The sequence below is a fragment of the Acidovorax sp. 94 genome (genome assembly GCF_003634645.1).
GTDB classification, from domain to species: domain Bacteria; phylum Pseudomonadota; class Gammaproteobacteria; order Burkholderiales; family Burkholderiaceae_C; genus Acidovorax; species Acidovorax facilis.
Genome location: NZ_RBJA01000001.1, coordinates 2,704,730 through 2,755,000 on the forward strand (window position 1 = coordinate 2,704,730; position 50,271 = coordinate 2,755,000).

44 protein-coding genes and 2 rRNA genes (2 of these 46 only partly in view) are annotated in these 50,271 nt (G+C 65.4%); 21 read left to right on the top strand and 25 right to left on the bottom strand.

All coding sequences use genetic code 11. From position 1 onward, the window contains the following. Positions 1-290: the final stretch of an FAD-binding oxidoreductase gene (locus C8C94_RS12410; RefSeq protein WP_121422833.1), read on the top strand. The gene continues 1,096 nt to the left of window position 1, outside the view; 290 of the gene's 1,386 nt are visible here — the last part of the coding sequence; its start codon lies off the left edge, out of view; its stop codon occupies positions 288-290. Between the two features lie 171 nt (positions 291-461). Here C8C94_RS12410 and C8C94_RS12415 read toward each other — a convergent pair whose 3' ends face one another. Further along, entirely contained in the window at positions 462-1,184 is a 723-nt protein-coding gene (locus C8C94_RS12415; RefSeq protein WP_121420918.1) for an alpha/beta fold hydrolase, read from the bottom strand. 161 nt (positions 1,185-1,345) lie between these two features. On the opposite strand from C8C94_RS12415, the gene C8C94_RS12420 reads away from it, so the two are divergent. The 3 genes from C8C94_RS12420 (at position 1,346) to C8C94_RS12435 (ending at position 8,622) form a co-directional block, all read left to right on the top strand. After that, positions 1,346-4,843 carry a DUF2126 domain-containing protein gene (locus C8C94_RS12420; protein ID WP_121420919.1) on the top strand — a complete coding sequence of 1,166 codons (3,498 nt, stop codon included), beginning with the start codon at positions 1,346-1,348 and terminating at the stop codon, positions 4,841-4,843. Positions 4,844-5,002: 159 nt separating this feature from the next. After that, a complete protein-coding gene (locus tag C8C94_RS12430; RefSeq protein WP_121420921.1) occupies positions 5,003-7,648 on the top strand; it encodes a circularly permuted type 2 ATP-grasp protein in 2,646 nt (881 codons plus the stop codon). A 2-nt stretch (positions 7,649-7,650) separates the two neighbouring features. After that, a complete protein-coding gene (locus C8C94_RS12435) occupies positions 7,651-8,622 on the top strand; it encodes a transglutaminase family protein (RefSeq protein WP_055395477.1) in 972 nt (323 codons plus the stop codon). On the opposite strand, the gene C8C94_RS12440 is transcribed toward C8C94_RS12435, so the two are convergent. From C8C94_RS12440 to C8C94_RS12465, 6 genes are all read right to left on the bottom strand, one after another. Next, positions 8,588-9,547 (bottom strand): alpha-E domain-containing protein, encoded by a 960-nt coding sequence (locus C8C94_RS12440; RefSeq protein ID WP_055395479.1) that lies wholly within the window; start codon positions 9,545-9,547, stop codon positions 8,588-8,590. The genes C8C94_RS12435 and C8C94_RS12440 overlap by 35 nt on opposite strands. Before the next feature lie 145 nt (positions 9,548-9,692). Beyond that, entirely contained in the window at positions 9,693-10,868 is a 1,176-nt protein-coding gene (locus tag C8C94_RS12445; protein ID WP_121420922.1) for a putative zinc-binding metallopeptidase, read from the bottom strand. 169 nt (positions 10,869-11,037) lie between these two features. Beyond that, entirely contained in the window at positions 11,038-11,355 is a 318-nt protein-coding gene (locus tag C8C94_RS12450) for a BON domain-containing protein (protein ID WP_055395483.1), read from the bottom strand. A gap of 109 nt (positions 11,356-11,464) precedes the next feature. Continuing rightward, the gene (locus C8C94_RS12455; RefSeq protein ID WP_055395485.1) at positions 11,465-11,857 is read right to left on the bottom strand and encodes a hypothetical protein; all 393 of its coding nucleotides are present in this window, start codon (positions 11,855-11,857) and stop codon (positions 11,465-11,467) included. Positions 11,858-11,911: 54 nt separating this feature from the next. Next, positions 11,912-12,076: a DUF1328 domain-containing protein gene (locus C8C94_RS12460; RefSeq protein ID WP_010463174.1), complete on the bottom strand. Its 165-nt coding sequence runs from the start codon at positions 12,074-12,076 to the stop codon at positions 11,912-11,914. Between the two features lie 198 nt (positions 12,077-12,274). Continuing rightward, positions 12,275-13,681, bottom strand: a complete 1,407-nt coding sequence (locus C8C94_RS12465) for a CHASE3 domain-containing protein (protein ID WP_121420923.1) — start codon at positions 13,679-13,681, stop codon at positions 12,275-12,277. Between the two features lie 125 nt (positions 13,682-13,806). Between C8C94_RS12465 and C8C94_RS12470 the strand changes: the two genes are divergently transcribed. Next, positions 13,807-14,439 carry a response regulator transcription factor gene (locus C8C94_RS12470; RefSeq protein WP_010463169.1) on the top strand — a complete coding sequence of 211 codons (633 nt, stop codon included), beginning with the start codon at positions 13,807-13,809 and terminating at the stop codon, positions 14,437-14,439. A 110-nt stretch (positions 14,440-14,549) separates the two neighbouring features. On the opposite strand, the gene C8C94_RS12475 is transcribed toward C8C94_RS12470, so the two are convergent. The 4 genes from C8C94_RS12475 to gpmA form a co-directional block, all read right to left on the bottom strand. Further along, a complete protein-coding gene (locus tag C8C94_RS12475; RefSeq protein WP_055395489.1) occupies positions 14,550-14,975 on the bottom strand; it encodes a response regulator in 426 nt (141 codons plus the stop codon). A gap of 113 nt (positions 14,976-15,088) precedes the next feature. Continuing rightward, the gene (locus tag C8C94_RS12480) at positions 15,089-15,838 is read right to left on the bottom strand and encodes a HesA/MoeB/ThiF family protein (RefSeq protein WP_121420924.1); all 750 of its coding nucleotides are present in this window, start codon (positions 15,836-15,838) and stop codon (positions 15,089-15,091) included. 91 nt (positions 15,839-15,929) lie between these two features. Beyond that, positions 15,930-17,366: a S41 family peptidase gene (locus tag C8C94_RS12485; RefSeq protein ID WP_055395496.1), complete on the bottom strand. Its 1,437-nt coding sequence runs from the start codon at positions 17,364-17,366 to the stop codon at positions 15,930-15,932. Between the two features lie 121 nt (positions 17,367-17,487). Then, positions 17,488-18,231 (bottom strand): 2,3-diphosphoglycerate-dependent phosphoglycerate mutase, encoded by a 744-nt coding sequence (gpmA, locus tag C8C94_RS12490; protein ID WP_121420925.1) that lies wholly within the window; start codon positions 18,229-18,231, stop codon positions 17,488-17,490. An 87-nt stretch (positions 18,232-18,318) separates the two neighbouring features. On the opposite strand from gpmA, the gene C8C94_RS12495 reads away from it, so the two are divergent. From C8C94_RS12495 to C8C94_RS12510, 4 genes are all read left to right on the top strand, one after another. Continuing rightward, entirely contained in the window at positions 18,319-18,726 is a 408-nt protein-coding gene (locus C8C94_RS12495; protein WP_121420926.1) for a rhodanese-like domain-containing protein, read from the top strand. A 77-nt stretch (positions 18,727-18,803) separates the two neighbouring features. Further along, on the top strand, positions 18,804-19,061 hold the full coding sequence (grxC, locus tag C8C94_RS12500) for a glutaredoxin 3 (RefSeq protein WP_015015481.1): 258 nt from the start codon (positions 18,804-18,806) through the stop codon (positions 19,059-19,061). A 108-nt stretch (positions 19,062-19,169) separates the two neighbouring features. Beyond that, a complete protein-coding gene (gene secB, locus C8C94_RS12505) occupies positions 19,170-19,628 on the top strand; it encodes a protein-export chaperone SecB (RefSeq protein WP_055395502.1) in 459 nt (152 codons plus the stop codon). A gap of 218 nt (positions 19,629-19,846) precedes the next feature. Further along, on the top strand, positions 19,847-20,860 hold the full coding sequence (locus C8C94_RS12510; protein WP_121420927.1) for an NAD(P)H-dependent glycerol-3-phosphate dehydrogenase: 1,014 nt from the start codon (positions 19,847-19,849) through the stop codon (positions 20,858-20,860). 29 nt (positions 20,861-20,889) lie between these two features. On the opposite strand, the gene C8C94_RS12515 is transcribed toward C8C94_RS12510, so the two are convergent. Both C8C94_RS12515 and lysA read right to left on the bottom strand, forming a co-directional pair. Further along, positions 20,890-21,576, bottom strand: a complete 687-nt coding sequence (locus C8C94_RS12515; RefSeq protein ID WP_121420928.1) for a long-chain N-acyl amino acid synthase — start codon at positions 21,574-21,576, stop codon at positions 20,890-20,892. Between the two features lie 478 nt (positions 21,577-22,054). Then, positions 22,055-23,299, bottom strand: a complete 1,245-nt coding sequence (lysA, locus tag C8C94_RS12520) for a diaminopimelate decarboxylase (protein ID WP_121420929.1) — start codon at positions 23,297-23,299, stop codon at positions 22,055-22,057. A 200-nt stretch (positions 23,300-23,499) separates the two neighbouring features. Between lysA and C8C94_RS12525 the strand changes: the two genes are divergently transcribed. Then, positions 23,500-24,447, top strand: coding sequence for a LysR family transcriptional regulator (locus C8C94_RS12525; protein ID WP_121420930.1), 948 nt, complete (start codon positions 23,500-23,502; stop codon positions 24,445-24,447). Between the two features lie 85 nt (positions 24,448-24,532). Here C8C94_RS12525 and coaD read toward each other — a convergent pair whose 3' ends face one another. From coaD to C8C94_RS12555, 6 genes are all read right to left on the bottom strand, one after another. Then, the gene (gene coaD / locus C8C94_RS12530) at positions 24,533-25,033 is read right to left on the bottom strand and encodes a pantetheine-phosphate adenylyltransferase (RefSeq protein ID WP_055395514.1); all 501 of its coding nucleotides are present in this window, start codon (positions 25,031-25,033) and stop codon (positions 24,533-24,535) included. A 132-nt stretch (positions 25,034-25,165) separates the two neighbouring features. After that, complete coding sequence (locus C8C94_RS12535; protein WP_121420931.1) at positions 25,166-26,218, bottom strand: DMT family transporter; 1,053 nt, start codon at positions 26,216-26,218, stop codon at positions 25,166-25,168. A 3-nt stretch (positions 26,219-26,221) separates the two neighbouring features. Then, positions 26,222-26,572, bottom strand: coding sequence for a DUF6488 family protein (locus C8C94_RS12540; protein WP_121420932.1), 351 nt, complete (start codon positions 26,570-26,572; stop codon positions 26,222-26,224). 61 nt (positions 26,573-26,633) lie between these two features. Beyond that, positions 26,634-27,425, bottom strand: a complete 792-nt coding sequence (locus C8C94_RS12545) for a HupE/UreJ family protein (RefSeq protein ID WP_121420933.1) — start codon at positions 27,423-27,425, stop codon at positions 26,634-26,636. 210 nt (positions 27,426-27,635) lie between these two features. After that, positions 27,636-27,998, bottom strand: coding sequence for a hypothetical protein (locus C8C94_RS12550; protein WP_121420934.1), 363 nt, complete (start codon positions 27,996-27,998; stop codon positions 27,636-27,638). A 75-nt stretch (positions 27,999-28,073) separates the two neighbouring features. Next, complete coding sequence (locus C8C94_RS12555; RefSeq protein WP_121420935.1) at positions 28,074-29,297, bottom strand: helix-turn-helix transcriptional regulator; 1,224 nt, start codon at positions 29,295-29,297, stop codon at positions 28,074-28,076. Between the two features lie 368 nt (positions 29,298-29,665). Here C8C94_RS12555 and C8C94_RS12560 point away from each other — a divergent pair, with 368 nt between their 5' ends. From C8C94_RS12560 to C8C94_RS12600, 8 genes are all read left to right on the top strand, one after another. Continuing rightward, complete coding sequence (locus C8C94_RS12560) at positions 29,666-30,466, top strand: IPTL-CTERM sorting domain-containing protein (RefSeq protein ID WP_121420936.1); 801 nt, start codon at positions 29,666-29,668, stop codon at positions 30,464-30,466. A gap of 99 nt (positions 30,467-30,565) precedes the next feature. Further along, positions 30,566-31,435 carry a DUF3667 domain-containing protein gene (locus C8C94_RS12565; RefSeq protein WP_121420937.1) on the top strand — a complete coding sequence of 290 codons (870 nt, stop codon included), beginning with the start codon at positions 30,566-30,568 and terminating at the stop codon, positions 31,433-31,435. Between the two features lie 125 nt (positions 31,436-31,560). After that, positions 31,561-32,742, top strand: a complete 1,182-nt coding sequence (locus C8C94_RS12570) for a helix-turn-helix transcriptional regulator (protein WP_158603818.1) — start codon at positions 31,561-31,563, stop codon at positions 32,740-32,742. Between the two features lie 202 nt (positions 32,743-32,944). Beyond that, positions 32,945-34,660, top strand: coding sequence for a YgcG family protein (locus tag C8C94_RS12580; protein WP_121420939.1), 1,716 nt, complete (start codon positions 32,945-32,947; stop codon positions 34,658-34,660). A gap of 16 nt (positions 34,661-34,676) precedes the next feature. Then, the gene (locus tag C8C94_RS12585; protein ID WP_147433253.1) at positions 34,677-34,997 is read left to right on the top strand and encodes a hypothetical protein; all 321 of its coding nucleotides are present in this window, start codon (positions 34,677-34,679) and stop codon (positions 34,995-34,997) included. A gap of 52 nt (positions 34,998-35,049) precedes the next feature. Continuing rightward, entirely contained in the window at positions 35,050-35,520 is a 471-nt protein-coding gene (locus C8C94_RS12590) for a lysozyme inhibitor LprI family protein (RefSeq protein ID WP_121420941.1), read from the top strand. Beyond that, the gene (locus tag C8C94_RS12595) at positions 35,520-35,918 is read left to right on the top strand and encodes a hypothetical protein (protein WP_147433254.1); all 399 of its coding nucleotides are present in this window, start codon (positions 35,520-35,522) and stop codon (positions 35,916-35,918) included. The genes C8C94_RS12590 and C8C94_RS12595 overlap by 1 nt, the downstream gene beginning before the upstream one ends. Positions 35,919-35,990: 72 nt before the next feature. After that, positions 35,991-37,724 carry a DUF4832 domain-containing protein gene (locus tag C8C94_RS12600; protein ID WP_147433255.1) on the top strand — a complete coding sequence of 578 codons (1,734 nt, stop codon included), beginning with the start codon at positions 35,991-35,993 and terminating at the stop codon, positions 37,722-37,724. A gap of 21 nt (positions 37,725-37,745) precedes the next feature. Here C8C94_RS12600 and rsmD read toward each other — a convergent pair whose 3' ends face one another. From rsmD to C8C94_RS12615, 3 genes are read right to left on the bottom strand one after another with little or no spacing between them, the layout of a single operon-like run. Further along, the gene (rsmD, locus tag C8C94_RS12605) at positions 37,746-38,438 is read right to left on the bottom strand and encodes a 16S rRNA (guanine(966)-N(2))-methyltransferase RsmD (RefSeq protein ID WP_121420944.1); all 693 of its coding nucleotides are present in this window, start codon (positions 38,436-38,438) and stop codon (positions 37,746-37,748) included. Continuing rightward, a complete protein-coding gene (locus C8C94_RS12610; protein ID WP_121420945.1) occupies positions 38,435-39,781 on the bottom strand; it encodes a pitrilysin family protein in 1,347 nt (448 codons plus the stop codon). The genes rsmD and C8C94_RS12610 overlap by 4 nt, the downstream gene beginning before the upstream one ends. A gap of 21 nt (positions 39,782-39,802) precedes the next feature. Then, positions 39,803-41,248 (bottom strand): pitrilysin family protein, encoded by a 1,446-nt coding sequence (locus tag C8C94_RS12615; RefSeq protein WP_121420946.1) that lies wholly within the window; start codon positions 41,246-41,248, stop codon positions 39,803-39,805. 27 nt (positions 41,249-41,275) lie between these two features. On the opposite strand from C8C94_RS12615, the gene ftsY reads away from it, so the two are divergent. The 3 genes from ftsY (at position 41,276) to C8C94_RS12630 (ending at position 46,601) form a co-directional block, all read left to right on the top strand. After that, positions 41,276-42,622: a signal recognition particle-docking protein FtsY gene (gene ftsY / locus C8C94_RS12620; RefSeq protein WP_121420947.1), complete on the top strand. Its 1,347-nt coding sequence runs from the start codon at positions 41,276-41,278 to the stop codon at positions 42,620-42,622. A 133-nt stretch (positions 42,623-42,755) separates the two neighbouring features. After that, positions 42,756-45,425, top strand: coding sequence for an EAL domain-containing protein (locus C8C94_RS12625; protein WP_121420948.1), 2,670 nt, complete (start codon positions 42,756-42,758; stop codon positions 45,423-45,425). A gap of 111 nt (positions 45,426-45,536) precedes the next feature. Beyond that, the gene (locus C8C94_RS12630; protein ID WP_121420949.1) at positions 45,537-46,601 is read left to right on the top strand and encodes a hypothetical protein; all 1,065 of its coding nucleotides are present in this window, start codon (positions 45,537-45,539) and stop codon (positions 46,599-46,601) included. A gap of 70 nt (positions 46,602-46,671) precedes the next feature. Here C8C94_RS12630 and cutA read toward each other — a convergent pair whose 3' ends face one another. The 3 genes from cutA to C8C94_RS12650 all read right to left on the bottom strand — a co-directional run. After that, a complete protein-coding gene (gene cutA, locus C8C94_RS12635; RefSeq protein ID WP_121422834.1) occupies positions 46,672-47,019 on the bottom strand; it encodes a divalent-cation tolerance protein CutA in 348 nt (115 codons plus the stop codon). A gap of 989 nt (positions 47,020-48,008) precedes the next feature. Continuing rightward, positions 48,009-48,121: ribosomal RNA gene (gene rrf / locus C8C94_RS12645) — 5S ribosomal RNA — on the bottom strand. Positions 48,122-48,275: 154 nt separating this feature from the next. Beyond that, positions 48,276-50,271, bottom strand: a 23S ribosomal RNA gene (locus C8C94_RS12650) (it continues 883 nt past the right edge of the window).

Genomic DNA, 50,271 nt, shown 5'->3' on the forward strand with positions numbered 1-50,271 from the left:
TGCGCACCAAGGAAGGCGCCTTCAACTGCAGCGGCCTGCAGATCATCCGCTACACCACCGAAGAGCGCCTGAACCAGATCATGCAGATCTACCGCGACCACGGCGTGCAGATCAACAACCCGCACGTGTACATCGTGGAAGACGGCAAGCAGAACAACCTGGACCCGGCCGTGGTGGGAATGAAGCGCCGCTTTGACCCCCAGGGCCTGCTCAACCCTGGCAAGCTGCGCAGTTGGTATGCGGCAACACAATTGGCGCCCGAGACAAAGCCAGCGCGACAAACTGCCTGAGAGCGCCTCACAAACTTCCCTGGCGTCGTTGTCCCACCTTGCCGTACTCCTTGTACTGCCTGAGGCCGAACGCCTAGGGATGGCCGCTTCGCTGAGTTTTTTGAGCCGCTCTAAGTCCATCCCGCCCACCACTGCGCCCTCGTCCACAAGGCGAGAGGAAGGAAGCTCAGGTCAGATCCATCCGCTGCGCGCCAGCCACTGCACCAGCAGCCGTGTCACCGTTTCAGGTTGCTCCATGGTCAGCATGTGGCCGCTGTCCGGCAAGAGGTGGTGCTCAGCACCGGGCACCAGCGCCGCAATCTCAGTCGAACATTCGGGCGGCGTGAGCTGGTCAGCCTCGCCGCATACCACCAGCACCGGGCAGGCCACGCCGGGCAGGTGCTGGCGGGCATCGGGCCGATGGATGACGGCGCGGTTCTGGCGAACCAGGTGGGAGGCGCCTGCGTCCAGCACAAAGTCGAGATAGGCCTGCACCAGCTCAGGCCGCGTGGCGTTGTCAGGATGAAAGGCAAAGGCCACGTTGGGCTCGATCACTTCGCGCAGGCGGCCTTGTTCAAAGAGTTCGATAGCGGCTTCGCGCAGCGCCCGCATATCCGGCGTCTCGGGCCGCGCGGTGGTGCCCAGCAGCGCGAGCCCGGCCACACGCTCCGGCGCTTGGCGCGCGGCTTCCATGGCGATCATGCCGCCCATCGATGCACCGGCCAGCACCAGTGGCCCCGCGTGCTGTGCCAGCAGCCGGGCGGCAAAGTCCTCGATGGTGTGCAGACCCACATCCTGGTGGGCCGTGGCGACAGCGGGGCGCAGCGCGGCGGGCAGCAGCGGCAGCACGCCGCGCCACATGCGTTCATCGGCCGCGAGGCCGGGCAGGAGCAGAAGTTGGGGGGAATGGGACATGGGTGAATCAGGGCATCACCAAGTTGGTGCGCGGTCAGCAAAAGGGAGACAGCCTCGGGAGCGGGGCACGGACCGCACATTGTGAACAGCCGATGACCGCTTGTCACCGCCCCTGGAATAGTTGCCCGCGATGGCTCGGGACTTGCTAGCATGGCCTGCATATGCCCATCCACGCCGCGCTCCACCACGTCACGCATTACCAATACGACCGGCTGGTAGGCCTCGGGCCACAGACCATCCGATTGCGGCCCGCGCCCCACTGCCGTAGCAACGTCATTTCGTATTCGCTCAAGGTCGAGCCTGCGCAGCACTTCATCAACTGGCAGCAGGACCCGTTTGCCAACTACCAGGCGCGGCTGGTCTTCCCCGAGAAGACGCGCGAGTTCAAGGTCACGGTGGACCTGGTGGTGGAGATGGCGGTGTACAACCCCTTCGACTTCTTCCTGGAGCCCGAGGCCGAGAACATCCCGTTCAAGTACAGCAGCGATGTGCAGCAGGAGCTGGCGCCCTACCTGGCCACCGACCCGATGACACCGCTGGTGCAGGCCTATCTGGACAAGGTGGACCGCAGCAAGCAGCGCACCATCGATTTCCTGGTCAAGCTCAACCAGCAGGTATCGCAAGACATCCGCTACCTGATCCGCATGGAACCCGGCGTGCAGACGCCCGAGGAAACGTTGCAAAAGGCCAGCGGCTCGTGCCGCGACTCGGGCTGGCTGCTGGTGCAGCTGCTGCGCCACCTGGGCCTGGCGGCGCGGTTTGTGTCGGGCTACCTGATCCAGCTCACACCCGACGTGAAGGCGCTCGATGGCCCCAGCGGCACCGACCACGACTTCACCGACCTGCACGCCTGGTGCGAGGTCTACCTGCCCGGCGCGGGCTGGATCGGCCTGGATGCCACCAGCGGCCTGATGGCGGGCGAGGGCCATATCCCGCTGGCCTGCACACCCCAGCCCTCGGGCGCCGCGCCGATTGAAGGCGGCGTGGACAAAGCCGAGGTGGAGTTCAGCCATGAGATGCGCGTCACGCGCATCTTTGAATCGCCCCGCGTGACCAAGCCCTACACCGAAGACCAGTGGCAGGCCGTGCTGGCGCTGGGCGAGCGGGTGGACGCCGACCTGGTGGCGGGCGATGTGCGCCTGACCATGGGCGGCGAGCCCACCTTTGTGGCCGTGGGCGACCGCGACGCGCCCGAGTGGAACACCGATGCCCTGGGCCCCACCAAACGCGGCTTTGCCACCGAACTCACGCACAAGCTGCGTGCCGAATATGGACAGGGCGGCTTCCTGCACTTTGGCCAGGGCAAGTGGTACCCGGGCGAGCAGCTGCCGCGCTGGGCGCTGTCGATCTGCTGGCGCGCCGACGGCCAGCCCGCGTGGCAGAACCCCGCGCTGTTTGCTGACGAACGCAACCCCTCGCACTACACCAGCGCCGACGCCGAGCGTTTTGTGCGCCACCTCACGCGCAAGCTGGGCGTGACGGACCGCTACATCCAGCCCGGTTATGAGGACACCTTCTACTACCTGTGGCGCGAGCGGCGCCTGCCGGTCAACGTGGACCCGTTTGACGCGCGCCTGGACGACGAGCTGGAGCGCGCCCGCCTGCGCCGCGTGTTCGAGCAAAAACTCGACAGCGTGGTGGGCTATGTGCTGCCGCTGCAGGCAGGCGAAGGCGCGGGCACGCTGGCGGGCAGCGTGTGGAGTACCGGGCCGTGGTTCTTCCGCGATGACCGCATGCTGCTCATCCCCGGCGATTCGCCCATGGGCTACCGCCTGCCGCTGGACGCCCTGCCCTGGGTGAAGGCATCGGACACCGAGCACCTGATCCCGCAAGACCCGACCGCGCCCCAAAGCCCGCTGGCCGCTGCCACCACGCTGCGGGCGCGGTATTCCGTGCCAGCAGGCCCGGTCACTGGCGACCGCGACCTGCCCTACCTGGCAGGCGCCACCGCCCCTGGCGAGGCACGGCGCGTAACGCAGAGCACTGCGGGTGGTGATAACGCGCGCCTGTCCGGTCAGCCCGACCCGCATGCAGCTACGCAGCCCCCGGGCAAGTTCCAGTCGGCCGCAGGCCTGTCGCGCACGGCCCTGTGCGTGGAGGTGCGCGACCCACGCCGCGCCAGCGGCCCCAAGGCCGAGAAGGTGGGCGAGAAATACGGCGTGCTCTATGTCTTCATGCCGCCGCTGGCGCGCCTCCATGATTACCTGGACCTGCTGGCCGCCATCGAAGCCACGGCCGAAGAGCTGGGTGTGAAGATCGTGCTGGAAGGCTACCCGCCCCCGCGCGACGCACGCCTGAAGGTGCTGGCAGTCACGCCCGACCCGGGCGTGATCGAGGTGAACATCCACCCCGCCAGCCATTGGAAGGAGCTGGTGCAGCACACCGAGTTTCTGTACCAGGCCGCATGGGAGACGCGCCTGTCGGCCGAGAAGTTCATGACCGATGGCCGCCACACCGGCACCGGTGGCGGCAACCACTTTGTGATGGGCGGCGCCACACCGGCTGACTCGCCGTTCTTGCGCAAGCCCGAGCTGCTGGCCAGCCTGCTGCTGTACTGGCACAACCACCCCAGCCTGAGCTATCTGTTCAGCGGCCTGTTCATCGGCCCCACCAGCCAGTCGCCGCGCGTGGACGAGGCCCGCAACGACCAGCTGTATGAGCTGGAGATCGCACTGCGCGAGATCGAAGCCAACCGCGCGGTCTACGGCCAGGACATGCAGCCCTGGCTGGTGGACCGCACACTGCGCAACATCCTGGTGGACGTGACGGGCAACACCCACCGCAGCGAGTTTTCCATCGACAAGATGTTCTCGCCCGACAGCAGCACCGGCCGCCTGGGCCTGCTGGAGCTGCGCGCTTTCGAGATGCCGCCCCACGCCCACATGAGCGTGGTGCAGCAGCTGCTGCTGCGCGCCCTGATCGCCCGCTTCTGGAAGACGCCCTACCGCGCGCCCGCCGCCCGCTGGGGCACCGAGCTGCACGACCGCTGGATGCTGCCCACGTTCATCCAGCAGGACATGCACGACGTCGTGGCCGAGATGAACGCCGCAGGCTACGCGTTTGACGCGGCCTGGTTTGCACCGCAGTTCGAGTTCCGCTTCCCCATGGTCGGCACCGTCAAGTCGATGGGTGTGGAGCTGACCCTGCGCAACGCGCTGGAGCCCTGGCATGTGATGGGCGAGGAAGGCTCCGCCGGGGGCACCGTGCGCTATGTGGACTCGTCGCTGGAGCGCATCGAGGTGCGCGTGACGGGCATGAACGAAAGCCGCCATGTGGTCACCGTCAACGGCCAGCCGCTGCCCCTGCAAAGCACGGGCACGACCGGCGAGTTTGTGGCGGGTGTGCGCTACAAGGCATGGAACCCGCCCTCGGCCCTGCACCCGACCATTGGCGCCCACGCACCGCTCACGTTCGACATCGTGGACACCTGGATGAACCGCTCGCTCGGCGGCTGCCAGTACCACGTGGCGCACCCGGGCGGGCGCAACTACGACACCTTCCCGGTCAACGCGTATGAGGCCGAAAGCCGCCGCCTGGCGCGCTTCTCGCGCATGGGCCACACGCCGGGCCGGCTGGCGGTGCCGCCTGCGACCATTGAACTGCCGGGCAGCCGGGAGTTTCCGTTCACGCTGGATCTGCGGCGCAAGATGCGGAGGTAGAGAAGCCCCCCTGAGTCGCTGCGCGCCTTCCCCCCAGGGGGACGACGCCCTTGCTGCGGGGCGGCCCTTGCTTGGCGTCTCTGGCATCGGCCCCGCCAGTTTCGACGGTGCGGGTTACCCGCAGAGTGTTGTCGACCAAATGCCCGAAAATCGAGCGCAGTGAACCAATCCAACGACAGCCTCCCCACCCCCGACCCTTCTGACAGCGCAGCCCAGTTGGCGGCTGCACTGGCGCCTGCTGCGGCGTCCGGGCATTTTGACGAGTTGCGGGGTGCCAGCGTGGCGGACGCCCCCGGCGCTGCCACTGCATCAGCCACTCCCAAATCAATAGCAAATAAGCCATATATCACTAGCGCCTGGGCCCAATTCTTTGATCAATTGGGGCCCGAGGGCTTCCAGGACCTGGATCGGCGCATGCAGAGCCTGCAGCGCCAGGTGCGCGACAACGGCATCACCTACAACGTCTATGCCGACGCCGACGGCCCGCAACGGCCCTGGTCGGTGGACCTGTTCCCGCTGATCCTTTCGCAGGGCGACTGGGCACACATCGAGCGCGGCGTGCTGCAACGCGCACGCCTGCTCAACCGCGTGATGGCCGACGTGTATGGCCCGCAGGAGCTGCTGCGCAAAGGCCTGCTGCCCAGCGCGCTGGTGCAGGGCCACCCGGGCTACCTGCGCGCCATGCATGGCGTGCAGCCCGTGGGCGGCACCCATTTGCACATCGCGGCCTTCGACATGGCGCGCGATGCGCAGGGCGACTGGTGGGTGGTGACGCAGCGCACGCAGGCGCCCTCAGGCCTGGGGTATTTGCTGGAGAACCGGCTGCTCATCTCGCGCCTGTTCCCCGAGGCGTTCAGCCAGATGCATGTGCAGCGCCTGGCCGCCACCTACCGCGCACTGCTCGACGGGCTGCGGCAGATGAGCCCGGCGGGGGCAGATGCGCGCATCGTGCTGCTCACGCCCGGCCCGTACAACGAGACCTACTTCGAGCACGCCTACCTGGCGCGCTACCTGGGCCTGACGCTGGTGGAGGGCAACGACCTCACCGTGCGCGATGCACGGCTGTACCTCAAGACGCTGCACGGCCTGCAGCCGGTGCACGGCATCTTGAAGCGCCTGGACGACGAGTTTCTGGACCCGCTGGAGCTGCGCAGCGACTCGCGCCTGGGCGTGCCCGGCCTGCTGCAGGCCATCCGCGCGGGCAACGTGCTGGTGGCCAATGCGCCGGGCTCGGCGTTCCTCGAATCGTCGGCGCTGCTGGGCTTCATGCCCGCGCTGTCGCGCCACCTGCTGGGCGAAGAGCTGGCCCTGCCGTCGCTGCCCACCTGGTGGTGTGGCGAGCGCTCGGCCATGCAGGCGGTGCTGCCGCAGCTCGCGCACAGCGTGATCCGCCCCACCTGGCCCATGGCGCAGCGCGTGCCCGTGCTGGGCGGTGCGCTGTCGGCGCAAGACCTGGCGCAGTGGTCCGCACGCATCGAAGCCCAGGGCGACGAATACACCGTGCAGGCCCACCTGCCGCTGTCGCAAATGCCCACCTGGCGCAGTGAAGCCGCAGAAGGTGCGGGCCAGGGCGGCAGCCCCATCGCCCCCCGCTCGGTGATGCTGCGCGTGTTTGCGGTGTGCGACGGCCCCGGCTCGTGGCGCGTGTTGCCGGGCGGGCTGGCCCGCCTGGCCCAGGGCGACAGCGGCATTACATCCATGCAGCGCGGCGGCAGCAGCGCCGATGTATGGGTGCAGACAGATGGCCCCGTGGACACCACCACGCTGCTGGCCCACAACCAGGCCGCGCCCGCCGTGGTGCACCGCAGCCGCCAGGTGACCAGCCGCGCGGCCGAAAACCTGTTCTGGCTGGGTCGCTACACCGAACGCACCGAGAACGTCACGCGCCTGGCGCGCATCACGCTGCAATGCCTCAATGGGGAGGACCAGACCTCGCAGCCGCTGCTGACCTGGCTGAGCGCCATGGGCGTGAGCCAGGGGCTGGTGCTACCGACCGTGCCTGCGGCCGGGCAGGCACGGCGCGTGTTCGAGCGCTCGCTGATCGCCGGGCTGACGCAGCCCGCGCAGGTGACCAGCGTGGGCTACAACCTGCGCGGCATCCTGGGTGCGGCCTCGGCCGTGCGCGACCGTTTGTCGCAGGAACACTGGAACCTCATCGTGCGCGCCGAGGCGGAGTTTTTTGCGCCCCGCACAGGAGCCGAAGACGACGGCGACTATTCGCCGCTGGACGCGCTGCGCCAGCTGGAAGGCCTGAGCGGCCACACCGCAGCCATGACGGGCCAGCAGACCGACCGCATGACCCGCGACGACGGCTGGCGCCTGCTGTCCATCGGGCGCCACCTGGAGCGCCTGGGCTTTCTGGCCTCGGCGCTGGAAAGTGGCCTGCAGACCGGCGCCGTGCACGATGAGGGCGGCTTCGAGGCCATGGTGGCGCTGTTTGACAGCACCATCACCTTCCACGCGCAGTACCAGCAGCGGCGCGACATGCCCGCCCTGCTGGACCTGCTGGTGATCGACCGCGACAACCCCCGCTCGCTGGCCTGGGTCGCACAGACGCTGCGCGGGCGCATTGCCAAGATCGAAGCGACCGCCGGTACGCCCTGCGAATCCGCCGCCACGGGCATCCCCGAAGCGTCCGACCTGTCGCTGGTGGCCCTGTGCGCACAGGACGCCGAAGGCCGCCATGCCACTCTGGAGGAATATCTGGGCCGGTGTGTGCGGGGCGTGATGGGCTTGTCGGATGTGCTGGCCACGCGCTACTTCACGCATTCGGCGGATGCACTTCGGCACAGCGTAGGAGCTTGACCATGAAGCTGCGCGTCATCCACGAAACGGTGTACCACTACAGCCCGGCGGTGCAGAACGCCCAGCACATGGCCCATCTGCGTCCGCGCACCGGTGTGGTGCAGCGTGTGCTGACCCACAGCCTGCAGGTGGACCCCGCCCCAACACAGTGCAACATGGTGCAGGACGTGTTTGGCAACACCCGCGCGTTCTTCAGCCTGCCGTTCACCCACGAGCAACTGCGGGTGCGCGCCGAAAGCCTGCTGGAGACCCTGCCCGTGCCCGCCGCACCGCCCGGCGAGCCCTGGGAGGCCGTGCGCGAGCGCCTGGGTTATCGGCGCGGCCAGCCCTACCACGCGGCCACCGAGTTCAGCTTTGCGTCGCCCTATATTCCCCGGCATGCCGACTTCGTGGCCTATGCCGCCGAGAGCTTTGCACCCGGCCGCCCGCTGATGCAGGCCGCCCGCCACCTGATGTCGCGCATCCATGCCGACTTTGCCTACACCGCCAACGCCACCGACGCGGGCACGCCCGCGCTCGAATCGTTGCGGCTGCGCCGGGGCGTGTGCCAGGACTTTGCCCACGTGATGATCGGCTGCCTGCGCAGCCTGGGCCTGGCGGCGCGGTATGTGAGCGGCTACCTGCTGACCGAGCCCCCGCCCGGACAACCCCGGCTGGTGGGGGCCGATGCCTCGCACGCCTGGGTGTCGGTGTGGTCACCGGCAGCCGACGAAAGTGATGGCGCATCAGGCGACAACACCTGGTTTGACCTGGACCCCACCAACGACCGCGCGGCGGGCGAGGACTACGTGACCCTGGCCATCGGCCGCGATTTTTCGGATGTGTCGCCGCTGCGCGGCGTGATCCACGGCGGCGACCACCATGTGCTGCAGGTGGGCGTGACGGTGGAGCCGGTGCCGGCCGCTATGGCCGCTGCGCCAGACGCACCAGATACACCCCTCACACCGCCGCAGGCACCAGAAAGTCCCGGCTGATCCGCGCGCCCAGGTCGTTCACCCGCTCCAGGAACTGGGTGAGGTAGGCGTGCAGTCCATGGGTCAGGATTTCATCGATGCGTGCGAACTTCAGGTGCGCCAGCAGCCGCCCCGCGTGCCGCTGGGTCTCGGCCGACTGGCCGCTGCCCAGCATGTCGAGGTTGCCCAGCACCTCTTTCATGCAAGCGTGCAGTGAGCGGGGCATGTCGGCCCGCAGGATCAGCAGTTCGGCCACACGTTCGGGCGTGATCACGTCGCGGTACACCTTGCGGTAGGTCTCGAAGCCCGACACGCTGAGCAGGATGGCGCTCCAGTGGTAGAAATCGTAGTCTTGGTCCTGCGCCGTGGCCGCGCCCATGAAGTCGCTTTGCACCGCGTGAAACTTCACATCCAGCAGCCGCGCCGTGTTGTCGGCCCGCTCCAAAAAGGTGCCCAGGCGCATGAAGTGCAGCGCCTCGTCCTGCAGCATGGTGCCCACCGTCACACCCCGCGAGAGGTGCGAGCGGAACTTCACCCATTCGAAGAATCGCGCCGGGTCCTGCTCCAGTGCACCGCTGGCGATCAGGCGGTTCACTTCGAGCCAGGTCTGGTTCTGGATCTCCCAGGCCTCGGTGTTGAGCGCACCGCGTACGGCCCGCGCGTTCTCGCGCGCGGCCTGAAGACAGGCCAGAATGGATGAGGGGTTGGAAGGGTCCTTGACCATGAAGTCCAGCACCTTGGCAGGGGTCACTTCGCCATGCTGGGCGGTGTAGGCGGGCAGCAGCTCGCTGATGGACAGCAACCCTTGCCAGCCCTGCTTGGCGACTTCGGTCGATTGCGGCAGCAGCGCGCTCTGGTAATTCACATCCAGCATGCGCGCCGTATTTTCGGCGCGCTCGGTATAGCGTGCCATCCAGAAAAGATGGTCAGCGGTGCGGCTCAGCATGGTCGCGCCCTCCCTTGGCGTCGTGTGTGGCTCGGTACTGGCTGCTCAAGGGGTTTCAACAGCCCCATGGCAGACACCTAGCAAGTTCCAGGCCGCCACCCTTGCCGCTCTTTGATGCAGGCAAAAAACCAAGGAAAAAATGGCGCTAGCGCACGTCCTTACTGGTTGTTTTGCTATTTTTTTTGACGTTTTGTTTGGGAACCGGTGCGGGCTGCGGAGCCGGAGCGGCGACTGGGGCGGGCCGCCGGGCGGCTTCGCGCACCACGTCATGCACAAACCGCAGTTTGGCCAGCACCTCGCCTGCCAACGCAAACGGATAGGCATCTGGCTGCCCCAAGCTGCGGGTGAGGCTGTTGAGCAGCAGTGTCAGCGGCACCAGGTGCTGCACCATCGACTGGAAATCAGGCGCCGGGCTGGCAAACGGGTCGATGGCGCTGCTGCGCTGCGCCCCATAAATGCCCGGGATCGTGACCTCGGTCGCGTAGCTGGCCGACGTCTCCAGCAGATCGATCATGTGCAGATAATGGGCCCATGTTTCGGCCCAGTCTTCCCAGGGGTGGGCAGTGGCATAGGCGCTGACATGGTGGTCAGCCCAGTCGCCCAGGTCGTTGCCCTTGGCGTAGTGAGCCTCCAGCGCGGCGGCGTAGTCCTGGCGCTCATCGCCAAACATCTGGCGAAAATCTTCCAGGCGGCCGCCGTCGCGCACCAGCTGGTCCCAATAAAAATGGCCGGACTCATGGCGCAGGTGGCCAATCAGCGTGCGGTAGGGCTCACCCAGCGCGATCCGGCGGCGTGCGCGCTCATCGTCATCGGCCTCGGCCACATTCAGCGTAATCGTTCCGCTGTGGTGGCCCGTCAACACCGGCGGACCACCGGGCACCTCGGCCAGAAATTCAAAAACGGGTCCGGTGCGCCCGGGGGCGGGCTCCAGGCCCAAGCGGGCCAGGCTGTAAAACAGGCGCCGCTTGGCGGCCTCGATCTGCATCCAGCGGCCCATGTTCGCGGGCTCCGACAGATCGGGCAACACCCGGGTCTGGCGGCACGATACACACAGTTCCGCATAGTCGTTGGCAGGCACGGCAAAGTTGCAGGCCTGGTGTTCGGTATGGTTGCGGCACATACGGTACAAGCGACCGCTGTAATCCGAGCCACCGCGCCCGCCCCGGCGGCGCCACAGGTCGGCGCCATCCTGCGGCGCAGGCGCCAGGGCCGCGATGGTCAACACATCGGGCAAAAATGCCAGCGCGCTGCCACAGTGCAGGCACTGCACGCTGTCGAAAAAAACCAGATGACCGCAATGGTCGCAATTGAATACCCGCATGGTGTGGAGCTTATACCCGGTGGGGTGTGGCAAACGAGCAAGACCCAGGGGTATGCCTGCTGGCGCCCCATGAAAAAAGCAGGCCCCAGGAGGTACCCGGAGCCTGCTCAGCGGTCAGTGCCTATGCGCTACCGGCAGGAAGCCCGCAGCGCAGTGTTCAGGCATCCTGTCAGGGACGGACCACGATGCTGTTGCGCACTTCACGCACATTCTTGGTGTTGCGTGCGATGGCTTCAGCCTGGTTCTTTTCAGCCTGCGACTTGGCAAAGCCCGAGAGCTGCACCGTGCCGTTGAGCGTTTCCACGCTGATCGACGTGGCGGAGACGGATTTGTCTTCAGCCATTTTTGCCTTGACGGCGGTGGTGATGCCGGCGTCATCTACATAGGCGCCAACGGTCTGTTGTTCACGGGCCACCGAGCAGCCCGTGGCCGTGATGATGGTGATGCCAGCGACAGCGGCAAAGGCGAGTGCACGTGCGTATTTCATGGTGTTGTCCTTGTTTGAAAATGGTTGGGAACGCGGGTGCTGGAAGATTGCAATCTGCCGGTCTGTTGCACCCTCCGCGACCGGCGGACTGTAGGGATAGAGACAGGCTTCAGTAGGCGTGCTTGCGGCGCGACATCCAGAGCACCAGGGTTGCGAGTACGGCACCCGATGCTGCGGCGATCACCATCGATTTGCCGGGTTGCTCCGCCACATACTTGGTGGTGGCGTCTGCTGCATGCTGCATCTGGCGACGGGCACGGGCACTGGTTTCTGCGCAATAGCCGATGCTGCGGGCTGCCAGATCCTGGGCACGCGCTGCCAAGTCGTCAATGACGGGGTCGGTCTGGCTGCGAAGGGCACGTACGCCTTCTTCGGCTTTTTCCAGCGAGGTGTTAGCGGCCGTGCGGGTGGACTGCACGGCGTCTTGGGCGCTTTGCAGCACATCATCTGCGAGATGGCGTGCGCCGTTGGCAACTTTGTCGGTAGCGGTCTGGATACTCATGCGGAAACTCCTTGAAGGGGTGGATGCGGAATGCTTGGTTTCACGGCCGGGGCGTCAGCCCTTTTTGAGCAGACCCAGTACAAAGGTCACAACCGCCATGATGACGAACACGAAGAACAGAATCTTGGCGATGCCCACGGCACCGGCAGCAATACCGCCAAAGCCGAACAGGGCTGCGATCAGCGCGATCACCAGAAAAACAACTGCGTAGTGCAACATTTCTTTCTCCTTCTCCTCTTGAGGGGGCCGGTTGCCGGCGGGTGGGTTGGCACATGAATTTCAGCGCCTGGAATCCACTGTAAGGAGCATGGAGAGTCAAAGATGCCGGTGCCCGGCGCGCAAGCCTGTCGGCGGTGCAGCGGGCCGCCTGTAGGACGGCGCGCTGCGGCTCGCTATCCCTGGCCCAAGGCCGCTAGGTCAAGCGGCCAGAGAGGGCGGCTGCGACGACGCCTCGGCGCCATGGCGCTGCAGCGGGAGCACGGCAGAGACCAGGGTGCCGTTGCCCGGGCGCGAGGTGATGGACAGCCTGCCGCCCGCAGACTCCACGCGGTGGCGCATTCCCGACAGCCCGTGCGAGGTAGGACGCACCGTGGCGGGATCGAACCCCTCGCCATCGTCGCGCACCTGAACTGCCACATGCGTGGGGTAACCGTGTACCGACACCAGCACCTTGCTGGCTTTGGCGTATTTGCCGATGTTGGTCAACGCCTCCTGCACCATGCGGTACACCGTGAGTTGCGAGGCATCAGGCAACTGCACGGATTCCAGGCTCGTTTCCACTTCGATACCTGCGCGTTCGGCATATTCGCGGGTGAGGATCTCGATCGCGGCCGTCAGTCCGAGGTTGGAGAGCGATGAGGGCCGCAGGTCTTCAATGATGCGGCGCTTGAGCGCAATACCGCTGTTGAGCGTTTCGGTCAGGTGCTTGAGCCGCTCTGCCACCTCGGGGGCGTTGGCGTCGATCCTGGACTTGAGCCGCGCAACATCCAGCTTGGCCGCAGTGAGCAGCGCACCCAGCTCATCGTGCAGCTCGCGCGCAAGGTGCCCACGTTCATCTTCACGTACTTGCTGCAGATGGTTTGCCAGCTCGGAAAGCGTTGCGGTACGGGCCTTTACAAGACCTTCGAGGCGGTCCCGTTCGCGTTCCAGCAAGGCCTGTTCGCGCTGGTTGACGACCTGCAGCGCCTGCGCCTGGCGCAGATACATGTAGAACGCCAGCAAGCCAATGACCGTCACCGTGGCAATGCCAATGCGCGACAGCATGAGCGACTGCTCGATCTGGTCCTGGCCTTGTTTCACGTGCATGTCGCTGCGGGCAATCAACTCCAGCGCGTGCTTGCGGATGGCCTCCATGTGCTCCTTGCCCACATCGGTATGCAGGATGAACTTCCAGGCATCTTCATTGCCCTGCCGGCGCAAACGCAGGCTCAGTTCCATCTCCGCGAGCTTGCGGGATATCTGCCGCGACAGCAGCGCAAATTCCTGCATGTCTTCGGGGGCATCCATGAACAGCCCGCGCAAGCCGTCCAGGTTGGTCTGCACGGTAGCCACCGCCTTGTCGTAAGGCTCCAGATAAGTCTCGTTGCCGGTGAGCAGATAGCCACGCTGCCCGGTTTCTGCGTCCAGCATGCTCTGCAGCAACAGGTTGACGGCCTTGCGCGTGTTCTGACCGTGGCTCATCTGCTCCACCGCATCTTGTGAGCGCATGTGACCCGTTTCGTTGATACCCACCAGCACCATGGCCGCCAGCAACGCCATGGGCAGGCTCAAGGCCATCTTGCGGACCTTGGGCAGCCAGATGCGGGTGTTTTCTTTAAGACTCATACGCGGTATTCTGGATAATGTGTGAAGACCCGGGTACCACCCTGCCAACAGGGATGACGTGCCGGATAAGCTTTCCAACCAACAAACATCAGGAGCGGCATCACCGCCCTGCGAAAGAAAGATCGATGATCAAGATTGGCATTGTGGATGACCACGCGATAGTTCGTTCCGGGCTGCGGCAGTTCCTGTCCGAGCATGTGGATCTGCGGGTGGAGGGTGAGGCCTCCAACGGCCGTGAAGCCATCGACCTGGTGCGCAACAAGGAAATTGATGTCCTGCTCATGGACCTGTCGATGCCCGGACAGAGCGGGCTGGATGCGCTGGCCATGCTGCGGGCCAAGGCCCCGGACATGGGCATCCTGATTCTGAGCGGCTACCCCGAAGAGCACTATGCGATCAACCTGATCCGCCAGGGCGCGAGCGGCTACCTGAACAAGGAGTGCGAACCCTCTGAAATCGTGGAGGCGATCCGTACCATTGCGCTGGGCCGCCGCTACCTGACGCCTGCCGTGGCCGAACTGCTGGCCCAGCAACTCAATCGCAAGGACGACGCACCGCCCCACGAGCAGTTGTCGGAACGCGAGTTCCAGGTGTTCCTCAAGCTGGCCAAGGGAGAGACGGCAGGCGATATCGCCAAGGCCTTGTCGCTCAGCGTCAAGACGGTGAGCACCTACCGCACGCGATTGATGGAGAAGATGAGCCTGTCGTCCAACAGCGATCTGACCTACTACGCGCTCAAGAATCGCTTGATTGACTGACATGGAGCAGTGGCCTCAGTCCGGGGTCATTGGGCCTGACTCAGCCCGCTGGCGAGAAGAGTAGAAAATAAAAAACCCCGCCGCGCGCACCCGCGCTGCAGGGCGCAGCATCACAGCGAATGGCCAGGCGACGACAGGGACTGGCCAGCTTCCATCCCCGCAGGACTGCTGCTGTGCTGGATGCAGTAGTCCACCAGCGCATCAATTTCGTTGGATTTGTCGAAGACCGCATCCACCCCAAGCTGTGCACAACGCATGCGCACATCGGGTGTCGCGTAGTTGCTCAGCACCACCATCTTCTGGCCAGGGCGGCGCGAGCGGCATGCTGCCAGGACCCCCAGCCCACTGCCTTGGCGCAGAAAAAGATCCACTATTGCCAGATCCCACTGCTCACCATGGGTGGCGAGCCAGTTCTTGCCCTCGTCCTCGGTCTCAGCGACCCCTACCGCCTCTACGGACGCCAACTCTTCGAGCGTCCCGATCAGGTTCTCTCGAATGGTGGCGTTGTCTTCAACGATATAAGTGCGGAGTTTCACAGAAGGGTCCCGTTTCACTACCAACGCACATTTACGCTGGTCGAGCCTCAAATTTAGTGGCTCAGCTGAGCGGATTCTGCCAGCCGCTGCACGCGGACGCTGTAGGAGTAATCCTACCGAGCAACACACACCGTGCAGTGCGGCGCACGCGCCACGTTCATCATGCTCCATTCCATGGACCGTCCATCCAGCATCAACAGACGCCCAGCCAGTGACGTCCCGATGCCTGCAAGCAGCTTGAGCGCCTCGGCCGCCTGCAGGGCACCCACCACGCCCACCAGCGGGGCAAACACGCCCATGGTGGAGCAACGCACCTCTTCAAAATCCGCCTCAGGCGGAAAAATACAGGCGTAACAGGGCGACGCAGCCTGGCGCGGGTCCACCACCGTGATCTGGGCATCAAAGCGGATGACGGCCCCCGCAACAAGGGGCTTGCGATGGCGCACACAGGCCGCATTGACGGCGTGGCGTGTTGCGTAGTTGTCGCTGCAATCGAGCACCACGCAAGCGTCTTGCACCAGGGTATCGAGCACAGCGGCATCTGCGCGCGCCTGGAGCACGGTCACCTGCACTTCGGGGTTGATGGCTGCCATGGCGCTGGCTGCAGACGCCACCTTGGGCTGGCCGACGCGCGCGGTGGTGTGTGCGATTTGGCGTTGCAGGTTGGTCAGGTCCACCACATCGTCGTCCACCAGGGTGATGTGCCCCACACCAGCAGACGCCAGGTACAGCGCGGCAGGCGAGCCCAGGCCACCCGCACCGATGATGAGGGCATGGGACGCCAGCACCTGCTCCTGCCCCTCGATGCCCATCTCGTCGAGCAGGATGTGGCGGGAGTACCGCAGGAGCTGGTCATCGGTCATGGCGAGAGTCTCAAGAGAAGAAGAGCAAGAAGGACAAGAAAAAAGGCCGGACTCCGCTGGAAATCCGGCCTTCAGCACAGGGAGCGAAAGCTCAATTTTCTTTCTTTTCGTCCTTGCGTTCCGTCAGTGTCTTGCTGACCAGCACGGGGCGGCCCTTGAGCTGGTTGAGCGCCTGCACGAGCTGGAAGTCCTTGTCCGAACCGAACTCTGGAGCCTTGCGCTCTGCTGCAGGCTTTTTGGCTTCTTCTTCCATGCGCTTGAGGGCGCTTTCACGGGCCTTTTCACGGGCCTCGTCCTTCTTTTCCTCGCCTTGGCCGCTACCCAGGTGCTTGTCCAGATCGGCCTCGCGCATGCGCAAAGCAGCGAAGATGTTGCCTTCTTCCGATTCGTCGATCATCACGTCGGGCACGATGCCCTTGGCCTGGATCGACTTGCCGCTGGGGGTGTAATAGCGCGCGGTGGTCAGCTTGATGCCGGTATCAGGCCCCAGCGGACGCACGGTCTGCACCGAGCCCTTGCCAAAGGTCTGGCTGCCCATGATGGTGGCGCGCTTGTGGTCCTGCAGAGCGCCCGCCACGATCTCGCTGGCCGACGCAGAGCCTTCATTCACCAGCACCACGAGTGGCACGGACTTGAGGGCTGCGGGCAGGCGGCGCAGCGGGTCACCCCCGCCACGGCGCTGGTAGAAGTCGGGCGAGGCCTTGTAAGTGGCCTTGCTGTCCGCCAGTTGGCCGTTGGTCGTGACCACCGTGACGTTTTCTGGCAGGAACGCGGCCGACACGGCCACAGCCGCATCCAGCAGGCCGCCGGGATCGTTGCGCAGGTCGAGCACCAGGCCCTTGAGGTTGGGTTCCTGCTTGTAGACCTCTTCCACCTTGCGCACAAAGTCATCGACCGTGCGCTCCTGGAACTGCGACAGGCGGATCCAGGCGTAGCCGGGCTCCACCACCTTGCCCTTGACGGACTGGGTCTTGATCTCTTCACGCGTGATGGTGACCGGGAAGGTGCGGCTCTCGTCCTTGCGGAAGATGGTGAGCGTGACCTTGGTGTTGGGCTCGCCACGCATGCGCTTGACGGCATCGTTCAGGGACAGGCCCTTGACCGCCGTTTCGTCGATCTTGGTGATTAGGTCATTGGTCTTGAGGCCAGCGCGGAAGGCGGGAGACCCTTCGATGGGCGACACCACCTTGATCAAACCGTCTTCCTGGGTGATTTCGATACCAACCCCCACAAAACGGCCGGAAGTGCCTTCGCGAAATTCCTTGAAGGACTTCTTGTCGAAATACTGGGAGTGCGGGTCCAGGCTGGCGACCATGCCGGAGATGGCGTCGGTGATGAGCTTCTTGTCATCCACCGGCTCGACATAGTCGGTCTTCACGAGGCCAAACACTGCCGACAGCTGCTGGATTTCTTCCAGCGGCAACGGAGTCATCGCACCACGCGCGACCGTCTGCAACGAAACCGTCGTCAGAGCCCCAGCCACGACACCAACCGATACCCATCCCGCAATTTTGAGTTTGTGGCCCATACAACACCTTTACCGCTTCAAAACCAATATACACCTTGGAAGGACCAAACCCGCTGCAGTTCCGCGCAGGCACTCACTTTAGACAGGGTATCGGCGGGTTTTCCCCGTCTTTACCCAGGCTTTACGCCTTGCCTTGCGAGGCGACTGCCGCAGCTGCCTTGGCAGCCGCTTCTGCATCGCCCAGATAGTAGTGGCGGATGGGCTTGAGGTCGGCGTCCAGTTCATATACCAACGGGATTCCGTTGGGAATGTTCAGGCCCACGATGTCCGCCTCGGAGATGTTGTCCAGGTACTTCACCAAGGCGCGGATGGAATTGCCGTGCGCGGCGACCACCACGCGCTTGCCTGAGCGGATGGCCGGTGCCATGGCATCGTTCCAGAACGGCAGCACGCGGGCCACGGTGTCCTTCAGGCATTCCGTGAGCGGCACGCTGCCTTCTGCCAGAGCGGCGTAGCGGCGGTCGCTGCGCTCGCTGCGGGGGTCGGTGGCTTCCAGCGCTGGCGGCGGGGTGTCATAGCTGCGGCGCCATACCAGCACCTGCTCGTCGCCGTACTGCTTGGCCATGTCGGCCTTGTTCAGGCCCTGCAGGGCACCGTAGTGGCGCTCGTTCAGGCGCCAGTCCTTGACAACGGGCAGCCAGGTGCAATCCATTTCGTCCAGCGTGTACCACAGGGTGTGGATGGCGCGCTTGAGCACGCTGGTGAACGCCAGGTCGAACTCGTAGCCCTCGGCCTTGAGCAGCTTGCCGGCCGACATGGCCTGGGAAACACCGGTGGGCGTGAGATCCACGTCGGTCCAGCCGGTAAAGCGGTTTTCAAGGTTCCAGGTGGATTCGCCGTGGCGAATCAGAACGAGCTTGTACATGGTTTCCCCAGGAAAGGCAGGTCAAAAAAATGCGGGCCAAAACCCAGCATTCTAGAATTACGCTGTTCGCCAACCCAAGGAAGCTTCGTGAAATTCATTATTGATAACTGGTATCTGTTCCTCGTTGCACTGGCTTCGGGCAGCATGTTGCTGTGGCCGGTCCTCAAGAACGCCAGTGGCGGCTCGCTGACGCCAGCGCGCGCCGTGCAGCTCATCAACCGCGAAAAAGCGGTGGTCATCGACGTCTGCGAAACCGAGGAATTCGCCGCCGGCCACGTGAACGGAGCCAAGAACGTGCCCCTGGGCCAGCTCGAAGAGCGCCTGCCCACCGTGGTCAAGAACAAGGCCCTGCCCGTGGTGCTGGTGTGTGCCAGTGGCGCCCGCTCCAACCGCGCCGTCGCCATTGCCAAAAAACTGGGCTACGAAAACGCCCAGTCGCTCGCTGGTGGCCTGAAGGCCTGGCGAGAAGCCAGCCTGCCTGTGGAAAAAGCCTGATCCGCCCCCAGTTATTGGGTCCGCGATAGTCTTGCCACTGGTTTTTAGCCCCACAGGAAGAAAGAGGAAGGTCCGCCATGCAACCCGTGAAGATGTACACCACCGCCGTCTGCCCCTACTGCATCCGGGCCAAGCAGATCCTCAAGTCCAAGGGTGTGGAGCAGATCGAGGAGATCCGCATCGACACCGACCCCGCCGCGCGCAGCCACATGATGGAGATCACCGGCCGCCGCACGGTGCCGCAGATCTACATCGGTGACACCCATGTGGGCGGCCACGACGATCTGGTGGCGCTGGACAGCCGTGGCGAGCTCATGCCCTTGTTGGGCGCCTGACCCCCTCCCCGGGCGCTGCATAATGCAGCCCCATGTGCCCGCTGCGGGAGCTGCTCCCCGGCGGGTTTTGTTTTGCTAGCAATTTTGTAAGCTCAAAGAGACTTCACCATGGCCGATCAAGAAAACCCCGTGTTCCAGATCCAGCGCGTCTACCTCAAGGACCTGTCGCTGGAGCAACCCAATTCCCCCGGCATCCTGCTCGAACAAGAGCAACCCAGCGTGGACATCCAGCTGGGTGTGGAAGCCACTCCCGTGGCCGAAGGCATTTTTGAAGTGGCCGTGACGGCTACCGTGCAGACCAAAATCAAGGACAAAACCGTGTTCCTGGTCGAAGCCAAGCAGGCCGGCATCTTCGAAATCCGCAACGTGCCCGAAGACCAGATGGGCCCCATCATGGGCATCGCCTGCCCACAGATCGTGTACCCCTACCTGCGCGGCAACGTGGCCGACGTGATCAACCGAGCTGGCTTCCCGCCCGTCCACCTGGCCGAAATCAACTTCCAGGCCATGTACGAGCAGCAGCAAGCGCAGGCCGCCGGCCAAGCTTCCCCCATCATCACGCAATAAGAAGAGAGCACCCCCTGAGGCGCTTCGCGCCTTCCCCCTCTCTCGTCGCGCTACGCGCTCGGGAGGGGGACGCAGCCAGCGGCCTGGCGAAGCCAGTTCCGCGGCTACCTCGCTTGGGCCGCGCCGGTGGCATAGGCAGTAGGCGAAGCGTAGCGCGGAGATCATCAAATCAAAGACCTTTTCGGCCTCCAGCGCTTGATAGATAAGCGTAAGCAGCTATGAAAATCATAGTACTGGGTGCAGGTGCCTGGGGTTCTGCGCTCGCCATGAGTGCGGCAGAGCACCCTGCCGGACATGCGGTCACGCTGTGGGCGCGCGATGCGGGCCAGGCAGAGGCCATGCGCGCAGCGCGCCAGAATGCGCGCTACCTGCCAGGCATCGGCTTCCCCCCTTCTCTCACCGTGGCTGACGGCCCCTTTGGAGCATTGCTGCCGGGCGCCGACCTTGTCATCTTGGCGACTCCCATGGCAGCGCTGCGCGGCATGTTACGGGCGCTGACGGATTGCGCGGCACCTGTGGCCTGGCTGTGCAAGGGCTTCGAGGCGGTGCCTGCCGGTGCCAATTCAGCATCTTTTGGGCTGCTGGCGCACGAAGTACAAGCCCAAGTAGCTCCTGATTTGATAGCTGGCGTATTCAGCGGCCCGAGCTTTGCGCAGGAAGTCGCCCTGGGGCAGCCCACAGCCCTGGTGGCCGCCAGCGCCCATGCCGCCGTGCGCGATGCGCTGGTCAAAGCCTTTCACAGCCCGAGCGTGCGCGTGTATGCCAACGAAGACATCGTGGGCGTGGAAGTGGGCGGCGCGGTGAAGAACGTGCTGGCCATTGCCACCGGCCTGTGCGACGGGTTGGCGCTGGGGCTCAACGCCCGCGCCGCACTCATCACGCGCGGCCTGGCTGAGATGACGCGGCTGGGCCTGGCGCTGGGCGCGCGGCCCGACACGTTCATGGGCCTGTCCGGCCTGGGCGACCTGGTGCTGACCGCCACCGGCGACCTGTCGCGCAACCGGCGCGTGGGCATGCTGCTGGCACAGGGCCAGACCCTGGCGCAGGCGGTGGAATCCCTGGGCCATGTGGCGGAAGGCGTCTACAGCGCCCGCACCGTGGTGCAGCGCGCGCAGACACTGGGTGTGGACATGCCCATCGCCGAGGCCGCCGTGGCCTTGCTTGACGGCCGCCTGCAACCTGCCGAGGCCGTGGCGCAGCTCATGGGGCGCGGCCCCCGGGGCGAGCTCTGACGGTAGAGGCCCCGCGCAAGACCTGACGGCTACCCCACCGACAGGCGCCGCAGCAGGCCCTCTTCATCGTCGGGGTGGAAGAAATAGGGGTAGAAGCTGCGCTCCACGCTGGCCAGCTTGGGCTGGCCGCCAAATTGGTCGATGAGGCGGCGCCCCTTGTCGGCGCCGATGTGCAGCAGCACGGCGGGCGCACCCACACGCTCGCACATGCGTTCGGGGCCGATCTGGTCAAAACACAGCATGCGCCGGTAGAACGGGGCGTGGCGCGGGTTCACCTCGATGACGATGTCGGTGGCGCGCCGGGCGCGGAAGGCCACGATCCACGCAATGTGGAAGATGGCACCCAGCACATGCTTGGAACGCACCCCGGGGTCCATTGCGAGCTTGCCCATCTCGCAGATGCGCGCGCCGCGCTGGCGCAGCTCGGCGATGAACTCGGGGTACTGCTCCTCGGCGGCCAGGTGCCCGTCGTCCATGCGCACCGAAATCGTCCCTTGCGACTGCCCATCAATCTGCACCACCAGGCTGCTCAGGTCGCAGTCGTGCGACAAGGTGGCCTGCATGCTGTAGCCCTTGCGGGCGTACATGCGGGCCAGCAGCCCCTGGCCCTTGCGGGACAGACGGATCTTGCAGGTCTTGGTTTCGGCACAGCCCAGGCGGCTCAGGTACTCGCCGGGGTAGGCCAGCTCGACAATGGTCTGTTCTTCGGCGTCCATGGCGGCTCCAGGGGTGGGCAAAGTGGCCTCTACCCGCCCGCGCGCCGTGCGTTGCGCGAGGCAGCCAGGGCCTCGTCGCTCTGTTGAAAATAGGGCGAAAGGCCAGCTTAGCGGCTTCTCTCGTCCCCTGGAGCCCGGATTGACATGGCAAGCGGACGAACGGACGGACGACCTTGGCGAAAGGCATGCCCAGCAAAAAAGCCGCAGGGCACCATGGATAGGCGCCCTGCGGCTTTTTTGGCAATCCCCTTGCGGGGCAGGATCAGAACACGCCGAACAGCATGAGCAACAGAACAACGGACAGTGGGACGCCGAGCAGCCAGGCAATGATGGGCATAGTGATCTCCTGAAAAGGGTTGAAGGGGATAAGTGATTTCACTGTATGGCCCTCCTTTTCCCGCCCGTGTGCGCCAGCACGGCGCGTGGCCGTAGGCGCGCGCCTACCGGCTGTGGGAGCGGCACCCGCCCCACAGCACGATCAAAGCCCCAGTTCCAGCGCCAGCAGTTCGTCCACCGTCTGACGGCGGCGGATCAGGCGCGCCTGGCCACCGTCAACGAGCACCTCGGCAATCAGCGGACGCGTGTTGTAGTTGGAGGACATCGATGCGCCATAGGCCCCGGTGTCTTGGATCACCAGCAGATCACCCACCTGGGCGGCGGGCAGGTCCCGTGGCAGCACCACGCCGCCGTCGCCCTGGGTGAACACGTCTCCCGATTCGCACAGCGGCCCTGCCACCACCGTGGGTTGCTCTACCGCCGCCGAGCCATCGCGACGCAGCACGCTCATGGCGTGGTAGCTGCCGTACATCGAGGGGCGCATGAGTTCATTGAAGCCGGTATCGACCAGCACAAAATGGTTGTTGCCCGCGTTCTTGGTGGCGCGCACCTGGCCCAGCAGCACGCCGGATTCGGCCACCAGATAGCGGCCGGGCTCGATCTCCAGGCCGAGCTTGTGGCCCACGATGGCCTCGGCCTGCTGGCGCGCGGCGTCCCACAGGCCGTGGTAATGCTGCGTATCGACCACCGGGTCGCCGCTGCGGTAGGGGATGGACAGGCCGCCACCGGCCGAGATGGCGTGCAGGTCATGCCCGGCAGCATGCGCCGTGCGCACCAGGTTGACCATCGCACCACACACCTCCTGCAAGTGGCTGTAGTCCACGCCCGAGCCGATGTGCATGTGCAGGCCCACGAGCTTCAGACCGTGCTGCTGGATCGCGGCCAGCGCCGCAGGCAGGTCGGTGTGCCAGATGCCGTGCTTGCTGTGCTCGCCGCCGGTGTTGGTCTTGTTGCTGTGGCCATGGCCAAAGCCGGGGTTGATGCGCAGCCAGACGCTATGGCCGGGCGAACGCGCGCCCAGCTGGTGCAGCATGTCGATAGAGCCAGCGTTGACCGGCACGCCGTGTTCCACCACGCAGTCGAGCGTGGCGGCGTCGAACAGGTCGGCGGTAAAGACGATCTCCGACGGCTCTCCGCCGGCCGCGTAGCCGGCCGCCAGCGCACGCAGGATCTCGCCGCGCGAGACCGCATCCACCTTCACGCCCTGCTCGCGCATGAGCTTCAGGATGTGGATGTTGGAGCAGGCCTTCTGCGCGAACCGGATGGTCTCGAAATTGGACACCTGCGCAATGCGCTGGCGGATGGTGGCCGCGTCATACACCCACAAGGGGGTGCCGAACTGGTCGGCCAGGGACCACAGCTGGGCGGGCGAGAAAGGGTTGGACATGGGGACTCCGAAGGCACAAAGACTGATAGGACTTACGCAAATCGGGATGCAACAACCGCCTCGCCCTGGGGTGAACCGCTTGCCTGAACCCTGTTTTGCGTAAGTCATGACTGAATGGAAGCGCGGATGATGCCCCTTCCAAGGTATTTGGTCGAATGCTTTCATTTACACCATCCATTCAATATGGATATGCTCTACCCATGACCGGACCGACCGAAACGCCCCTGGCCCACCGCATCACCCACCGGCACATCGAAGTGTTCCGCGCCGTGATGACCGCTGGCAGCGCCACCGGCGCCGCCGACCTGCTGCACAGCTCGCAGCCCACGGTGAGCCGCGAGCTGGCCCGGCTTGAATCGTTATTGGGCTATGCGCTGTTCGAGCGCATACAGGGCCGCCTGCGCGCCAATGCGCGGGCACTGGCCCTGTGGGACGAGGTACAGCGCTCGTGGCAGGGGCTGGAGCGCGTGGTGGACCGCGCCGTGGCGCTGGGCCGGCCCGACGCTGTGCAGCTGGCAGTGCTGTGCCTGCCCGCGCTGGCGCACGCGCTGCTGCCCGGCGCGGCGGCGCGGCTGATGCAGGGGCAGCCCCACGCGCGCCTGTCGGTCACGCCGCAGGATTCGCCGCTGCTCGAAGAATGGATGAGTGCCCAGCGTTTTGACCTGGGCCTGTGCGAGCAGACCGCCGCCCCGCCCGGCACCCGCGCCGAGGTGCTGCTCACCCTGGACGAAGTGGCCGTGCTGCCCGCAAGCCACGCCCTGGCCCGGCAACCCGTGCTGCAGCTGGCGGACTTTGCCAACCAGCCCTTCGTGAGCCTGTCGGCCGACGACCCCTATCGCCGCATCATCGACGCGCGCTTCGCCGAAGCCGCCGTGCCACGCACACTGCGCATGGAAACCCACAGCGCGGCTGCCGTGTGCGCGATGGTGGAGCATGGCCTGGGGCTGGCCATCGTCAACCCGCTGACGGCCCTGACCGCAGCAGCCAATGGCCGGCTGGTGGTGCGGCGGCTCGCGTTGTCGATCCCGTTCAGCGTGGCGGCCGTGCTGCCGCTGTACCGCCCACCGCTGCCCGAGGTGGCGCCCATGCTGGAGGCCCTGCGGGCCGAGGCGGCGGAGGTGGCGCGCCGCCTGGAGGCCGTGGCGTGACCACTGCAGCTGTAGAGATTTCGCTACTATTTATATAGCTTCTCGCGCTTACCAGATAAGCGCTAGAGGCTATTTAGGCCAAAAATTAGGGCGGCGTGAGCGTGCGCACCTTCTCGGCCAGCCGCTGCTCCACCGAGGGCGACACAAACTTGGTCACCTCGCCGCCGAGCACGGCGATCTCGCGCACAAAGGTGCTGCTGATGAACTGGTACTTGTCGCTGGGGGTGAGGAACACGGTTTCCACCTGCGGCATCAGGCTGCGGTTCATGCCCGCCAGCTGGAACTCGTAGTCAAAGTCGGTCACGGCGCGCAGGCCACGCACCATGGCCTTGCCGCCACGCTCCACCACAAAGTCGCGCAACAGGCCCGAGAAGGCCTCGACCTGCACTTGTGGGTAGTTCTTGACCGCCTCGCGGACCATGTCGATGCGTTCTTCCAGGGTGAACAGCGTCTTCTTGTGGTGGCCCGCAGCCACGGCCACGATCACACGTTCGAACAACTGGGTGGCCCTGCGCACCACGTCTTCATGGCCCAGCGTGATGGGGTCAAAGGTTCCGGGGTACACGGCGAGCACGTTCTGGGCCATGGCTGGTTGTCTCCTGTCTGGCGGAAGGGTCGTTGGCCCGGCCCCCCGAAAGGCGCTCACGCTCTTTCGGGGGCGCCAGGCCGCGTGCGCGCATTATGCGTGCAGTGCAACATGAATCCCTGTTCAATGAAGTCAGTGCGAATGCCCATGGTGCGCATCGGGCACATGGGGATGGGTGTGCTCTACCGGAGCGTGGTGGTGCCAATGGCTGTGCGAGCCAGAGGGCATCACGTCATGGGTGTGCGTGTGGTGACCGTCGTCATGGGTGTGTGCATGCTCGTGCTCCAGGGCCTCATGCACATGCGCATGTTCGTGCCGCTCCGCAAGATGCAGTACCACGCCACAGACCATCAACAGACCGCCTACCCCCATCAACCACGATCCTGAGCGGTCGCCGAGCGCGAAAGCACCCAAGGCACCAATGAACGGCGCGAAAGCGAAGACAGAACCTGTGCGAGCCGCCCCGAACGCCCGTTGCGCAAGCAGGTAAAAGCGCAAGCTCAGGCCGTAGCCGGTGGCACCCACGGCCAACAAGGCCAGCGCCGGCCCCAGGCCCGGCACCGGCTCGCTCCATAGCCATCCCATCAGCACCGTCGCGAGCGTGCCCAGCACCGCCTTGACCAGGACCACTTGGCCAGGATCGCGGTCCGCAACCCCCTTCGACAGGGTGTTGTCGATACCCCATGCCACGGTGGCCATGGTCACGGCCAACAGCCCGAGCAGTTGAACCTGGCCGACCAGACCTTGTTCCAGCACCAGCACGACGCCACCTACCAGCAAGAGCGCCACGGCAACGATGACGCGCCTGTCCAGCGTTTCACCGTACCAGCGCCATGCCAGCAGGGCCGTGAACACAGCCTCCAGCGTCAGCATCAGTGACGCGCTGGACCCGCTGGTGCGCTGCAGGCCCCACGCCAGCGCTACCGGCCCCACCACAGCGCCCATGCTGGCCATGGCCACCAGGCGCGGCAGGTCTCCACGGCGCAGCTGCGCCTCGCGCGTGGCGGGTCGGCGCATCACCGCAGCCACCAGTGCAGCGCCACCATAGAGCAGCGCTGCCGTGGTGAACGGCCCCACGCCAGCACCAAAGCCCTGCACCAGTGGCGTGCTCAGGCCGAACAGGGCCGCAGCCAGCAACGCAAGCAATCCGCCCCGCTGCGCAGGGGACGCCACACCGCGCCACACGGCTTATTGGCCCGTGAAATTAGCGGCAATGAAATTGCCCGGCAGGCTGTAGAACATGTACAGCGTCTGTTTGCTGGGGTCCACCACCGCCGGGTTCTTGAAGGTCAACTTCCACTCCTTGCCCTTTTTTCCTTCGACGGCTTCCACACTCTCGGGCTTGACCGCAGACCAGGAGGCGTCCAGCTTGCCCGCCGTGACCAGCGCCTGTTTGCGCTGGTCGGCGCAACCCCTCACCACGGACTCGGTCGCAGCCTTGGCCCCGTGGAAGTGGCAACTGCTGCCCTTGTCAGCGTAGGCGGCAGGCGCCCAGGCAGCAGCAGACAAGACGATGGTGGCGATGAGAGACTTTTTCATGATGAGGTCCTTGAAGACTTGGAGGTAAAAACTAAACGGGGATAAAGAAAACGGCGCAGATTCACCGAAGGGTGTTGCGGCTGTCGTCCTGGGTGTTTTCGATATTCATGTCCTCATGGACATGGCGGTGTTCTTGGGTGGGAAAGCGAAAACTGTCCGGCGCCGTGTCGTGCTGGTAACCGTGTAGCTGCGTGAACAGCAGATAGACACCGGCATAAATCAGCGCCAGATTGGCGGCATGGCTAAAGCGCTTGAAGGAGGGCCGACGCCGCCAAGCGGCCAGCAGCGCCACCATCACAGCCAGCGCCGCGATCTGGCCCAGTTCCACCCCCACATTGAAGCTCAGGATGCGCCCCAGCATTGCGGTCGGATCGTCACCCAGCGGCAACTGCTGCAACCGAGTGGACAGGCCAAAGCCATGCAGCAATCCGAAAATGAACACAGCGCCCAAAAGGTTCGGAGACCGCATGTCAAACACCCGCTGAAATCCGCCGTTGTTGTCAAAACCCTTGTAGATCACGCTTGCAGCAATGGTGGCATCGACCAGGTAGTAGTTCCAGGTGATCTGGAAGTACGTGGCAAACACCAGTGTGATGCAGTGGCCCACGGTGAAGACCGTCACGAACTTGGCCACCTCCTTGAACGTGGTCAGGAAAAATACCACCCCCAACAGAAACAGCAGGTGGTCGTAGCCCGTCAGCATGTGGCTGGCGCCCAGGCCGACGTACTGCAGGTAGCCGCCATCGAGCATGCGCTGGCGGTCCTCCTCGGAAATACCGTGCGCAAAGCCCAGCAGCGGGACAAAGCCCAGCAGCAGCAATGCCACCAGGCGATGGGAAATCATTCGGGTCATGGTTCAAGAGCCCTGTGTGCGGGTGAAGACAAGCTTGCGTGGTGCGACGCAGTGGCAGACCAGCTCCTTCGGAACTGCATCCAGAGCGCCGCTACGCCGCCTCTGGCGTAGCCAGCAAGCCGGAAAGAAAAAGCAAGAAAACAAAAAGGCAGGGATCGCTGGTGGAACACCAGCACAGCGACGGTCCTCGGCAACCGCCGTGCAGGCCTGTCAGGCCCAAAAAGTGCTGCGCTGCGGAGGACGCAAGGGGCCGTCTAAAAAGACCGATGCGTGCCCCGGAACCGCGTGGGGCACCAACACTGAGGGGACAGGATCGCTGGCAACAAGAGCCATCGCGGGCAGCAAACCAGGCAATTGCACCGCCTGGTGCGCATGCTGATGGGGCGGCTCGCTGCCATCAGCTTCCAGGTGCAGGGTCTGGTCGGCATGGTGGTGGTGCCCCACCTCCTGCGCATGCACCACCATGTGAGCGATGACCTCCTTCTGGTGGTCAACGTGGACAGGCGACAGCCACGCCAGCGCCTGCCAGACCATGGCAATCAGCAGGAAAAGGGCTCGGCGCTTGCTGGTCACGGAAAGATTGTATGGGGCACCTGCTCCGCGCCGTGTAGCCCCTGACCGCTCGCACGCCCCCTTTGCGAAGGGCCGTCACACCACCGCAATCCCCTGCAGTGCCACGTTGCCCGGTGCCAGCAGCATCAGCCGGGCCACCAGCGCCACCAGATCCTGCTGGCGCTGGGTGCGCGTCTTGGCCAGCAGCGCGCTCATCTGCGTGCGCACGGTCGAGATGCGCGAGCCGCGCGCGTCAGCAAAATCCTGCGGGGTCTGGCCGCGCATCAGCGCCAGCAGCAGGTCGGCCTCGGACGGGCTCAGGCGGTAGGCCTGGCGGGCCAGGGCGACGGCGGCCTCGCTGCACAGGCTGCGCTCCAGCACCACCCAGGCGATGCCTGGCGCGCGGTGGCACAGGCCCAGCGCGGCCAGGTCGCTCAGGGGCAGCGTCACCAGCAGCAAGCCGCCCTCGGTGCCGGGCAGCTCCACACAGCCGCTGCGGCCCTGCAGCGATTGCTGGAACAGCGCGCGCAGCGCGGCATCGGCCGTGCTGGCCAGCACCGGGCGGCGCAGCAGCGTGCGCAGGGCCACGCTTTCGGGCCGGGCGCTCAGCAGCCGGGCGCGTGCATTGGCGTGCAGCAGGCGGCCGGCAGTGTCAAAAAACAGCAGGCCCATGGGTATCTGCTCCATCAGCGACTCCAGGCCCTGGGTGCGCGCGCGCAGCGCCACCATCTCGCGGTGCAGAAAGGCCGCGCGCTGCACGCCGCCAAACTCTGCGCGAAAACGCGCGACTTCTTCCGGTGTGAAGCCCTCGTCGTCCCCCTGGCGGTACACCGACATGAACAAATTGCCCACCGGGTGCGACGCGCCCTGGCTGCCGCCAAACATGCGGGTGCCGATGCCGTACTCGCGCAGGAAGTCGCTGTAGATCTCGCTGCGGCGAAAGCCGCGCGTGGCATGCACGGGCGCGTCCGTGGCCACCCAGGTGCCCGACGGGCCCGTGCGCGCACGCTGCACCATGGCGTCGTCCCACAGCGGGTCTTGCAGGCGAAAGTGCGTGGCATAGCGCTGCGCCGCCTCGGGTGTCACGCCCATCGCCAGCAGCGCGGGCGCGCCGTCGCTCGATGGCGATTGCAGCCAGTAGTCCACCTCGGGGTGCGCGGCAAACTCCGCGCCCCACTGCGCCAGCTGGTCCAGATCGCTGGCCAGGAAGGCTCCGCCGAGCAGGTCCGCGCGAAAGCTGGCGGCGTAGCGGGCCAGCGCGTCGCTCCAGCGCGCATCGTCGGCGACAGAGCCCAGCAATTCACCCAGAGCGTGGTGCAACCCAGAACCTTTCCACAGTGGACCTCCAAAAGCCTGTTCACGACCTTGCCGGGAGTCGCAACCCGTCAACACCGTCTGGAGGCCTCGCACAACAAAGAGCGGCAGATGGTACGGCCCACCGGCAGCCACCACATCGTTCAAGCGAATGATGTGGCACGGCGCCGACGCTGGCTACGGCTTGTTACCAAAAGAGCCATCCTGCCCGCACGCCCGCGCCCGCGCCCGGGCTGGGTGGGCCCTGCGCGCTTCCTCCAGGTGGCGGATAGGCAGGCCAGGGCCTCATTTCTACATTCTGGCCACGGCGCCGCCTGGCCCCCTCGGCAGGGCAGGTGCGCGATGTTCATTTCCTTTGTTCCGGTCCCTTATCCATGAAATCTTCCTGCACCACCACCCTGTTGCGCCGCGTCGGCACTGGTTTTGCCGTGGCGCTTGCCGCGCTGACCGCCACCTCGGCCCAGGCTGCAATACCGGCCGACCAGCGACAGTTTCTGATCGACTTCTACAACCACACCAACGGCCCGACCTGGACTTTCCAAAACGGCTGGCTGGGCGCGCCGGGCACCGAATGCACCTGGATCGGAGTGACTTGCGACGGGGGCCAGACCACCGTGGTCGCCCTGAGCGTGCAAAGCAACAACCTCACCGACCCCGTGGGCGCGGTGCTGCCGGACTGGTCGGCACTGACGGGCATCCGCACCATCAATCTGAGCGGCAACAACCTGGCAGGGCGGCTGCCCCCCATTGCAGGCCTGCCGGAACTGCGGGTGCTCAATGTCTCCAACAACGACCTGCAAGGCACGCTGCCAAGCCCCGCCGGCCTGACCCACTTTTTCCTCTACCACGCCCACAACAACCAGTTCACCGGCTCGCTGCCGGCCTTGCCGCCCACGGTGGAGCAACTGCGGGTGGAGAACAACCAGCTCACCGGCCCTCTGCCCGCCCCGCCTGCAGCCCTGGTGGCGGATGCGTCCGCCCTGTGCCCCAACCAGCTGACCCCTTCGACCAGCGCTGCCTGGGACAAAGCCACGGGAAGCGCACCCTGGTATGCCGCGTGCAGCGCCCCACCCGCCGCCACCCCCGTGCCCACCCTGGGTGAATGGGCGCTGCTCCTGCTGTCGCTCGCGGCGGCTACGCTGGGCATGGGGGCACTGCGTCGCAAGAAGTTTTAAGGTTTTTTGGGCGCTAGCGCTTATCCATCAAGCGCTAATAGCTACACAAAACATAGCAAATCCACGCAGCGCCGTCGCTCATCGTCGTTCATGTGAACGATGGCGGCTGCCGGGCCACAGCCTACGATCCGCAGCCCACCCCAGCCCGGCCTGCGCCGTTTCTTCCTTGTGATTCCCCGTCCGCCCCAGCCCACTCCCACCACCGTCAGCGACGCGCTGTTCGACACCCAGGCCTGCCTGAACTGCGGCGCGGCGCTCTCTGGCCCGTTTTGCGCGCAGTGCGGGCAGAAGAAGGCCGCGCGCATGGGCAGCAGCACCGTGCGCAAGGAAGCGTGGGAGCGTTTTCGCTGGTTTGAATGGAACACCCTCCGCAACGCACTGCGCGTGCTGCCCCAGCCCGGCACCACCGCACGCGAATACGTGCTGGGCCAGCGCAAGGACCACCCGCACCCGCTGACCCTGCTGTGCCTGGCCATCGGCTTCCTGCTGATCGTGCTGGGCCACACCGACTACTTGCGGCCCGAGCTGCCCAGTGAAGAGGCACAGCGCATGGTCGCTCTGGTCACGGGCTACTCCAAGTGGTCGTTCTCGCTGGGCGCGGTGGCGGCGTTTGCCAGCATGTGGCTGGTGTTCCGCCGGTGGGGCTACAACGTGGCAGAGCTGCTGACCCTGGCACTGTATTGCCAGGCGGTGTTCATTGCGCTGCAGATGGTCAACCAGCTGCCGCTGGTGCTGGCGTCGTCGCCCGAGCTGTTCAGGTGGCACAAGGCCTGGTCTCCCTGGTACATGACGGCGCTGCAGACGCTGATGCTCATGGTGGCGCTGCGGCAGTTTTTGGTGCTGGATTGGCGGCGTGATGGCTGGCGGCTGCTGCTGGCCGGTGCGCTGTTCGCGGCGCTCAAGTGGCAGGCCACCCAGCTCTATGCCCGCGCAGTGGTCGAACTCGTGCTGTGGCAAATGGGCGCGTGAAAAGCGTGAACAAGTTCATGAAAACCTGTCGGGCCGCAGCCACATCCTTCACCTGAATGATGTTGCGGCGCAGGCATCAACCCTACCATCCGGCGCAGTTCATTCAACCTGATGAGGAGCACCCATTGAGCGGTGAAGAGCGGGACCCGCAGCCTGTGGGAATACCGGGTTTCGAGACCCTGATGGCTGAAAGCCTGGAGGCCCTGGGCGAGCCCGGCATGGTGGAGCGCCTGCTGCACCGCGTGGGCGAATCGCTGGGCAGCCACAAGGTGGTGCTGTTTTGCCCCCTGCCCGGCTCGGACGACCCGCTGGCCGCCTACCAATGGGGCATGCCCGATGATTTTCTGGCGCGCTATGCGAACCTGATCCAGGGCAGCGATGCGTGGAGCGAAGCGCTCGCGCGCCAGCAGGGTGAGGCGCTGGCACGCGGCGGTTCGCTGAGCCAGCAGCTCGTCAGCACCCCAGCCCTGCGCCGTGGCGCGTTTTATGCCGACTACCTCAAGCCCCTGGGCATCGATGCCATGGTCAACAGCATCGTGGAGGCCTCGCCCGAGGTGGGCATGCACGTGCTGGCGATGTACAACGACCTGGGCCAGAACGAGTTCACGCCCGAACAATTTGCCCGGCTGCGCGCCGTGACGCCCTGGGTGCGCAGCCTCATGCGCGCCCAGCGCCACCTGCAGCAGGCCCGCCGCCACAGCAGTGCGCTGGAGCGCACGCTGGACCAGCTGCCGCTGGGGCTGATGCATGTGAACCAGCGTGGCGAGGTGCGTTACCTGAACGAACACGCCCGCGCCTGGCTGGGGGTGGAGGATGAATGCCGCATCCTGCTGCGCAACGCCACGGGCTGGCAGGCGCGCCAGCCCCTGCAGCTGGCGCAGATCCACCCCGGGCTGACGCCACTGCTCACCGCCAGCCTGAGCACACGCTCGCCCGTCTCGGCCCGGCTGCAGACCCAGCACGACACCGCGCCGGGGACACTGGTGGCACTGGCCGCGCCGCTGCGCAATGGCCCGGGGCCCGCCGCCGAGCCGCTGGCCCAGTTCATCCTGGTGCCCGAGGCACCACCCCACGCGGGCGCCACGGTGTCGGTGTGCAGCGCGCTCTATGGCCTGACCCCCGCCGAAGCCGCCCTGCTGCCCCTGCTGCTGCAGGGCATGACCCCGCGCGAAATGGCCGACAACCGGCACGTGAAGATGCCCACCGTGCGCTCCCAGCTGGCCAGCCTGTACGCCAAGACCGGCACACGCGGCCAGGCCGAACTGGCCCAGCGCGTGCTGCGCGTGGCGGCACTGGTGACGGTATGAGACACCCCCCTGAGTCGCCTTCGGCGCCTTCCCCCCGCTCTCGCATGGCTGCGCCATACGGGCAGGGGGACGCGGCCCTCACTGCGGGGCGGCCCTTGCTCGGCCGCCCTGGCTTGGGGCGCGACAGTATCGACGGCTGCGCGCAACACGCAGCGCAACCGGCCACCGCATTCACTGATCCCAACCCAAGGAACCCATCCCCATGAAACACCGCATTGTTCGCCCTGTCGCCTTCGCCTGCGCCACCATGCTGGGCCTGGCCGTGGGCGGCCTGGCCATGGCCCAAAAGACGGCTGCCGTGGCCAAGCCCAGCAAGGCCCAGCTGGCGGCCGAGCTGGCCGCTACGCTGCAGGCCTGCTCGTACGACGGCAGCCCACTGGCCTTCTCGCCACCCGACCTGTCCAAGGGCGGCGGCACCGGCAAACAGGTGGTGGCCGAGATCATGAAATACACCGGACTGCCCGCCAACTTTGTGGTGGTGGAGGGCAAGGTGCCCAATGCGGCGGCGGTGATCATGCAGGGGCCTGACAAGGTGCCGCGCCGCGTGATTGCCTACAACCCGGCCTTCATGGGCGAAGTCATTCAGGCCACCAAATCCAACAACTGGGCGCCCGTGAGCATCATGGCCCACGAGATCGGGCACCACCTCTCGGGCCACACCATCGTGCCTGGCGGCAGCCAGCCACCCATCGAGCTGGAGTCGGACAAGTTCAGCGGCTTTGTGCTCTACAAGATGGGCGCGCCGCTGGCCGATGCCCAGCGCGCCATTGCCACGCTGATCCCCGAGAAGGACGGCGAAACCCACCCGGGCCGCAAGAAGCGCCTGGCCGCCATTGCCAGCGGCTGGACAGAAGCCTGCGAGCTGCAAGGCGGTGGGCCGCAGTGCTCTGGCGGATTGCCGGTGCGCACCGCAGCGGCTGCCCCCGCTGCACCGGCACCGGCTGCCGCATCACCCGCCCCGGCACCGGCTACCACGGTGGCCAAGGCCCCGGCGCCCACGGCAGCACCGGCGGTCCCCTCGGCCAAGACGCCCGCCCCAGCCCTCGCCGCCGCGGCCGCGGCCGAAACCCTGCCCAAGGCAGACGCGGCCGCCATCCCGTCCAAGGGCACCCAGTTCATCTACGACGAGTTCGGCATCCTGGACCCGGCCATCCGTGCGCAGTTTGAAAAGCAGATGTACGACCATGCGCAGAAGACGGGCGTGGAGATCGTCACCCTGCTGGTGAAAGACCTGGGCGGCAAGAGCGCCAATGAATATGCCCACGCCATGATGCGCCAGCTGCGCGTAGGCAAGCTCGATGTGGGCAACGGCGCCGTGCTGGTGGTGGCGCCCGAGCAGAACCAGGCCGCCGCCGTGCTGGGCGCGGGCGTGGCGCTGGAGATGGACGGCCACCAGGACAAGGCCGAGCAGCTCAAGCGCTGGATCAGCACAGCCTGGCCGCTGTGCAAAAAGAAGAACGCCTGCGGCGGCTGGACGGAAACCCTGATGCTCGCCGCCGACCACCTGCGCCGCGATACCAGCCACGCGGACTGGACCATCGCCTACCAGTCGCTGGGCGACATTCAGAAGGCCGATGCCGCAGAAAGCGGCAAGGTCACCAACCCGAAGGACAGCAAGGTCTGGCGCAAGATCGTGCGCCTGTCGGGTACCGTGGAGAGCCTGAACCCGCCCACCGGCAACAAGGCGGCCTGGGTGAGCGATATCAAGGTGAAAAACGGCAAGCAGGCCGTGCTGCTTCGCAGCGCCGAAGGGTTCACGGCCATGCTCTACGTAGACCCGCGCACCGCCGCCCTGCAACCTGGCGGCAAGCTGGAACAGGGCAGGGTGTACACGGTGATCGCCCGTGCGGACTGGATCTCGGGCAACCCCCAGCACACGCAGTCGCTGGATGTGCTGAGCTACGCCGTCACGGAGTAAGCCGCAGGCCCACCGCATGTCAGCCACGACCTTCACCATGCTCCTGGCGGGCGCTGCCAATCTGCTGCCCGCGCTGTTTTTCATGTTTACGGCACTGCTCGGCAGCAACGGGATGAACTCCACCCAGGGCGGAAAGCTGCTGGGCGCCTTGGCCGTGCTGCTGGTGCTGGGCTGGCTCGCCGCGCTGGGGCTTGCTCGCCACCTTGCCCACTGGGGCCAGGCGCGCGGCTGGTCCACCGTGGTCAGCGTGGCAGCGGCCAGCGGAGGCGCGGTAGTCGCTTTCACCGTGCTGGCGCTGCTGTCCACCCTGGCAGCGCTCCTGTGGGTGGGCGCATGAGCTCCGTGCACCCCCCTGAAAAGAGAAGAACGCCAGAAAGAAGGACACCCCCATGCACCACTCCCTGCACCAGCCCTTGTACAACACCACCCTTGCGCTGCTGGCCGCACTCACCCTGCTGGCCGCCGGGACACACACAGCCCACGCCGCCGAACACTTCTGCGGCCAGACCTCTGCCCACCCCATCGACAAGGCCCTGGCTGCGGCCGCCGAACGCAGCGGGGGCGTGACGGTGGACCTGCGTGACGCGCAGTCGGCCGCCTACGCCGCGTGGGACAAGGAGCTCAACCGCGTCTACGCCCAGGCCCTCAAGGCCGCTGGCCCGACCCGGCGTGACGCCCTGCGTGCGGCGCAACGCGCATGGCTGGCGTTCGACACCGCGCAGGGCCAGTGGGACGCCATGCTGCATGCCGACCAGGGCACATCGGCCGCGCTCAACATCGCGGGTGCCGCGCTGGAACGCCGGCGCGCGCGGGTGTGCGACCTGAGCAGGGACCTGCAAAACCTGAAGGATTCGGAATGATGCGTCGCACACTCCTGCGGCTGCTGCCCGTGCTGGCACCCGGACTGGCCCACGCGCAGGACCACCCCACGGTGTGGCTGCGCGTGCGCAACAACAGCCAGGAGGTGTTCGAGCATGTTTGGCAAGGCCTGCCGCGCACCCGCAGCGATGTGGACCTGGGCCCCTTGCGGCCCGGCCAGACCAGCCGGTGGCACGCCGTTCCGGCCACGCTGGCGCACTACCGCAAGACCCGCATCCAGCTGGCCCAGCGCCAGCTCACCGACGTGACCGACACCTCCTTCCCACAAGGCCGCGCCACCCTGGAGCCGGGCCGCTACACCTTCGCCTACACGCTGGAGGGAGATGCACTGCGGTTGACGGTGATCCCGGAAGCCGGGACCACCGCGCCGGACAGATAACATCAAAAACAATAGCAGCTACCACTTATCAGATAAGCGCTAGAACCCAATTTCACCCAAAAAATGGCGTCCATGAACACCCTCAGCACCTTGCACCCCGTCCGCATGGCGCGGCTCACGGCCCTGGCGGCCGCCCTGTTTGCGGCGGCCTGTGGCGGCGGGGACGCCAACGAGGCACCCACTCCCACTCCCACTCCCACGCCAGCCCCAGGCACGGCGCCCGCACCAGGGCCCACGCCGGAACCCCCATCACCGCCCCCGCCGGCCCCCACAGCACCGCCGGTGCAGCCCCCGTCTGCACCCCCCCCATCGCCGCCGCCGTCGCAGCCACCCTCGGTACCACCGCCGCCGCCACCTCCTGCGCCCCCGCCGCCCAGCGCGGGATGGAGCGTGGTCTCGGTGAACTCCCTGCTCGCGCCCCTGGCCATCGCCAGCGACCTGACCCCCAACCCCGGCCGGGGCTACTACCAGTGGCGCTCGGACCCGGGTGACGTGCCGCTAGCACAATCGGCACCACCCCAGGCCGCCTACCAGCGCTACCTCTGGAAAGACCTGGAAGGCAACACACCCGGCCAATACACCCTCGGCAACCTGGTGGCCGCGCGCGATGCCGCCCGGGCCGCTGGGCGACAGTTTGCGTTTCGCATCCAGGCCATGCGCGGCTACGGCACCAACACGCTGGACGTGCCCACCTACCTGCACGGTGCGGGCACGGCGCAGCCGCAATGCTCGGCACCCAACCCCGCCTGTGTATGGGCGGCCCCGATGCCCGCCCCCACCCCGCCCGCGCCCGCATTGCCTCCCACGCTAGTGCCCAACTGGAACCACCCCTATGTGCTGGAGCGCATGCAGGCCCTGCTGCAGGCCGTGGCCGCCGCGCTGGGCGACACGTCGGACCTGGCCTGGATCGACGTGGGCCTGTACGGGCAGTACGGCGAGTGGGCCATGAACACCACCAACGTGGTCTACACACCGGCCCTGGAAACCCAAGGCATCACCCCGGCCTCCAACGCCACCAAGCGCAGCATTGCGCAGATGCATTTCGACAGGTTCCCGGATGCGCAGCATGCGATGTTCATCCCGCATGCCAACCTGGACACGCTGCAGTACGCGTTCTTCCAGCAGACCACCACCACGCTGCCGGTGGGCCTGCGCTGGGACTGCCTGGCGCAGGACGGCTTCATGAAGCAGTGGACCGATCGCCCGAGCGACTGGGCACAGATCTCGGACCGCTGGAAGACCGCACCCTGGATCGCGGAGTTCTGCCCCTTCGGCCCCGGCGAGTCCAAGACCAACGCCGCCACCGCGCTGCAGCAGGTGCGCGACTTCCATGTCTCCACCGTGGGCAATGGCAACCTGAACGCGCCGTGGTCCAGCTTTACGGGCACCGAACAGGCCCACCTGGCGGCCGTGGGGCGCGAGGCGGGCTACCGCTTTGCGCTGGGGCCCATCACTGTCACGGCCCCCACGCCCAGCACGGTGCAGGTGCAGGTGCGCGTGGACAACACGGGTAACGCACCGCTCTACACCCCTTGGCAACTGCAGGCTCAGCTGCGCGATGGCACCGGCCAGGTGGTGGCCAGCCGGGAGCTGCTGAGCACCGCCCAGGCGCGTGCCATTCTTCCGGGTGCGCCCGCGCAGATCAACACTGCCTGGACCTTGCCGAGCCCACCTGCGGGCAGCTACACGGTGCACCTGGCCTGGGTGCGCCAGCCCACGCTGGCGGGGCTGCCGCAGACGCTGCGCTGGAACATGGCGGGCATCGAAGCCGACGGCAGCGCCCGGCTGGCGACGTTGAAAAGGTAGGTCGCTGCGGGTCTGCGTGCTTCAGGCGCTGCGCTGAAGCAGGTGCGCATGCACGGCGCCGGCCTTGAGGTGGCGGTACAGCACCAGGCCACTCGCAGCCAGCTCCTCGTCCGTCCAGGCGCGGGGCGCTTCGAGGTAGACAAAGCCCTGGGCGGCCACAGCCTTGGAAGCGGCCTGCAGGGCAGCGACGAACAGGTCGCTGTCAAACGGCGGGTCCAGCAGCACCAGGTCGATGCTGGCGGGCGCCGCCTGTTTGAGGGCGGCAATCCCGTCGCCACGCTGCACGCGCACGGCCGTGGCCGAAAGGCGCTGCTGCAGGGTGTGCAGCTGGGCCACCAGAGCGGCATCGCTTTCCACCAGCTGCACGGCGGCCGCTCCACGCGACGCGGCTTCGAGCCCCAACGCGCCCGTGCCCGCAAAGGCATCCAGGCAGCGCCAGCCGGTCAGGTCCTGGCCCAACCAGTTGAACAGCGTTTCGCGCACGCGGTCGGGCGTGGGGCGCAGGCCGGGGCGCTGGGCCACGGGTAGGCGGGTGCGTTTCCATTGCCCGCCAATGATGCGGATTTCGCCCGCGCCCTTGGGCGCTGCTGCGGCAACGGCCTTGTCCTTGGGCGCGCCCTTTTTGCCAGCGGCAACCGGTGGGGTGGCCGCTGCAGCCTGGGCTTTGCGGATCTCGGCATTGATGGCGGTGGTCTTCAGGGTTGAGCGGCTCATGGCTTGCCCCCCACCACCACGGTCACCATGCGTTCGGGTTGCAGCTTCTTGGCCATGGCCGTGCGCACGTCGGCCACGGTAAGGGCTTCGACCTTCTTCGTCCACTGGTCCAGGTAGTCCAGCGGCAGCTCGTTCCAGGCGATGTTGGCCACATTGCCCAGGAGCTTCTTGTTGCTGTCGATGCGCAGCGCAAAGCCGCCGATGAGGTTGTCCTTGGCGGCACGCAGCTCGGCCTCGGTGGGGCCTTCGGCCACAAAACGTGCGATCACGTCGCGCGAGACCTTCACGGCCTGGGCCGCCTGGTCGGGGCGCGTCTGCAGGCCCACGGTGAAGGCGCCGGCGTGCATGCCAGCGGCAAAGTAGCTGTACACGCTGTAGCTGAGGCCGCGCTTTTCACGCACCTCGTTGGTCAGGCGCGAGACAAAACCGCCTCCGCCCAGGATGTGGTTGCCCACCAGCAGCGCCACAAAGTCCGGGTCGCGCCGCTGGAAGCCCGGCTGGCCAATCAGCACATGGGCCTGGGCCGAGGTGAAGGGGATGTTCTGCTCGGCGGGGGCGGTGAGCGCTGCGATCTCGCCCACGGGCGGCAGCGGCGCGCACCCGGTGCTGGCGGGCAGGCGCGACAGCAGCGTGGCCACCAGCGCCTGGGCCTGTGTGCGCGACACGGCGCCCACAATGCTGACCTTGGCGCGGCAGGCGCCGATGTGCTGGGTGTGAAACGCCTGCATGTCGGCCACGCTGATGCGCGCCAGCGTCTCTGCGGTGGTCTGCACGCCGTAGGGGTGGCTGCCGTACACGGCGGCTTCAAACGCGTGGTGGGCCACGGTGGCCGGGCGTGTCAGAGACTCTTTGATGCTGGCGCTCCAGCGGGCGCGGTCGCGTGGCCACACGTCGGCCGGAAAACTGGGCTCGCCGATCTGGCGCGCGGCCAGGCGGGCGGCCTTGTCGAGCAGTGGTGGGTCGGTGAGCGAGCGCAGCGAATACTGCAGCCTGTCGTTGTCGGCGGCCGCCTCGAAATTGGCGCCCAGGTCGGCCCAGGCCTCGCCCAGGCCGTTCTCGTCGAGCGCGGGCTCATTGCCCAGGGCCTTCACGCCCTTGCTGGCCATGGCGGCCATGGCACTGGCCAGGCCCGCCTGGGCCGCAGGGTCGCGGCGGCTGCCGGCGTCAAAGTCGATCTGCACGTCCACCATGGGGATGACCGGGCTTTCAACCAGGTAGACCTTGGCGCCGTTCCCCTCCGTCCAGTGCTGGATGGGCAGCAGCGCCCAGGCAGAATTTGAATAAAAAACGGCTCCAGCGCTTATCAGTAAAGCGCGAGCAGCTATGTTTTTAATAGTAATCATGAAATAGGGCGCAAAGCGGGTTCAGTGGCGGGACGCACCGGGTGCGGGCTGTGCGCGGGGGCGGGGGGAATCCAGCGGCTGGGGCAGCAAGGTGGCCACCGTGAGCTGGTCGTCGCCAAAATACTTGGCGGCCACGGCCTGCACCTGGGCGGGCGTCACGGTGCGCAGCAGCTCCAGAAGGCGTTCGTTGGCGTCGAGCGGAAAGCCCTGGATCCAGTTGCCCCCCAGCTCCTGCGCCTGGTTCATCACCGAGTCGCGTTCGTACACGGTCGAGGCGATCCACTGCGTCTTCACGCGGGTCAGCTCAGCCTCGCTGACCCCATCGCGGGCGACGCGGGTGACCTCGGCGCGCAGCGCGTCTTCCACCTGCTGGGCCGTCTTGCCGGCAGCGGGCACACCGCTGAGCATGAACAGGCTGGGGCCACGGCCCGTGACCATGGCGCCGCTGCTGGCGCTGTCGGCCACGCGGTTTTCGCCCTGGGTCAGCGCACGGTCGAGCCGCGCGCCGTCGTAGCCGTTGAACACCGCCGACAGCACCATGAGCGCCAGAGCGTCGCGGTCGGTTTCAGTCAGGTTCTCCACACGGTTGAGGCTGGGCGCACGAAACGCCAGCGCCACGTAGGCCTGCTCGGCCGGAGCCTTGACGGCAATGCGGCGCAGGCCCTGCTGCGCGGGCTCGGTGCGGGGCTTGCGCTCGGGCAGCGCGTGGGCGGGCAGGCTGCCGTAATACTTCTCGGCCAATGCGCGGACCTGGGCCACGTCCACATCGCCTGCCACCACCACGGCGGCGTTGGTGGGCGTGTACCACTGGCGGTAGAAAGCGCGCGCATCATTCGGTGTCATGGCATCCAGGTCGCTCATCCAGCCCACGATCGGGCGGCGGTAGGGCGATGCGGTGAAGGTGGCGGCAAACAGCTGCTCGGCCAGCATGGCGCGGGGCTGGTCTTCGGTGCGCAGGCGGCGCTCTTCCTTGACGACCTCCAGCTCCTTCTTGAACTCGTCATCCGGCCAGTGGTTGTTGGCAAACCGGTCGGATTCGAGCTTCATCACATCTTCGAGCCGGTTGGACGGGATCTGCTGGTAGTAACCCGTGTAGTCGCGGCTGGTGAATGCGTTTTCGCGCCCGCCCAAAGCCGCCACACGCCGCGAGAACTCGCCCGGCGGCAACGTCTTGGTGCCTTTGAACATCATGTGCTCCAGCACATGGGCCACACCCGTGGTGCCATCCACCTCGTCCATGGAGCCCACGCGCACCCACACCATGTGCACCGCAGTGGGGGCACGCCGGTCGGGCTGCACGATGAGCTGCATGCCGTTCTTGAGCGTGAACTGCTGCGCGCCAGAGGCCGTGGCGGACGGCGTGGTGGAAGGCGCAGCGGGGGGTTGAGAGGCGGGAGGCGTTGCCGCAAAGGCAGCCCCGGACGAGAGGCAGGCCAGCAGGCCCAGTAGGGTGAAAGCACGTTTCATAGAATGGATGATTCTAAGAACCCTCCAATGTTCAGTTTTTTCAAGAAAAAGCCCGCCGCTCCGCCATCGACGCCTGCACCGTCCGATGCGCCCTCCCCGGCCATTTCGCACGGCGCTCCGGCGCCTGCCGCCCCCCACACCCCGGTCGTGCCAGCGGCGACAGCTGCGGTGGCGCAGCCGCCGTCTCCGGCCCCTTCGCCCGCCCCAGTGCCCGTGCCAGCACCCGTGCCAGCGCCACCGCCCGTCGAAGCCCCGGCTGCAGCACCGGCAGCGTTTGGCTGGCTGCGCAACCCGTTTGCCCCCAAGGCGCCCGAGGCTGCTCCGGCGCCCACGCCCGTAACAGCGCCAGCCCCACCGCCTGCGCCAGTGCCAGCCGCAGCGCCCCCGGCCACACCCGTTCCCACACCTGTGCCGGTGGCAGCCCCCGCCATCGCCGCGCCAGCGCCCGCTTCTGCACCGGCAGCCGCCCCCACGGAACGCAAGGGCTGGCTGGATCGCCTCAAGGCCGGCCTGCGCAAAACCGGCAGCAGCATCACCACGGTGTTCACCGGCACGCAGATCGACGATGCGCTGTATGAAGAGCTGGAAGAGGCCCTGCTGATGGCCGACACCGGTGTCAAGGCCACCACCCACCTGCTGGCCGACCTCAAGCGCCGCGTGAAGGAGGCCAAGGCCACCGACCCCGCCGCTGTCAAGGGTTTGCTGGCCGATGCACTGACCGACCTGCTGCGCCCGCTCGAAAAAGCCCTGGTCATCGGTGAACACACCCCCACGGTGATCATGGTGGCGGGCGTCAATGGCGCGGGCAAGACCACGTCGATTGGCAAACTCACCAAACACCTGGCTGGCGAAGGGGCGGCCGTGCTGCTGGCGGCGGCCGACACCTTCCGCGCGGCAGCGCGCGAGCAGCTCGGCGTCTGGGCCGACCGCAACACGGTCGAGATCGTGAGCCAGGAAGGCGGCGACCCGGCCGCCGTGAGCTTTGACGCCGTCACGGCCGGCAAAGCGCGCGGCAAGGATGTGGTGCTGGTGGACACCGCCGGCCGTCTGCCCACGCAGCTGCACCTGATGGAAGAGCTCAAGAAGATCCGCCGCGTGGTGACCAAGGCCGACGCCACGGCCCCGCACGAGGTGCTGCTGGTGATCGACGGCAACACTGGCCAGAACGCCCTGGCCCAGGTGCGGGCGTTTGACGATGCGCTGCAGCTCACCGGCCTCATAGTGACCAAGCTCGACGGCACGGCCAAGGGCGGTGTGCTGGCCGCCATCGCGCAGGAGCGCCCGATTCCGGTGTATTTCATCGGCGTGGGCGAAAAGCTTGAAGACCTGGAAACCTTTAACGCGCGCGAGTTCGCGCAGGCGCTGCTCACCTGATGCAGCCCGGCGGTCCGGGCCGCCCCCTCCCCCCGCCAGCGTGATCCATGGCCCCTTCGGGGGCCATTTTCACGTTTACGAACTGCGGCAATTCCCCCATGATGGGCTTCCCCCTGGAAAGGCACGGAGGCCCATGTTCATTGAGCTGGTCAAAGGTGTTGCCCTGCTGCTGGCGCTGTGCTTTCTGCATGGGTTCAACATCCGCGTCTGGCGCCAGCATCCGCGCACCGGGCAGGTGTTCTCGGGCATTCTTTTTGGCACCATCTGCGTGGTGGGCATGCTCACACCGGTGGTGCTGATGCCAGGGGTGATCTTTGACGCCCGCTCGGTGGTGCTGAGCATGGCAGGCCTGTTTGGCGGCCCGCTGGTGGCCTGCATCGCCGCCGCCATGGCCGCCACCGGCCGCCTGTGGCTGGGCGGCGCGGGGGCGGAGGTGGGCTTGATGGTGATCGCACTGTGCACCGCACTGGGCCTGGTCTACCGCGAGGGCCGGGCGCGCGGGCGCCTGGGGGTGGAACCCGTGACGCTGGCGCTGTTCGGGCTGCTGGTGCACACCGCCGTGCTGGCGGTGTTCCAGCTGCTGCCGACCGAAGTGGTTCAGCGCGTCAACCAGACCCTGGCCCTGCCCTTTCTGCTGACCTTCACACCCGCCACGGTGGCGCTGGGCCTGCTGCTGCACGACGTGGAAGAACGCCTGGCCACCGAACGCGCACTGCACGGCACGGCCGCCCGGCTGCGGGCCATTGCGCAGGCCATTCCCGACGTGCTGCTGGTGCTGGATGCCCAGGGGCGCTATGTGGAAGTGCTATCGCCCGACGACGCACCGCTGGCCGCCAACCCAGCCCAACTTTTGGGCAAGCGGATGCATGATGTGCTGCCCGCAGAGCAGGCCGACAGATTTGTGGAACTGATCCGCAGCACGTTGCTGTCGGGCCAGACGCAGAGCGTGGAATACGAGATGCAGACACTCTCGGGCACACGGCAATTTGAAGGGCGGGCGCAGCCCCTGGGTGTGAAAGTGGGCGGCCAGGCAGCCGTGGTCTTCCTGGCGCGGGACATCACCCAACGCAAGCGGGCCGAGAGCGCGCTGCGCGAGTCAGAGCTTCGCTTTCGCTCGCTGCTGCGCAATATCCCGTCCATCTCGGTGCAAGGCTATCTGGAAGATGGCACCACGAGTTACTGGAACCAGGCGTCTGAGGAGCTGTATGGCTACACGGCCGAGGAGGCACTGGGCAGCAACCTGCTCGACCTCATCATTCCGCCCCCCATGCGCGACGCCGTGCGTGAACACGTACGCCACATGTTCGCCACTGCCGAGGTGATTCCCGCCGGCGAGCTGCAGCTGCAGCGCAAGGACGGTACGCCCGTGCATGTCTTCTCCAGCCATGCCTACATCCAGGTGCCGGGCCACCCGCCGGAGATGTTCTGTATCGACATCGACATCTCGGGCCGCAAGGCGGCCGAGGACGAGGCCCGTTACCTGGCCTTCTACGACGCCCTCACCCAGCTGCCCAACCGGCGCCTGCTGGTAGACCGTCTGCAGCAGGTGCTGGCCAGCGGCGCACGCTCGGGCTTGACCACAGCCGTGCTGTTTGTGGACCTGGACAACTTCAAGACCCTGAACGACACCCGCGGCCACGAGGTGGGCGACCTGCTGCTCAAGGAAGTGGCCCTGCGCCTGCGCGGCTGCGTGCGGGAGCAGGACACGGTAGCCCGGCTGGGGGGCGACGAGTTTGTGGTGGTGCTGCAGAATCTGAGCAGTGACCCGCCGGAAGCCGCCGCCCAGGCGCGCACGCTGGGCGAACTGATCCTGGCCCAGCTGCGCCAGCCCTACGATCTGGCCGGGCATGAACACCACTTCACAGCCAGCATCGGGGTGACGCTGCTGCGCGAGCACTGTGACTCGGTGGACGAGGTGCTCAAACAGGCCGACATGGCCATGTACCGCGCCAAGGACGCGGGCCGCAACACCCTGCGCTTTTTTGACCCTGACATGCAGCAGGCCGTGAACCGCCGCGCGCTGCTGGAAACGGAGCTGCACAACGGCCTGCGCCAGTCGCAGTTCCTGCTGCTGTACCAGCCCCAGGTGAACGCGCAGGGGCGGGTTACCGGCGCAGAGGCGTTGGTGCGCTGGCAACACCCCGCGCACGGCATGGTGCCGCCATCGGAGTTCATCCCGCTGGCAGAGGAATCCGGCCTCATCCTGCCCTTGGGTTATTGGGTGATGGAAACCGCCCTGCGCCAACAAGCCCGGTGGCGGCGGGACCCGGCAATGGCCCACCTGAGCCTGGCCATCAACGTCAGCGCGCGGCAGTTTCTGCAGGAAGACTTTGTGACACAGGTACTGGCCTTGCTGCAGCGCACTGGCGCCGACCCGGCGCACATCAAGCTGGAGCTGACCGAAAGCCTGCTACTGGACAACGTGGACAGCGTGATCGCCACCATGCGCGCACTCAAAGCCCAGGGCCTGGGCTTTTCGCTGGATGACTTTGGCACCGGCTATTCGTCCTTGAGCTACCTCAAGCGCCTGCCGCTGGACCAGATCAAGATCGACCAGGGTTTTGTACGCGACGTGCTGCTGGACCCCAGCGACGCGGCCATCGCACGCTCCATCATCGCGCTGGCCGGCAGCCTGGGTCTGGACGTGATCGCGGAGGGGGTCGAAACGGCAGCGCACCACCAGTTTCTGCTGGCGCACGGCTGCAAGGCGTTTCAGGGCTATCTGTTTGGCAGGCCGATGGCGCTGGAAGACTTTGAACGGGTCGCGCGGGAGGTGCTGGGCCCGGAAGGCACCTCCGGCTGACCTTGCGCGGTGTCGGGATTGCATTCAAGGTACCGTACAGAAGTGCCGATAACAAGGGGCCACGCCAGCCCGCACCGCGCCGGACCTCCGTGGAAACCATGGAGGTGCCCCATGAGAATCGAGTCGTCCACCCTGCAGATGCAGTCCCAGCATGTCGCCACGCGCATGCACAGCCAGACAAGCCGCCTGGAAATGTGGGTGGGCGACCGCCCCGCCAGCACGCCCCTCGCCCGTCAGGCACCGCCGCTGCAAATCTCCACCGCTGCCCGCCTGGCCCAGGCCGCCCATGCACCCCATGGGGCCACCACCTCGGTCGAGCCTCTGCCGGAGCGCGCCCGCGACGAGGGCCTGACGCCCCAGCTCGCCATGATCCGCGATCTGATCGAACGCATGACCGGGGTGCTCGTCCGCGTCTATGCCGGGCCGCAGTCCACCGACGCGCCCGCAGCTCCCCCGCCCCCCTTGGCCCCAACGAACAGCACGGCCGCAGCCCCGCGCCAGCGCGCGGGCTTTGGCCTGATCTATGAGCAGCGCGAAGTGCTGGAAGAAACCGAGCGCACCCAGTTCGCTGCAGCGGGCACGGTGCGCACCACCGATGGCCGGGAGATCCGGTTCACGCTGCAGCTGGACATGCAACGCAGCTACCGCGAGGAATCCTCCGTGAGCCTGCGGCTGGGCGACGCCGTGGCGGTGGACCCGCTGGTCATCAACTTCGACGGCACCGCCGCCCAATTGCAGGACCTGCGCTTTGCCTTCGACCTGGACGGCGACGGGCAGACCGAACAAGTGCCGCTGCTTGCCGGCAACCGGGGTTATCTGGCGCTGGACACCAACCAGAACGCGCGCATCGACAGCGGCCTGGAACTCTTCGGCCCGGACACGGGCAACGGCTTTACAGAACTGGCCCGGCATGACAGCGACGGCAACGGCTGGATCGATGAGGCCGACCCGGTCTTCCATCAGCTGCGCGTGTGGACCCCGAATGCAGATGGCAGCGGTAGCCTGCAGACCCTGGAGGAACTGGGCGTGGGCGCGGTGCAACTCACCGCCCAGGCAACGCCCTTCGCCCTGCGCACGGCGGACAACCAAAGCCTGGGCGCCGTGCGCTCCACCAGCATCTACCTGCGAGAAAACGGCAGCGCGGGCACGGTGCAGCAGATCGACCTGAGCGTGTGATCGCGATCCAAGAGTTTGAGCGACCCGTACCAGCAGCCGAGACGTCGGCAAACTGGGGAATGCCCAAGCTTCAGGCCAGCACCGTAGCGTGGGCCACCTGCGCATCCACCCAGTCAGCATATTCCGCAGACCCCTGCAGCGCGTGCGTGACCAGCTGCGGCAGCGCATAGGGATGCTGCGCCCGCAGCAGCGCCAGCAGCGGGTGCAGCACACGGGGCACGGTCTTGCACACCAGCCGGAGCTCGCGGTCCTCCTGCAACGCGCCCTGCCAACGAAAGTAGGCCGTGATGGGCTCCACCTGCACACAGGCCGCCAGCCGCGCCTGCAACACCAGCTGTGCCAGCCGCCGCGCTTCCGCTTCGGTGGCCACCGTGGTAGTGACAACGAGAATGTCGCAAAGTGCGGTCGGCTCAGTCATGCGCGTCTCCCGAAGGCGTTGGGCGGTGCAGTCTGCCATAGCGGGGGATGCAATGCCAGCGGCGCGAAAACCGCTGGATCATGAAAAGACTGCTCTATTTGTCGCAACAATCGCAAAAAACGTGGCTACAAAGGGCTGGAACCCCGTACCGGGAACACGCTCTGACAACGAGATATTGGATTCGCCGCGGCCTCTGCAGCCATCAAACTCCCCTTTGAATCAATGGCTTAGCACAACCATCCTGCCATAGCGCCTTCTGATTCCTGGCCCGATGGCCCAGGCGACTGTCGATGTGCACTGAGCGTTGTACTGCCGAATTTGAGAAATCAACCGCTTAGAACGACACGGGGTGCATACCTTTGTACTTTTTATTCCCTCAGTGTTGTACTTTTCCGATTGGTCTTCACTGAGTCTTGTATTTTTCGTGCAGGTCGATTCGTTGCGCCTTCCGCACAGGATTTTTCCACGCTGCACTGTGCTTAAACGCTTGCCGCAAAGGCCTTCGATTTGGCCTTGCGGCGGCTTCAGGCTGATCTAAGTCATCCTCAGGTGCTGGACTGAGCGACCGCTTCGGCCGCAAATGGACGATGGACTAAACCGCTCGCGCGGTAGGCCGCCGCGAAGGCCCTGACGCCAAGTAAACATCGCGCCCCTGTCTATGTTGGCGAGCGGGACAATCGGCCTCGTTCTTGGACAGGAGCGCGATCATGATCCCTTCGACCCCCTCCATCTCGCCGCTGCGCAAATACCGGCTGAGAAACACCACCTAGTTGGCGGCAAGGCCGCCGTCCAACTTCTGGGGGTCAGTTCAAAACTGGAGCGATTCAGGACAGCATTTGGCAAGGAAGAACTGCTGGTGTTCGAGCAAGGTCGGCGGTTGCCTCTCTGAGCCCAGGCGGACACTGTGAGTGTCACAGCTCCATAGAATCTCGTACTCCCAAAGCAAAAAACCCCAGCCAAATATGACTGGGGTTTTCTGGGCTGTAAGAGCCTGACGATGACCTACTTTCACACGGGAACCCGCACTATCATCGGCGCAAAGTCGTTTCACTGTCCTGTTCGGGATGGGAAGGAGTGGTACCAACTTGCTATGGTCATCAGGCATAACTTGGTGCTGGGCTGTTTTTGTGAACAGCCTGGCGAATTCATAGAGTTTGGAATCAGATTTTTGTGTCTTTTGACTGCGTCAACTTGGCATAACAATCTTTGAGCTTTTCATGCATCCTTACGGTTTGCATATTGGCTATCAAAGTTATAGGGTCAAGCCGCACGAGCAATTAGTATCAGTTAGCTTAACGCATTACTGCGCTTCCACACCTGACCTATCAACGTCCTGGTCTTGAACGACTCTTTAGGGGGCTCAAGGCCCCGGCAGATCTCATCTTGAAACGAGTTTCCCGCTTAGATGCTTTCAGCGGTTATCTCTTCCACACTTAGCTACTCGGCAATGCCACTGGCGTGACAACCGATACACCAGAGGTGTGTCCACTCCGGTCCTCTCGTACTAGGAGCAGGCTTCCTCAAATCTGCAGCGCCCACGGAAGATAGGGACCAAACTGTCTCACGACGTTTTAAACCCAGCTCACGTACCTCTTTAAATGGCGAACAGCCATACCCTTGGGACCGGCTACAGCCCCAGGATGAGATGAGCCGACATCGAGGTGCCAAACACCGCCGTCGATATGAACTCTTGGGCGGTATCAGCCTGTTATCCCCAGAGTACCTTTTATCCGTTGAGCGATGGCCCTTCCATACAGAACCACCGGATCACTATGTCCTGCTTTCGCATCTGCTCGACTTGTCAGTCTCGCAGTTAAGCACGCTTATGCCATTGCACTATCGTCACGATGTCCGACCGTAACTAGCGTACCTTCGAACTCCTCCGTTACGCTTTGGGAGGAGACCGCCCCAGTCAAACTGCCTACCATGCACTGTCCCCGATCCAGATAATGGACCTAGGTTAGAACCTCAAACACACCAGGGTGGTATTTCAACGTTGGCTCCATGAGATCTAGCGACATCACTTCAAAGCCTCCCACCTATCCTACACAGATCTGTTCAAAGTCCAATACAAAGCTACAGTAAAGGTTCATGGGGTCTTTCCGTCTTTCCGCGGGGAGATTGCATCATCACAAACATTTCAACTTCGCTGAGTCTCAGGAGGAGACAGTGTGGCCATCGTTACGCCATTCGTGCAGGTCGGAACTTACCCGACAAGGAATTTCGCTACCTTAGGACCGTTATAGTTACGGCCGCCGTTTACTGGGACTTCAATCAAGAGCTTGCACCCCATCATTTAATCTTCCAGCACCGGGCAGGCGTCACACCCTATACGTCCACTTTCGTGTTTGCAGAGTGCTGTGTTTTTATTAAACAGTCGCAGCCACCGATTTTTTGCAACCCCGTTGGGCTCGCCTTGTACAGGTTCACCTACTTGGGGCATACCTTCTCCCGAAGTTACGGTATCAATTTGCCGAGTTCCTTCTCCTGAGTTCTCTCAAGCGCCTTAGAATACTCATCTCGCGCACCAGTGTCGGTTTGCGGTACGGTCGTCAATAGCTGAAGCTTAGTGGCTTTTCCTGGAAGCAGGGTATCACTCACTTCGTCTGCAAGCAGACTCGTTATCACCCCTCATCTAAGCCCGGCGGATTTGCCTACCAGGCACGACTACAGGCTTGAACCAACATATCCAACAGTTGGCTGAGCTAACCTTCTCCGTCCCCACATCGCACTATTGATCGGTACAGGAATATTGACCTGTTTCCCATCAGCTACGCATCTCTGCCTCGCCTTAGGGGCCGACTCACTCTACGCCGATGAACGTTGCGTAGAAAACCTTGCGCTTACGGCGAGGGGGCTTTTCACCCCCTTTAACGCTACTCATGTCAGCATTCGCACTTCTGATACCTCCAGCATCCGTTACCAGACACCTTCACAGGCCTACAGAACGCTCTCCTACCACGTGCAATAAATTGCACATCCGCAGCTTCGGTAACTGGCTTAGCCCCGTTACATCTTCCGCGCAGGACGACTCGATCAGTGAGCTATTACGCTTTCTTTAAATGATGGCTGCTTCTAAGCCAACATCCTGACTGTTTTAGCCTTCCCACTTCGTTTCCCACTTAGCCAATTTTAGGGACCTTAGCTGGCGGTCTGGGTTGTTTCCCTCTTGAGTCCGGACGTTAGCACCCGGTGCTCTGTCTCCCAAGCTGTACTCGTCGGTATTCGGAGTTTGCATAGGTTTGGTAAGTC

Bases quoted from the DNA above. Each gene is read 5' to 3' on its own strand.
- C8C94_RS12415 (WP_121420918.1), bottom strand. From the start codon at position 1,184: ATGTCCCATTCCCCCCAACTTCTGCTCCTGCCCGGCCTCGCGGCCGAT.
- C8C94_RS12420 (WP_121420919.1), top strand. From the start codon at position 1,346: ATGCCCATCCACGCCGCGCTCCACCACGTCACGCATTACCAATACGAC.
- C8C94_RS12435 (WP_055395477.1), top strand. From the start codon at position 7,651: ATGAAGCTGCGCGTCATCCACGAAACGGTGTACCACTACAGCCCGGCG.
- C8C94_RS12440 (WP_055395479.1), bottom strand. From the start codon at position 9,547: ATGCTGAGCCGCACCGCTGACCATCTTTTCTGGATGGCACGCTATACC.
- C8C94_RS12445 (WP_121420922.1), bottom strand. From the start codon at position 10,868: ATGCGGGTATTCAATTGCGACCATTGCGGTCATCTGGTTTTTTTCGAC.
- C8C94_RS12450 (WP_055395483.1), bottom strand. From the start codon at position 11,355: ATGAAATACGCACGTGCACTCGCCTTTGCCGCTGTCGCTGGCATCACC.
- C8C94_RS12455 (WP_055395485.1), bottom strand. From the start codon at position 11,857: ATGAGTATCCAGACCGCTACCGACAAAGTTGCCAACGGCGCACGCCAT.
- C8C94_RS12460 (WP_010463174.1), bottom strand. From the start codon at position 12,076: ATGTTGCACTACGCAGTTGTTTTTCTGGTGATCGCGCTGATCGCAGCC.
- C8C94_RS12465 (WP_121420923.1), bottom strand. From the start codon at position 13,681: ATGAGTCTTAAAGAAAACACCCGCATCTGGCTGCCCAAGGTCCGCAAG.
- C8C94_RS12470 (WP_010463169.1), top strand. From the start codon at position 13,807: ATGATCAAGATTGGCATTGTGGATGACCACGCGATAGTTCGTTCCGGG.
- C8C94_RS12480 (WP_121420924.1), bottom strand. From the start codon at position 15,838: ATGACCGATGACCAGCTCCTGCGGTACTCCCGCCACATCCTGCTCGAC.
- C8C94_RS12485 (WP_055395496.1), bottom strand. From the start codon at position 17,366: ATGGGCCACAAACTCAAAATTGCGGGATGGGTATCGGTTGGTGTCGTG.
- gpmA (WP_121420925.1), bottom strand. From the start codon at position 18,231: ATGTACAAGCTCGTTCTGATTCGCCACGGCGAATCCACCTGGAACCTT.
- grxC (WP_015015481.1), top strand. From the start codon at position 18,804: ATGCAACCCGTGAAGATGTACACCACCGCCGTCTGCCCCTACTGCATC.
- secB (WP_055395502.1), top strand. From the start codon at position 19,170: ATGGCCGATCAAGAAAACCCCGTGTTCCAGATCCAGCGCGTCTACCTC.
- C8C94_RS12510 (WP_121420927.1), top strand. From the start codon at position 19,847: ATGAAAATCATAGTACTGGGTGCAGGTGCCTGGGGTTCTGCGCTCGCC.
- C8C94_RS12515 (WP_121420928.1), bottom strand. From the start codon at position 21,576: ATGGACGCCGAAGAACAGACCATTGTCGAGCTGGCCTACCCCGGCGAG.
- lysA (WP_121420929.1), bottom strand. From the start codon at position 23,299: ATGTCCAACCCTTTCTCGCCCGCCCAGCTGTGGTCCCTGGCCGACCAG.
- C8C94_RS12525 (WP_121420930.1), top strand. From the start codon at position 23,500: ATGACCGGACCGACCGAAACGCCCCTGGCCCACCGCATCACCCACCGG.
- coaD (WP_055395514.1), bottom strand. From the start codon at position 25,033: ATGGCCCAGAACGTGCTCGCCGTGTACCCCGGAACCTTTGACCCCATC.
- C8C94_RS12540 (WP_121420932.1), bottom strand. From the start codon at position 26,572: ATGAAAAAGTCTCTCATCGCCACCATCGTCTTGTCTGCTGCTGCCTGG.
- C8C94_RS12545 (WP_121420933.1), bottom strand. From the start codon at position 27,425: ATGACCCGAATGATTTCCCATCGCCTGGTGGCATTGCTGCTGCTGGGC.
- C8C94_RS12560 (WP_121420936.1), top strand. From the start codon at position 29,666: ATGAAATCTTCCTGCACCACCACCCTGTTGCGCCGCGTCGGCACTGGT.
- C8C94_RS12565 (WP_121420937.1), top strand. From the start codon at position 30,566: ATGGCGGCTGCCGGGCCACAGCCTACGATCCGCAGCCCACCCCAGCCC.
- C8C94_RS12580 (WP_121420939.1), top strand. From the start codon at position 32,945: ATGAAACACCGCATTGTTCGCCCTGTCGCCTTCGCCTGCGCCACCATG.
- C8C94_RS12585 (WP_147433253.1), top strand. From the start codon at position 34,677: ATGTCAGCCACGACCTTCACCATGCTCCTGGCGGGCGCTGCCAATCTG.
- C8C94_RS12590 (WP_121420941.1), top strand. From the start codon at position 35,050: ATGCACCACTCCCTGCACCAGCCCTTGTACAACACCACCCTTGCGCTG.
- C8C94_RS12595 (WP_147433254.1), top strand. From the start codon at position 35,520: ATGCGTCGCACACTCCTGCGGCTGCTGCCCGTGCTGGCACCCGGACTG.
- C8C94_RS12600 (WP_147433255.1), top strand. From the start codon at position 35,991: ATGAACACCCTCAGCACCTTGCACCCCGTCCGCATGGCGCGGCTCACG.
- rsmD (WP_121420944.1), bottom strand. From the start codon at position 38,438: ATGAGCCGCTCAACCCTGAAGACCACCGCCATCAATGCCGAGATCCGC.
- C8C94_RS12610 (WP_121420945.1), bottom strand. From the start codon at position 39,781: ATGATTACTATTAAAAACATAGCTGCTCGCGCTTTACTGATAAGCGCT.
- C8C94_RS12615 (WP_121420946.1), bottom strand. From the start codon at position 41,248: ATGAAACGTGCTTTCACCCTACTGGGCCTGCTGGCCTGCCTCTCGTCC.
- ftsY (WP_121420947.1), top strand. From the start codon at position 41,276: ATGTTCAGTTTTTTCAAGAAAAAGCCCGCCGCTCCGCCATCGACGCCT.
- C8C94_RS12625 (WP_121420948.1), top strand. From the start codon at position 42,756: ATGTTCATTGAGCTGGTCAAAGGTGTTGCCCTGCTGCTGGCGCTGTGC.
- C8C94_RS12630 (WP_121420949.1), top strand. From the start codon at position 45,537: ATGAGAATCGAGTCGTCCACCCTGCAGATGCAGTCCCAGCATGTCGCC.
- cutA (WP_121422834.1), bottom strand. From the start codon at position 47,019: ATGACTGAGCCGACCGCACTTTGCGACATTCTCGTTGTCACTACCACG.